The sequence below is a fragment of the uncultured Maribacter sp. genome (assembly GCF_947500985.1).
Classification (GTDB): Bacteria; Bacteroidota; Bacteroidia; order Flavobacteriales; family Flavobacteriaceae; genus Maribacter.
The window spans coordinates 1-57,671 of sequence record NZ_CANMTX010000004.1 but is presented as its reverse complement, the minus strand read 5'-3'; the positions used below and the strand labels follow the sequence as shown (position 1 = coordinate 57,671).

Annotated in this window: 55 protein-coding genes (1 of these 55 running past the window's edge); 24 read left to right on the top strand and 31 right to left on the bottom strand. The window is 34.6% G+C overall.

Going from position 1 to position 57,671, the window contains the following annotated elements; genetic code table 11:
• The 7 genes from Q0871_RS09605 to uvrC form a co-directional block, all read right to left on the bottom strand.
• Positions 1 to 564, bottom strand: partial view of a TonB-dependent receptor gene (locus Q0871_RS09605; RefSeq protein ID WP_299321494.1) — the beginning only. The gene continues 2,139 nt to the left of window position 1, outside the view; only the first 564 of its 2,703 coding nucleotides appear in the window; its start codon is at positions 562 to 564; its stop codon lies off the left edge, out of view.
• Between the two features lie 171 nt (positions 565 to 735).
• Positions 736 to 2,373 carry a glucose-6-phosphate isomerase gene (gene pgi / locus Q0871_RS09600; protein ID WP_299321492.1) on the bottom strand — a complete coding sequence of 546 codons (1,638 nt, stop codon included), beginning with the start codon at positions 2,371 to 2,373 and terminating at the stop codon, positions 736 to 738.
• A complete protein-coding gene (locus Q0871_RS09595; protein ID WP_299321483.1) occupies positions 2,360 to 3,655 on the bottom strand; it encodes a peptidoglycan DD-metalloendopeptidase family protein in 1,296 nt (431 codons plus the stop codon). The genes pgi and Q0871_RS09595 overlap by 14 nt, the downstream gene beginning before the upstream one ends.
• Positions 3,655 to 4,626 carry a tryptophan 2,3-dioxygenase family protein gene (locus Q0871_RS09590; protein WP_299321480.1) on the bottom strand — a complete coding sequence of 324 codons (972 nt, stop codon included), beginning with the start codon at positions 4,624 to 4,626 and terminating at the stop codon, positions 3,655 to 3,657. The genes Q0871_RS09595 and Q0871_RS09590 overlap by 1 nt, the downstream gene beginning before the upstream one ends.
• A 7-nt stretch (positions 4,627 to 4,633) precedes the next feature.
• Positions 4,634 to 5,413, bottom strand: a complete 780-nt coding sequence (locus Q0871_RS09585; RefSeq protein WP_299321477.1) for a DUF3108 domain-containing protein — start codon at positions 5,411 to 5,413, stop codon at positions 4,634 to 4,636.
• A gap of 346 nt (positions 5,414 to 5,759) precedes the next feature.
• Positions 5,760 to 8,051, bottom strand: a complete 2,292-nt coding sequence (locus Q0871_RS09580; RefSeq protein ID WP_299321474.1) for a patatin-like phospholipase family protein — start codon at positions 8,049 to 8,051, stop codon at positions 5,760 to 5,762.
• A complete protein-coding gene (gene uvrC, locus Q0871_RS09575; RefSeq protein ID WP_299321470.1) occupies positions 8,029 to 9,822 on the bottom strand; it encodes an excinuclease ABC subunit UvrC in 1,794 nt (597 codons plus the stop codon). Before uvrC ends, Q0871_RS09580 begins: the two co-directional genes overlap by 23 nt.
• Before the next feature lie 489 nt (positions 9,823 to 10,311).
• Between uvrC and Q0871_RS09570 the strand changes: the two genes are divergently transcribed.
• Positions 10,312 to 10,881, top strand: coding sequence for a 5-formyltetrahydrofolate cyclo-ligase (locus Q0871_RS09570; protein WP_299321465.1), 570 nt, complete (start codon positions 10,312 to 10,314; stop codon positions 10,879 to 10,881).
• On the opposite strand, the gene Q0871_RS09565 is transcribed toward Q0871_RS09570, so the two are convergent.
• The 4 genes from Q0871_RS09565 to ileS all read right to left on the bottom strand — a co-directional run bounded on the left by Q0871_RS09565 (position 10,878) and on the right by ileS (position 16,013).
• Positions 10,878 to 11,534 (bottom strand): lipoprotein signal peptidase, encoded by a 657-nt coding sequence (locus Q0871_RS09565; RefSeq protein WP_299321461.1) that lies wholly within the window; start codon positions 11,532 to 11,534, stop codon positions 10,878 to 10,880. The two genes, Q0871_RS09570 and Q0871_RS09565, sit on opposite strands and share 4 nt — an antisense overlap.
• A 33-nt stretch (positions 11,535 to 11,567) precedes the next feature.
• Positions 11,568 to 12,125, bottom strand: a complete 558-nt coding sequence (locus Q0871_RS09560; protein ID WP_299321458.1) for a DUF4097 family beta strand repeat-containing protein — start codon at positions 12,123 to 12,125, stop codon at positions 11,568 to 11,570.
• A gap of 102 nt (positions 12,126 to 12,227) precedes the next feature.
• Entirely contained in the window at positions 12,228 to 12,611 is a 384-nt protein-coding gene (locus Q0871_RS09555; protein WP_036157281.1) for a TraR/DksA C4-type zinc finger protein, read from the bottom strand.
• A 3-nt stretch (positions 12,612 to 12,614) separates the two neighbouring features.
• The gene (gene ileS, locus Q0871_RS09550) at positions 12,615 to 16,013 is read right to left on the bottom strand and encodes an isoleucine--tRNA ligase (protein WP_299321451.1); all 3,399 of its coding nucleotides are present in this window, start codon (positions 16,011 to 16,013) and stop codon (positions 12,615 to 12,617) included.
• A gap of 187 nt (positions 16,014 to 16,200) precedes the next feature.
• On the opposite strand from ileS, the gene Q0871_RS09545 reads away from it, so the two are divergent.
• A complete protein-coding gene (locus Q0871_RS09545; RefSeq protein WP_299321447.1) occupies positions 16,201 to 16,650 on the top strand; it encodes a hypothetical protein in 450 nt (149 codons plus the stop codon).
• Between the two features lie 56 nt (positions 16,651 to 16,706).
• Here the strand turns inward: Q0871_RS09545 and Q0871_RS09540 are convergent, their stop codons facing one another.
• The 4 genes from Q0871_RS09540 to Q0871_RS09525 form a co-directional block, all read right to left on the bottom strand.
• Positions 16,707 to 19,118, bottom strand: a complete 2,412-nt coding sequence (locus Q0871_RS09540; protein ID WP_299321443.1) for a TonB-dependent siderophore receptor — start codon at positions 19,116 to 19,118, stop codon at positions 16,707 to 16,709.
• Positions 19,111 to 19,839, bottom strand: a complete 729-nt coding sequence (recO, locus tag Q0871_RS09535; RefSeq protein WP_299321438.1) for a DNA repair protein RecO — start codon at positions 19,837 to 19,839, stop codon at positions 19,111 to 19,113. Before recO ends, Q0871_RS09540 begins: the two co-directional genes overlap by 8 nt.
• 120 nt (positions 19,840 to 19,959) lie before the next feature.
• Entirely contained in the window at positions 19,960 to 21,303 is a 1,344-nt protein-coding gene (gdhA, locus tag Q0871_RS09530) for an NADP-specific glutamate dehydrogenase (protein WP_299321432.1), read from the bottom strand.
• Between the two features lie 160 nt (positions 21,304 to 21,463).
• A complete protein-coding gene (locus tag Q0871_RS09525) occupies positions 21,464 to 22,618 on the bottom strand; it encodes a cystathionine gamma-synthase (RefSeq protein WP_299321428.1) in 1,155 nt (384 codons plus the stop codon).
• 84 nt (positions 22,619 to 22,702) lie between these two features.
• Between Q0871_RS09525 and Q0871_RS09520 the strand changes: the two genes are divergently transcribed.
• A complete protein-coding gene (locus tag Q0871_RS09520; RefSeq protein WP_299321425.1) occupies positions 22,703 to 23,449 on the top strand; it encodes a DUF3298 and DUF4163 domain-containing protein in 747 nt (248 codons plus the stop codon).
• On the opposite strand, the gene Q0871_RS09515 is transcribed toward Q0871_RS09520, so the two are convergent.
• Positions 23,446 to 23,907 (bottom strand): DinB family protein, encoded by a 462-nt coding sequence (locus tag Q0871_RS09515; RefSeq protein ID WP_299321423.1) that lies wholly within the window; start codon positions 23,905 to 23,907, stop codon positions 23,446 to 23,448. The two genes, Q0871_RS09520 and Q0871_RS09515, sit on opposite strands and share 4 nt — an antisense overlap.
• A gap of 135 nt (positions 23,908 to 24,042) precedes the next feature.
• Here Q0871_RS09515 and Q0871_RS09510 point away from each other — a divergent pair, with 135 nt between their 5' ends.
• A complete protein-coding gene (locus Q0871_RS09510; protein WP_299321420.1) occupies positions 24,043 to 24,396 on the top strand; it encodes an arsenate reductase family protein in 354 nt (117 codons plus the stop codon).
• The gene (locus tag Q0871_RS09505) at positions 24,393 to 25,295 is read left to right on the top strand and encodes a DMT family transporter (protein ID WP_299321418.1); all 903 of its coding nucleotides are present in this window, start codon (positions 24,393 to 24,395) and stop codon (positions 25,293 to 25,295) included. Before Q0871_RS09510 ends, Q0871_RS09505 begins: the two co-directional genes overlap by 4 nt.
• Here Q0871_RS09505 and Q0871_RS09500 read toward each other — a convergent pair.
• Together Q0871_RS09500 and Q0871_RS09495 are read right to left on the bottom strand one after the other, a co-directional pair.
• The gene (locus tag Q0871_RS09500) at positions 25,292 to 25,909 is read right to left on the bottom strand and encodes a GntR family transcriptional regulator (RefSeq protein ID WP_299321415.1); all 618 of its coding nucleotides are present in this window, start codon (positions 25,907 to 25,909) and stop codon (positions 25,292 to 25,294) included. The genes Q0871_RS09505 and Q0871_RS09500 overlap by 4 nt on opposite strands.
• A gap of 106 nt (positions 25,910 to 26,015) precedes the next feature.
• Positions 26,016 to 26,489 carry a thioesterase family protein gene (locus Q0871_RS09495; RefSeq protein ID WP_299321410.1) on the bottom strand — a complete coding sequence of 158 codons (474 nt, stop codon included), beginning with the start codon at positions 26,487 to 26,489 and terminating at the stop codon, positions 26,016 to 26,018.
• Positions 26,490 to 26,611: 122 nt separating this feature from the next.
• Between Q0871_RS09495 and Q0871_RS09490 the strand changes: the two genes are divergently transcribed.
• The 5 genes from Q0871_RS09490 (at position 26,612) to trxA (ending at position 30,378) form a co-directional block, all read left to right on the top strand.
• Positions 26,612 to 27,586, top strand: a complete 975-nt coding sequence (locus tag Q0871_RS09490; protein ID WP_299321406.1) for a nitronate monooxygenase family protein — start codon at positions 26,612 to 26,614, stop codon at positions 27,584 to 27,586.
• Between the two features lie 24 nt (positions 27,587 to 27,610).
• Entirely contained in the window at positions 27,611 to 28,573 is a 963-nt protein-coding gene (locus tag Q0871_RS09485; RefSeq protein WP_299321404.1) for an alpha/beta fold hydrolase, read from the top strand.
• Between the two features lie 158 nt (positions 28,574 to 28,731).
• Positions 28,732 to 29,211, top strand: a complete 480-nt coding sequence (locus tag Q0871_RS09480) for a cytochrome c family protein (protein ID WP_299321401.1) — start codon at positions 28,732 to 28,734, stop codon at positions 29,209 to 29,211.
• A 223-nt stretch (positions 29,212 to 29,434) separates the two neighbouring features.
• Positions 29,435 to 30,037 carry a DsbA family oxidoreductase gene (locus Q0871_RS09475; RefSeq protein WP_299323338.1) on the top strand — a complete coding sequence of 201 codons (603 nt, stop codon included), beginning with the start codon at positions 29,435 to 29,437 and terminating at the stop codon, positions 30,035 to 30,037.
• Between the two features lie 44 nt (positions 30,038 to 30,081).
• Positions 30,082 to 30,378, top strand: coding sequence for a thioredoxin (gene trxA / locus Q0871_RS09470; protein WP_036157315.1), 297 nt, complete (start codon positions 30,082 to 30,084; stop codon positions 30,376 to 30,378).
• On the opposite strand, the gene Q0871_RS09465 is transcribed toward trxA, so the two are convergent.
• Positions 30,375 to 31,478 (bottom strand): lactonase family protein, encoded by a 1,104-nt coding sequence (locus Q0871_RS09465; RefSeq protein ID WP_299321394.1) that lies wholly within the window; start codon positions 31,476 to 31,478, stop codon positions 30,375 to 30,377. The genes trxA and Q0871_RS09465 overlap by 4 nt on opposite strands.
• A 162-nt stretch (positions 31,479 to 31,640) precedes the next feature.
• Here Q0871_RS09465 and Q0871_RS09460 point away from each other — a divergent pair, with 162 nt between their 5' ends.
• Entirely contained in the window at positions 31,641 to 31,916 is a 276-nt protein-coding gene (locus tag Q0871_RS09460) for a hypothetical protein (protein WP_299321391.1), read from the top strand.
• A gap of 21 nt (positions 31,917 to 31,937) precedes the next feature.
• On the opposite strand, the gene Q0871_RS09455 is transcribed toward Q0871_RS09460, so the two are convergent.
• Positions 31,938 to 33,569, bottom strand: a complete 1,632-nt coding sequence (locus Q0871_RS09455; RefSeq protein ID WP_299321388.1) for a SulP family inorganic anion transporter — start codon at positions 33,567 to 33,569, stop codon at positions 31,938 to 31,940.
• Positions 33,570 to 33,651: 82 nt separating this feature from the next.
• Positions 33,652 to 34,626 carry a phytanoyl-CoA dioxygenase family protein gene (locus Q0871_RS09450; protein ID WP_299321385.1) on the bottom strand — a complete coding sequence of 325 codons (975 nt, stop codon included), beginning with the start codon at positions 34,624 to 34,626 and terminating at the stop codon, positions 33,652 to 33,654.
• Between the two features lie 145 nt (positions 34,627 to 34,771).
• Here Q0871_RS09450 and Q0871_RS09445 point away from each other — a divergent pair, with 145 nt between their 5' ends.
• Positions 34,772 to 35,620, top strand: a complete 849-nt coding sequence (locus tag Q0871_RS09445) for an AraC family transcriptional regulator (RefSeq protein ID WP_299321383.1) — start codon at positions 34,772 to 34,774, stop codon at positions 35,618 to 35,620.
• Between the two features lie 124 nt (positions 35,621 to 35,744).
• The gene (locus Q0871_RS09440; RefSeq protein WP_299321380.1) at positions 35,745 to 36,272 is read left to right on the top strand and encodes a DUF421 domain-containing protein; all 528 of its coding nucleotides are present in this window, start codon (positions 35,745 to 35,747) and stop codon (positions 36,270 to 36,272) included.
• A gap of 49 nt (positions 36,273 to 36,321) precedes the next feature.
• Here Q0871_RS09440 and Q0871_RS09435 read toward each other — a convergent pair whose 3' ends face one another.
• The gene (locus Q0871_RS09435) at positions 36,322 to 37,236 is read right to left on the bottom strand and encodes a nicotinic acid mononucleotide adenyltransferase (RefSeq protein ID WP_299321378.1); all 915 of its coding nucleotides are present in this window, start codon (positions 37,234 to 37,236) and stop codon (positions 36,322 to 36,324) included.
• Between the two features lie 110 nt (positions 37,237 to 37,346).
• Here Q0871_RS09435 and Q0871_RS09430 point away from each other — a divergent pair, with 110 nt between their 5' ends.
• Positions 37,347 to 38,348 (top strand): NAD(P)H-dependent glycerol-3-phosphate dehydrogenase, encoded by a 1,002-nt coding sequence (locus tag Q0871_RS09430; RefSeq protein WP_299321376.1) that lies wholly within the window; start codon positions 37,347 to 37,349, stop codon positions 38,346 to 38,348.
• Here Q0871_RS09430 and Q0871_RS09425 read toward each other — a convergent pair.
• The 4 genes from Q0871_RS09425 to Q0871_RS09410 all read right to left on the bottom strand — a co-directional run bounded on the left by Q0871_RS09425 (position 38,345) and on the right by Q0871_RS09410 (position 42,389).
• Positions 38,345 to 40,012, bottom strand: a complete 1,668-nt coding sequence (locus tag Q0871_RS09425; protein WP_299321372.1) for a glycerol-3-phosphate dehydrogenase/oxidase — start codon at positions 40,010 to 40,012, stop codon at positions 38,345 to 38,347. The two genes, Q0871_RS09430 and Q0871_RS09425, sit on opposite strands and share 4 nt — an antisense overlap.
• Positions 40,013 to 40,151: 139 nt before the next feature.
• Complete coding sequence (glpK, locus tag Q0871_RS09420) at positions 40,152 to 41,642, bottom strand: glycerol kinase GlpK (protein ID WP_299321370.1); 1,491 nt, start codon at positions 41,640 to 41,642, stop codon at positions 40,152 to 40,154.
• Between the two features lie 78 nt (positions 41,643 to 41,720).
• The gene (locus Q0871_RS09415; RefSeq protein WP_299321367.1) at positions 41,721 to 42,029 is read right to left on the bottom strand and encodes an antibiotic biosynthesis monooxygenase; all 309 of its coding nucleotides are present in this window, start codon (positions 42,027 to 42,029) and stop codon (positions 41,721 to 41,723) included.
• Positions 42,030 to 42,032: 3 nt separating this feature from the next.
• Positions 42,033 to 42,389: a hypothetical protein gene (locus Q0871_RS09410; RefSeq protein WP_299321364.1), complete on the bottom strand. Its 357-nt coding sequence runs from the start codon at positions 42,387 to 42,389 to the stop codon at positions 42,033 to 42,035.
• Between the two features lie 82 nt (positions 42,390 to 42,471).
• Between Q0871_RS09410 and Q0871_RS09405 the strand changes: the two genes are divergently transcribed.
• From Q0871_RS09405 to Q0871_RS09370, 8 genes are all read left to right on the top strand, one after another.
• On the top strand, positions 42,472 to 43,017 hold the full coding sequence (locus tag Q0871_RS09405) for a CvpA family protein (protein WP_299321361.1): 546 nt from the start codon (positions 42,472 to 42,474) through the stop codon (positions 43,015 to 43,017).
• A gap of 167 nt (positions 43,018 to 43,184) precedes the next feature.
• Positions 43,185 to 43,664 carry a CAP domain-containing protein gene (locus Q0871_RS09400; RefSeq protein ID WP_299321359.1) on the top strand — a complete coding sequence of 160 codons (480 nt, stop codon included), beginning with the start codon at positions 43,185 to 43,187 and terminating at the stop codon, positions 43,662 to 43,664.
• 270 nt (positions 43,665 to 43,934) lie between these two features.
• On the top strand, positions 43,935 to 44,441 hold the full coding sequence (locus Q0871_RS09395) for a CAP domain-containing protein (RefSeq protein ID WP_299321356.1): 507 nt from the start codon (positions 43,935 to 43,937) through the stop codon (positions 44,439 to 44,441).
• A gap of 112 nt (positions 44,442 to 44,553) precedes the next feature.
• Positions 44,554 to 45,093, top strand: a complete 540-nt coding sequence (locus tag Q0871_RS09390) for a 3-hydroxyanthranilate 3,4-dioxygenase (protein ID WP_299321353.1) — start codon at positions 44,554 to 44,556, stop codon at positions 45,091 to 45,093.
• On the top strand, positions 45,093 to 45,464 hold the full coding sequence (locus Q0871_RS09385; protein WP_299321350.1) for a DUF1304 domain-containing protein: 372 nt from the start codon (positions 45,093 to 45,095) through the stop codon (positions 45,462 to 45,464). The genes Q0871_RS09390 and Q0871_RS09385 overlap by 1 nt, the downstream gene beginning before the upstream one ends.
• An 80-nt stretch (positions 45,465 to 45,544) precedes the next feature.
• Complete coding sequence (locus tag Q0871_RS09380; RefSeq protein WP_299321348.1) at positions 45,545 to 47,098, top strand: aldehyde dehydrogenase family protein; 1,554 nt, start codon at positions 45,545 to 45,547, stop codon at positions 47,096 to 47,098.
• Positions 47,099 to 47,677: 579 nt separating this feature from the next.
• Positions 47,678 to 48,586: an OmpA family protein gene (locus Q0871_RS09375; protein ID WP_299321345.1), complete on the top strand. Its 909-nt coding sequence runs from the start codon at positions 47,678 to 47,680 to the stop codon at positions 48,584 to 48,586.
• A gap of 32 nt (positions 48,587 to 48,618) precedes the next feature.
• A complete protein-coding gene (locus tag Q0871_RS09370; RefSeq protein WP_299321343.1) occupies positions 48,619 to 49,272 on the top strand; it encodes a hypothetical protein in 654 nt (217 codons plus the stop codon).
• Between the two features lie 54 nt (positions 49,273 to 49,326).
• Here the strand turns inward: Q0871_RS09370 and Q0871_RS09365 are convergent, their stop codons facing one another.
• The 4 genes from Q0871_RS09365 to Q0871_RS09350 form a co-directional block, all read right to left on the bottom strand.
• Positions 49,327 to 50,325 (bottom strand): acyl-ACP desaturase, encoded by a 999-nt coding sequence (locus Q0871_RS09365; RefSeq protein ID WP_299321340.1) that lies wholly within the window; start codon positions 50,323 to 50,325, stop codon positions 49,327 to 49,329.
• A gap of 64 nt (positions 50,326 to 50,389) precedes the next feature.
• On the bottom strand, positions 50,390 to 51,124 hold the full coding sequence (locus Q0871_RS09360; protein WP_299321337.1) for a metallophosphoesterase family protein: 735 nt from the start codon (positions 51,122 to 51,124) through the stop codon (positions 50,390 to 50,392).
• Positions 51,121 to 52,203 carry a DNA helicase PriA gene (locus Q0871_RS09355; RefSeq protein WP_299321334.1) on the bottom strand — a complete coding sequence of 361 codons (1,083 nt, stop codon included), beginning with the start codon at positions 52,201 to 52,203 and terminating at the stop codon, positions 51,121 to 51,123. Before Q0871_RS09355 ends, Q0871_RS09360 begins: the two co-directional genes overlap by 4 nt.
• A 52-nt stretch (positions 52,204 to 52,255) precedes the next feature.
• A complete protein-coding gene (locus Q0871_RS09350) occupies positions 52,256 to 53,392 on the bottom strand; it encodes an SPFH domain-containing protein (RefSeq protein WP_299321332.1) in 1,137 nt (378 codons plus the stop codon).
• Positions 53,393 to 53,575: 183 nt separating this feature from the next.
• Between Q0871_RS09350 and Q0871_RS09345 the strand changes: the two genes are divergently transcribed.
• Both Q0871_RS09345 and Q0871_RS09340 read left to right on the top strand, forming a co-directional pair.
• Complete coding sequence (locus tag Q0871_RS09345) at positions 53,576 to 54,520, top strand: carbohydrate kinase (protein WP_299321329.1); 945 nt, start codon at positions 53,576 to 53,578, stop codon at positions 54,518 to 54,520.
• A 1-nt stretch (position 54,521) separates the two neighbouring features.
• Positions 54,522 to 56,462: an amylosucrase gene (locus Q0871_RS09340; RefSeq protein WP_299321326.1), complete on the top strand. Its 1,941-nt coding sequence runs from the start codon at positions 54,522 to 54,524 to the stop codon at positions 56,460 to 56,462.
• Here Q0871_RS09340 and Q0871_RS09335 read toward each other — a convergent pair.
• A complete protein-coding gene (locus Q0871_RS09335; RefSeq protein WP_299321324.1) occupies positions 56,449 to 57,585 on the bottom strand; it encodes an ATP-binding protein in 1,137 nt (378 codons plus the stop codon). The genes Q0871_RS09340 and Q0871_RS09335 overlap by 14 nt on opposite strands.
• Between the last annotated feature and the right edge of the window lie 86 nt (positions 57,586 to 57,671).

Sequence of the window (57,671 nt, the reverse complement as noted above, 5' to 3'; positions counted from 1 at the left end):
ACCGTTTTCCATATCGTTAACTGGAATACCGTTAACCATTACAGCAGTGTTTCTAGAATCAAAACCTCTTACGTTAACTCTACCATCACCAAAACCACCACCTGTTTTAGTAGCATATATAGAAGGAGTAGATTTAAGAATCTCAGGTAATTCTTGAGATCCTAATTTTTCTTGTATTTCAGCAGCTCTAATAGTTGAAACAGCTACAGGAGTTTCTCTATCCTTTGCTATATCTAAAATTCCAGTTACAACAACACCTTCTAATTCTTCAGCATTAAGCTCTAAAACAATAGAACCAATATTTCCTGAAGCAGTAAAAGCAATTTGCTTTGAATTAAAACCAATGTAAGAAACTACTAAAGTTCCAGATGCAGAACTTGTGTTAATTGTAAAATTACCATCAAAATCAGTTGATGTTCCATTTGTTGTTCCTTTTACTATTACTGTAGCACCTGGCAACGGACTATTTGAGTCGCCATCTAATACAGTACCAGTAATTGGTCCTTGTGAAAAAGCAGTTACGGTCATTAAAAATGCCGCTAATGCAAAATACATTTTTTTCATTTTCTTCGAGTATTTGTTAGTTTTTTAACTTGCTGCAAAAGTCAATTATTTTTAAACCTCCAACGTTAAGACAACGTTAAATCAGCAGGACAAAAATACCTAAAAACCAAACACAATTTAAGTGAAAATGAAATAGTTATCCATTTGATAGGAACTTTACGGTATTAAAAATTATTTCTTAAAATATTGTAAAAGTCTCAATGTAGAGCTGTCGTGATCAGAAATTTCTGAATTGTTAATATCATCAAGAATAGTCCCAGCTAGTTGTTTTCCTAATTCTACACCCCATTGGTCATAACTAAATATGTTCCAAATCACTCCTTGCACAAAAATCTTATGCTCATATAAGGCAATTAAAGATCCTAAACTTTTTGGAGTCAACTTTTCCATTAAAATAGTATTGGTAGGTTTGTTACCTGTAAATACCTTGAATGGAGCTAGCTTATTAATTTCAGATTCTGATAAATCTTTAGTCTTTAACTCAGCAACTACTTCTTCTTTTGTTTTACCATTCATTAAAGCCTCAGTCTGTGCGAAATAATTTGCCATCAATTTATTATGATGGTCTTTATCGCCATGTAAGGAATTTTTAAAACCTATGAAATCTGTAGGTATTAATTTAGTACCCTGGTGTATTAACTGAAAAAATGCATGCTGAGAATTTGTACCCGGCTCTCCCCAAATAATAGTTCCTGTTTCGTAGCCAACTTTATTGCCAGCTCTATCTACACTTTTTCCATTACTTTCCATGATACCTTGCTGTAAGTAGGCTGAAAATCTACTTAAATATTGTGCATAAGGAATTATAGCCTCAGTCTCTGCACCATAAAAGTTATTATACCAAACACTTATCAGTGCCATTATAACCGGAATGTTGTCTGAGAATTCAGTTTCCTTAAAATGTACATCGGTTTCATTGGCACCTTGTAACATTGCATCAAAGTTATCGTAACCAACCGCCAAAGCAATTGTTAAACCTACTGCACTCCATAATGAGAATCTACCACCTACCCAGTCCCACATTGGGAATACATTCGCAGCATCAATACCGAATTCAGCAATTTTCTCGCTATTAGTTGATACCGCAGCAAAGTGCTTTGCAATATCTTCTTGCGTACCGTGCTTTAAAAACCACTTCTTAATGGTGGTCGCATTACTTAATGTTTCTTGTGTTGTAAAAGTTTTAGAAACTACCACGAACAAAGTTGTCTCTGGATTTAATGTTTTTAAGATTTCATGAACATGATCACCATCTACATTACTAACGAAGTGTATTGATAATTGATTCTTATAAAACTTTAACGCTTCGGTTACCATCGCCGGACCTAGATCAGATCCACCAATACCTATATTTACTACATCGGTAAATACTTTACCTGTATATCCTTTTAATTCGCCATTGATCACAGAGTTGGTAAATTCTTTAATATGTTCTTTTACCTCATATATCTCTGGCATTACATTTTCACCATCAACCAAAACAACATCATCCTTTTTAGCACGAAGCGCTGTATGTAAAACAGCTCTGCCTTCTGTTTCGTTAATTAGATCTCCTCCAAAATAATCTTTTATAGCTCCTTTTAAATTTACCTCATCAGCCAATTTAAGCAACATGCGCATTGTCTCTTCTGAGATTCTGTTCTTTGAATAATCAAAAAGGAAATCATTCCACTGTAACGTGAATTTTTCAGCTCTCTTTTCATCCGAAGAAAACAAACCTCTTAGGTGCGTACCTTTAGTTTCTTCATAATGAGCCGTTAATTTCTTCCAAATATCAGTTTGCTGTGGGTTTATTTTATTTAGTGCCATTTTCTTGATTAAGTGTTAGTAAATCCTCTTCGTCTTCTATTAAAACTTTAGGATAGATTATACAATCTAACTGTTCTTTATATGTTGCTATATACGCGAAATATTCTTCTTTTAATGTGTCATGTAAAGGTTCTGCCTGCGGAAGTTCTTCTTGCAAAGGATCCACTTGTTTTCCATTCTTCCAAAAGCGATAGCACACATGTGGTCCACCTGTATTACCAGTCATACCAATCCATCCAATTACATCTCCTTGACGCACAAACTCACCCTTCTTTACCTTTTGCGCTTTCATGTGTAGATACTGTGTTGAATACGTACCATTATGTCTGATCTTAACATATTTACCATTTCCACCTCTTCTTGTAGACTCTACAACAGTACCATCTGCTGTAGCCATAATTGGCGTACCTATAGGCGCCGCATAATCCGTTCCTTTATGTGGTCGTAATTTGTAACCGTAGTATTTTATTCTTCTTTTAAGATTGTACCTAGAAGATAATCTACCATACTCAACAGGCATTCTTAAAAAAGTTCTTCTTAAATTATTTGCATTCTCATCAAAGTAATCAACCAGACTTCTTAAGGAATCATTTTCATAAGCGAAAGCATATATAGGTTTGCCATTATGCTCAAAATATGCTGCTTCAATAGGTTCTGCACCCACATATACAGTATCATTTATAAATTTCTCATTATAGATAATCTTAAACTTATCGTTCTTTTGTAATCTTGAAAAATCAATCGTCCATGCATATACATTAGCCAGGTTATGCGTAACGTTATAATCTACGCCCTGTTCTAATATAGCTTCTGACAAACTAGATTCAATTACACCCGAAACTTCTCGTTGAACAAATTTAACCTTGTTTTTATCCTTATATACATTTACACTATCGCGTAAATCTACAACCGTATAATTAATTGGATCATTCTCATAAATAAACACCTGAGCTTGTGCTGTGGTATCTTTAGATTGCAAAATAGTGTATGGCTTACCTACACGAATTTTACGAACGTCAAAACTATCTTTGAAGTTCTCTGAAATAGCTAACACCTTTGGGTAGTCGACTTTGTTCTTCTGCATTAATTCGCCAAAACTATCGCCATATTTGATAGTATCTAACTTAACATTGAATTCATCTAAATTAAAACCAAATCTCTCATTCACTTTTGGCACTTCAACGACCTTAACATTTTGAGCCACGTCATTTTTCTGATTATCGGCGTCTTTGCATGATGCAATAACAGTCAATGCCAATAATATTCCCCAATACTTCTGCATTATTCTACTCTTGATTTATCTGGATTCAACATATGGTCTACCCATTGCTTACCCCAATTATTTAATTCTAGTTCAGTGTATAATTCTGGAAAAAAGACGATTTTCTGAAAACTAGGCGGCAGATATTCTTTCCAATTTGTACCTCCGGTAGCCTCTATGTCACCACTCTCTTTTCTTAAATACCTATGAGCAGAACCCATATGCATTAATTGCCAATTAATGTTGGCGTTCACGTCTAATGTCTTCAAAGAATCTACCAAAGTTTTGTCTTCTCTCTGCTCTTTGGGTAAACTTAAGTATTTATGATATATTGTTGCGTTCTCTACCTGTTTTGCTATTCTTATAAGCCTAGGGGTATATCGATACTCAAACTGTTTTAAGGTTAAGGTTTTTTCTCCCGTAGTTACATCTGTAGCTCCTTTTTTCCAATAGATATGCTCGTACAATTCTTCTATTGTAGATTCTGAAGAAAATTGAGCTCTTTCAGAAACATGTACTAAATTTTCTAAAGGTGTAGCATAAAGCTCTATCATTCTAAATTGTGCCGATTGAAAACCACTTGCTGGTAGCAATGCCATACGATACTGCAAAAACTGTTCGCGCTCCATACCCTTAATCATTACACTAAAAGAAGATATAAGTACTTTATAATAGCTATTAACCCTTCTAACCTTTTCTATAAAAAAATCTAAGCTGTTACTTTTATCATCTACCAATTGTTTTTGCTCATGCAAAATCAATTTAAAATAGAGCTCGGTAATTTGATGATACATGATGAAAATCTCTTCATCAGGGAAATGTGTTCTTGGAACTTGTAGACTTAATAAGGTATCTAGGTGAATATAATCCCAATAGGTAAGATAACGTTGGTGCAATAAACCATCTAAATAAGAGCTTAAATCTTGCCCTGAATCTTTATATTTTTCTTCAAGTTTAGAGATTTGGGATTTGATTTTCTCTTTATCTTCCATTTAGGGTCTAATCCATTATAATTTTAAACTGATGTTTAAGACCATTATACCCATCAATATCTGCTTTTATAGCACCCACTGCCAAATCTGCTTTAATTCTTATGGGAATTCGATTATCGTCGTTCGAAACCCATAATGATAAACTTTCTTGCTCTTTAAATACACGCCCAGACTGTACTAAGGGTCTAAATTTCAAGCATTCTACTTTACCATATTTTGTGTTTACGACTTCTACACCTAAGTACTTAAGTTTAAAGTCGAAGATACCATCATCGTCATAAAGCATTTTCAGGGTAATCGCTTTTCCTACTTCAAGGTCTTCTGTTTTATAGTTGTTCCTTAAAAAATAAAAAGCAGATATTAGATCCTGTATATTGTTCTCTAATGTAAAATTAAGCTTTTTCTTGTTTTTCTTATCATTAAGTTCTGCTTTAGATGTATTATGATCAAAATTTATTTCTACATCTTTCTTATAACCACCTTCATTAATTTTACGAACAAACCTATATGGTTTGCCATCTTGCTTATCAAAATAACTTTCATAGGTATCGTCTACCTTAAAAAACCAACTAGCTACACCAGTTGTTTCACCATGACCAACTACATGATATACAGATTTATCATCTATAGTCGCAGAATTTACCTGTAGGGTCGCATAACTTGCGTTTAAAAAACCATAATGCATTCTAAACTTCAACCATTCCCCTGCCTTAAAAGCCGACTGAGTACTTTGACCTTGGACACCAAAATATGTTAAGATAAGGGCGAATAAAAATAGTTTTTTCATAGTCCGTATTTTAATGTAAAAATAGTCATAGATTATTCTCTATAACTTTCATTACAATATCTTAAACAAAATTTATTCCAAAGTATTGTTGTATAAAAAAAGCCCAGCTTAAAAACTGGGCTTTTCCTAAATAACCAACCAAACTTTAAATTATGAAAAACCACTACTTAAAGTTGTAAGGGAACCACCCCTTAGCTGATGTAAATTTAAGGCACATTATTCTACCCACCGTACGGTTTAACTTACTTTAATGATAACCTTAACAGTTATTCACACTTCTAATTAATATTTGGGAAACTATTAAGAAACTCAGTCAGAATTAGACCATTTTCAATGGCTGTTGTTACTAAAACCAATACCCTACACTAACAAAAAATTGAGAAGAATCTATTTCTGGCGTCCAAGAGTACATTACATTAATAGGTCCCAAAAATGACTCCCAACCACACCCTATTCCGTAACCCGAATATGTTGGCGCCTTGAACCAATCTCCCGTTCTAAAAAGATCATCATCTACATTAGCAAAATTTGCACTAAACAACAAATGGTTCTTTTTAGCAAATTCATAATCTAACCTAGCATATGCTTTCACAAAACTATTCCCCGGTAAACTAATAAAGTCATACCCTACAAATGGAACAAAATTGTTTATCAAATCTGTACCATATCCGCCAAGAAGAAAATCGAACGAGGTTACATTAGATGTTCCTAATTTAAACCCGCCTTCTGTTTCTACATTTATAGAAAGATTTTTAATCAAAGGCATTGCCATACCCAAACGAGCTTTTGACACCGAAAAATCTTTAAAATTATTATTAAAATCTGATGACAATATATAATAGTGCATATCACCATTAAAATACAACCCTCTTGATGGAAAATACTTATCATCGTAAGTATCTAATTTTAATGACCCAAAGGCACTTATGAAATTACTTCTCTCGAAATATGTTCTGCCGTTACTAGACGTGGTTCCTGGGGTAGTACTATCAGGCGTATCTCCAAACGTTCTAGTGCTATATTGCAAATGTTTAAATTCTCCTCCAAGGGTAAACGCAAATTCTTCTTTTACCACTGTTTGAATGTATAGTTGATTTGTAAAGTCTGAAACATTTAAATTAATTCTATTAAGTGATGTTTCTTCGCCAACTTCAAAATTATCCTCTATTAAGTCAAAATCAATTTCTTGCTCAAAGTCATTAAATCTAGAGTTGATACCAAAACTCCAATAGGTACCTTTATCCAAATAGTACTCAAAATTATACCTGATATTATCACCCAATATAAAATCAAAAGAGGCTACATCGTCTTTTGATAATATTCTTTTTTTTGTAACATTTATAAGTGCCGCGCTTTTATACAAATCATCAAAATGAGCGCCTAATCTTAAAAAAGATGTATTTCTGGTTTCATCTAACGGTAGTATTAAATCTTCGCCACCATTTAAATTATCAAGTAATTTATATTTGATTGTTTTAAAGTTACCTGTTGCAGATAAATTACTTATACCCTGTTGCAACTTTTTAAAGTTAATAGGCTCATCTAAATTAAAGCGCAATTTACCTTTTACATAACCCCTTGTATGATCGGTATTACCGTCTATCAACAATCTGTTTATTGTAAGCTGCTCATCTGCCTCAATTACAGAGATTGAATTTTTACTTTTCTTATAACCCGTTGCCAACTCCCTAAGTTCGCCGATTTTTAAACTTGCAGCTTCTTCACCCGTTTTAACAATTTCACCTAATCTATTAAAATCTATTACCGAGTATTCTTCTATATGTGGTTTTATATAAATATCAGTCTTCTTAGCTTTGACTTTCATATCTGCAACCGTACGATAATTATTAATTTGTAATAGAATTTCTGTTGCAGACAACAATGCTTCTCGATTAGACAAATCGTGCTGAACATCTACACCAATTATAATATCAGCGCCCATTGCCCTTACCTCGTCTATAGGATAATTATTGACCACACCACCATCTATCAATACTTTATCATTAATAATCGTAGGCTCAAAAAGAGACGGTAATGTTCCACTTGCCAAAATAGCTTCTGGCAGATATCCTGAATTTAAAATGACCTGTTTACCTGTTTCAATATCAGTTGCTATACATACAAACGGAGTTGGCAACATATTAAAATCATCTATATCTTTTACATGATATAGTAATCTAACAAACTCATTATATATATTTTGCCCTCCTGAAAATGCAGGAGGTACCGTAACTTTAAAATTCTTGAACGGTAGTGTTAATGCATACCGTTCTGAATCTTCTTTTTCATAAAAAGTTTTAGCGCTTCTAGGTAAATTATCTTGAATTAAAGAACCTATATTGGTTACTTTAAATATTGAATCTAATTCGTCTGCTGTGTAACCGGCCGCGTATAAAGCCCCTACAATAGCACCCATACTTGAACCGCCAATATAATCGATTTCAACACCAGCCTCTTCAATAATTTTCAGGGCGCCTATATGTGCCATACCCTTTGCACCGCCTCCACTTAACACCAAGCCAATTTTTGGTTTTTTCTTTTCTTCTTTGTTTTGAGCAATCAAAGAACCGGTACTTAATAAAAGTACCGACAACACCATTGGTATTCTTCCTATATTATTCTTTATGAAAAGATTCATATATCTTTTTTGCTTTTGAAACTCCAACTTCTTCACTTAAACTTTCGACAGAAGCTTCTTTAATACGTTTTACCGATTTAAATTTCTTTAATAATTGCTGTGCTGTCTTTTCACCAATACCATCTATACCTTCCAATTCAGAATTAATAGCTCCTTTACTTCTTTTATTTCTATGAAAGGTTATCCCAAACCTATGGGCTTCATTTCGTAAATATTGAATTATTTTAAGACTTTCAGATTTCTTATCTAAATATAAAGGTATAGGGTCTTCTGGAAAATAAATCTCTTCTAATCTTTTTGCTATACCAATAATAGCAATTTTACCCCTTAAACCTAAAAGGTCTAAACTTTTTAGAGCAGACGACAATTGACCCTTACCACCATCAATAACAATTAACTGTGGTAATGGCTGCATTTCTTCTTGCAATCTTTTATACCTACGATACACAACCTCCTCCATAGACGCAAAATCATCTGGACCCGTTACCGTTTTTATATTATAATGTCTGTACTCTTTTTTTGACGGCTTTCCATCTTTGAAAACAACACATGCCGCTACAGGATTACTACCTTGAATATTACTATTATCAAAACACTCAATATGCCTAGGTTCGGCAGACAAACGAATATCTTTTTTCATTTGCGCCATTATTCTATTTGTATGGCGGTCTGGATCAATAATTTTAATTTGATTAAATCTTTCCTGCCTAAAAAATTTGGCATTACGCTCAGACAAATCTAGTATTCGCTTTTTATCTCCCAATTTTGGAACCGTCACCTTTAAACCTGGCGATACAGCTATATTAAAAGGTACGTAAAGTTCTTTTGAATCAGATTTAAAGCGATTGCTAATTTCAACAATAGCCAATTCTAGCAAATCTTCATCTTTCTCTTCAAGTTTCTTCTTAATCTCCATAGTATGAGACCTTATTATTGACCCATGCGCCAACTGAAGAAAATTAACATACGCAAAAGCACTGTCTGAAATTATACTGAATACATCTACATTACTGATCTTAGGGTTTACTATTGTCGTTTTAACCTGATAATTTTCTAAAACATCTATCTTATCTTTTATCTCTTGGGCTTCTTCAAACTTCATTTCTTCTGCCAGTGCTTTCATCTGACTTTTGAAATAAGATATTGATGATTTAAAATTACCCTTTACAATTTCCCGTATATCATCTATTTGTCGATCATATTCTGTTATTGACTGATACCCTTCACACGGACCTTTACAGTTACCTAAATGATACTCTAAACATACTTTATATTTACCGGCATTAATTTTCTCAGCAGATAAGTCATAATTACATGTTCTTAAAGGATAAACACTTTTGATCAGATCTAACAGTACCCGTACCGTTTTCATACTGGTGTAAGGACCAAAGTACTCAGACCCATCTTTGATTACTCTTCTGGTCGGAAAAAATCTTGGAAATCGTTCGTTCTTAAGACAAAGCCAAGGGTATGACTTATCGTCCTTTAATAATACATTATACCTAGGTCTTAATTCTTTAATTAAATTATTCTCTAGCAAAAGAGCATCTGACTCTGTCGGCACAACAATATGCTTAATAGCCCGAATCTTTTTAACTAAAACCCGGGTTTTACCATACTCGTGATTCTTATTGAAATAGGATGATACTCGTTTCTTTAAATTCTTTGCTTTACCTACATATAATATACAGTCATTACTGTCGTAAAACTGATATACTCCCGGACCGGTAGGTAACGCACTAAGCTGTATGTTTATGGGGATTTCTGTCATAATTTGATACTACTAATTTAGTCTATAAAACTCATTTCGTATTACACCACATGAGTAAATTCTTATTACCGCCATATTTATGTAATTATGGATATCATATTTTTATAACCCATATTTTTTCATTTAAATAATTTTATGATATTCAAATTATGTTATTAATAATTTAAAAAAATATACATATATTTAAATCTTTGATTTTCAAGTAATTAATTGTTTCTGTATAACGTTATATGAATGAAAATGTTAATTTTATAATAAAAATGTGCATTTCAACGATAAAAAAGTACACTTAAAAGAGCAAGTATTAATTATTTTACTTATTTTTAACGTGACAACAACAATTATTGGCTCATTTACAAAATAAAGATTATGGATAGTTATATCATCACTTTAGGAACTTACCTTATTTTAATGTTATTTTTCAAGGTATTTTTTGCTGTTGCAGGTAAAGAATAAAATGAAATATCATTGTGCTAAAATCACTTCACTATGTTGAAGAAAGATTTACGCATAAAATATTCAAAGCTTCGTAGTTCCCTAACACCCTCTCAATTATCTTCTCAAAGTATAGCAATTGCGAATTCAGTCTTGCAATTGCCAATATGGAGTAATTCATATTTCCACATATTTTTACCTATAGAACAGAAGGCTGAGATAAATACAGAAGGTATCATCTCAATACTTCTAGGTTTAGATAAAAATGTCATTGTTCCGAAAATTAAATCTTCTACACAATTAGAACATTTTCTGCTTACCGACAACACAAAATTTACGACCAATACCCTAAATATACCAGAACCTGTAGATGGCATTACTATTGAACCAAAAAAAATAGATGTTGTTTTTATTCCGCTTTTAGCGTTTGACGAATTAGGAAACAGAATAGGATACGGAAAAGGATATTATGACCGATTTCTCAGTGATTGCAAAGAAGATGTCATAAAAATTGGATTATCTTTCTTTAAAGCTGAACATAGTATCGATGATGTTGACGCTACAGATATACCTCTCGACTATTGCGTAACGCCTAATAAAACCTATTCTTTTAAAACGTCTTAATCTTGTAGACTTTCTACTTCCTGTACCGGCGCCTCTTCTTCTTCTTTATTAAATGCTCTTTTATTAAACACTAATAATATACCAACACCTGTACTTATTGCAGTATCAGCAATATTGAAAACTGGTTCAAAAAATCTAAAATTTTGCCCGCCTATTATTGGCATCCAAGTAGGCCAAGTAGAATCTACCATTGGAAAATATAACATATCTACTACCTTACCATAAAATAACCTTTCATAAGGTTCATCAGAAAATAAGGTTGCTACTTCATTATAACTTTCATTAAAAATAGCCCCATAAAAAACGGAGTCCAAAATATTACCCAATGCTCCAGCAAAAATTAATGAAACCGCCCAAATTAAGGTATTCGATGCTTTTTTCTTAATGACATCAAAAAGCCAATACCCTATACCGAAAATGGCAAATAGTCGAAATACCGTTAAAACTAATTTTCCGATGTTATCTGAAATAGGCAAAACATCACTAAGTTTTGCACCCCAAGCAGCACCTTCATTTTCAATGAATAGTATTTTAAACCAGTTAAATACCTCAACCGACTCACCCAAAACGAAATGGGTCTTTATATAAATCTTACTCCATTGATCAATAATTAATATCAATAGAATAAACAGTACAGATTTTTTAATGTTCATGGGCTTTAATCAATGAGCGCAAAAATATAAATATTATTCGGTTTTAATGAGATCTATATTTCCGGTAACAGTTTCTAGTATAAAAATAGAATTTCCTTTTGGTATGAGATTAGTAGAAACCTCCCCGTACTTACTTGTAGCACTTATTGCAGCTGCTGCAGAATAGACCTTAATATTACCACTTTGAGATTTTATTTCAGCTTCGGCCTCTATATTATTTAACACGCATATGCCGTCTGATAATGATACATGTAATTCATTATACTCTCCACCTAATTCTACCCTAGTATTGGTACCATAGATTTCTAGATTTTTATAAGAAGGAATTCTTAATTTCAATGAAATTGAAACTACTTTATGAGCACTTAGTTTATCATTAGGATTTTCGAAATTCGGAGTAAAGCCTGTTTCCACAAAAAGGGTAGAACCATTAGTTGAGACTTCTAAATCTAGGTCTTGACTATATTCACCCTCCATTTCTGCTACAATACTAATTTCATTACCCTCACCTGTTTGCACTTCTACAACAAAGCAGTTAGTAGCATCTACCTGTATTAAACTTATATGATCTGCTAAAATATTTTCGTACATTTTCTTTTGCGCACTGAGCCCAATAGAAAATAAAATCACGAAATATAATAGGGAAACTTTCAAAATAATAGCTATTAAAAAACGCCCCTAAAGGCGTTTCAATTATGACTGCATATTTTTAGCTTCAATACTTAATGTAGCATGTGGCACAAGTTTTAACCGCTCTTTATTGATTAATTTACCTGTTACACGGCATATGCCAAAGGTTTTATTTTCTATACGTAACATCGCATTCTTCAGGTCACGAATAAACTTTTCTTGCCTTATAGCCAATTGCGTATTTGCCTCTTTACTCATGGTCTCTGAACCTTCTTCAAATGCTTTGAAGGTAGGTGACGTATCATCGGTACCATTATTACCATCATTCATATAAGCACTTTTCAAGAGCTCTAAATGGCTTTTTGCCTTTTCTATCTTCTCTTCAATCAATACTTTGAATTCTGCCAAATCTTTATCAGAATACCTTACTTTTAAATCTTCTGCCATCTTTTAATGTTTTTCAATAAACAATTTAGTGTTCACCTCGTCAAAAGCAATTTCTATGCCTTTGTCCAATTTTTCTACAAAATTTAACTCAGCCGTTAATGTCTCTGTTTTAATATACTCTACATTATTTTTCACAGCAACCTCAACAAAACCGTCTTTTAATACTTCGATTGCAATTTTATCTGTCACTTCAAAACCAGAATCTTTTCTAATATTCTGAATTCTATTGACCAACTCTCTTGCAATTCCTTCATTTCTCAACTCTTCATTAATTGTCACATCTAAGGCAACAGTTAATTTACCAGAGGTCGCTACCATCCAACCTTCAATATCTTGAGAAGAGATTTCTACATCTTGTAACTGTAAAGTAATACTTTTATTTTCTAATTGGATTGTTAATTCGCCATCCTGCTCAATTTTTTGGATGTCATTCTGATCAAAACCATTGACAACTTGAGCAATTTGCTTCATTTCTTTACCAAATTTTGGACCTAAAGTCTTGAAATTAGGCTTAATACGTTTTACCAATATTCCAGATGCATCATCTAGCAGTTGAATTTCCTTAACGTTAACTTCAGATTTTATTAATTCTGACACTGCTTCAATTTCTTCCCTGTCTTTATTATCTAACACAGGAATCATTATTTTCTGCAATGGCTGACGCACTTTTATTTTCTCTTTCTGACGGATTGATAATACTAAAGAAGAAATTATTTGTGCTTTCTGCATTTTAACTTCTAAACTTTTATCAATAAGTGACTCATCTGCAACTGGGAAATCTGCCAAATGCACACTTTCAAAACCATCTTTTACGGTAGCCCTATTCAAATCCAAATACAATTGATCCATAAAAAATGGTGCAATTGGTGCTGATAATTTTGCAACAATATCTAAACATGTATATAAAGTTTGGTATGCCGCAATTTTATCTTGAGCATATTCCCCTTTCCAGAAACGTCTTCTACACAAACGAACATACCAGTTACTTAGATTCTCTTGAACAAAATCTGATATAGCTCTTGCAGCACGTGTTGGCTCATACTCGTCGTATGCCGTATCTACAGTTTTAATCAATGAATTTAATTCTGACAAAATCCAACGGTCTATCTCTGTACGTTCAGCCATAGGCACATCTGCTTCGGCATAAGTAAACTTATCTAAATTAGCATACAAGCTAAAAAAGGAATAGGTATTATATAAGGTGCCAAAGAACTTGCGCTTTACCTCAGCGATACCTTCTGTATCGAACTTCAGGTTATCCCAAGGGTTGGCATTACTGATCATATACCACCTTGTAGCATCTGCACCATGCTCGTTCATGGTTTCAAAAGGATCTACTGCATTACCTAATCGCTTAGACATTTTCTTACCTTCTTTATCTAAAACGAGACCGTTAGAAACAACATTTTTATACGCAACTGAATCAAATACCATAGTTGCAATTGCATGCAAGGTATAGAACCAGCCACGTGTCTGGTCAACACCTTCTGCTATAAAATCTGCAGGAAATGTCTTTCCTTCATCTATCAATTCTTTGTTTTCAAATGGGTAATGCCACTGGGCATAAGGCATAGAACCACTATCAAACCAAACATCAATTAGATCACTTTCACGCTTCATTGGTTTGCCTGATGAAGACACTAATGTAATCTGATCAACAATGTTCTTATGTAAATCTATTTTATCGTAGTTCGCATCAGACATATCGTCGACTACGAAATCTGCATAAATATCTTTTTCCAATACCCCCGCTTCAACTGCTTTAGTCATTTCTGACTTTAGCTCGGCTACAGAACCAATGATAATTTCTTCCTTACCATCTTCCGTTCTCCAAATTGGCAATGGAATACCCCAATAACGAGACCTAGATAGGTTCCAGTCATTTGCATTCGCCAACCAATTACCAAATCTACCTTCACCAGTTGCTTTTGGTTTCCAGTTAATAGTTTGGTTCAACTCAAACATTCTATCCTTTACATCGGTCACTTTAATAAACCAAGAATCTAATGGGTAATATAATATTGGTTTATCTGTACGCCAACAGTTTGGGTAACTATGCACATACTTTTCTACCTTAAAGGCTTTATTTTCTTCTTTTAGTTTAATGGCAATTTCAACATCTATAGAACGTTCTGGTGCTTCACCATCTTCATAATATTCGTTTTTAACATACTTACCACCCAATTCTTTTAACTCTGGTCTAAACCTACCTTGCAAGTCAACTAAAGGAACCAAGTTTGCATTTTCATCTAACACTAACATTGGTGGTATTTCTGGAACTGCCTGCTTAGCCACAAAAGCATCATCTGCACCAAAAGTAGGTGCGGTATGGACGATACCTGTACCATCTTCGGTAGTTACAAAATCACCAGCAATTATTCTGAAAGCATTTTCTGCATTTTCATAAGGAAGCACATAATCCATTAACTGCTCATAACGAACACCCAATAAATCTTTTCCCTTAAACTCTTTTACAATATAGAAAGGAATTTTTTTGTCACCAGACGTGTATTCTAATAACTCAGCCTTCTCTGATACTTCTTTGAACTTACCAGAGAATTGTTTGCCTACCAAGTTCTTGGCAAGTACAACATTCATAGGCTCAAAAGTATATTGATTGTAAGATTCAACTAATACATAATCAATTTTAGAACCTACAGTCAATGCTGTATTCGAAGGTAATGTCCAAGGGGTAGTCGTCCAAGCTAAAAAGTAAACTGTGCCTTCGTTCTGTAAGAAATCTGGCAATGTTTCTTCGACAGCTTTAAACTGAGCAGTTACCGTAGTATCCGTCACATCCTGGTAGGTACCTGGTTGATTTAGCTCATGAGAACTTAACCCAGTTCCTGCCTTTGGTGAATATGGCTGTATGGTATAACCCTTATATATTAAATCTTTTGAATATATCTGTTTTAATAACCACCAAACAGTTTCCATGTATTTGGACTTATAGGTAATGTACGGATCTTCCATATCTACCCAATACCCAACTTGTTCGGTCATCGAATTCCAAACATCGGTATATCTCATTACCGCTTTTTTACAAGCAGCATTATATTCTTCTACAGAAATTTTAACTCCTATATCTTCTTTAGTAATACCCAGTTCTTTCTCAACACCTAATTCAATAGGAAGACCATGAGTATCCCAACCAGCTTTACGCTTTACTTGAAAACCTTTCATGGTTTTATATCTTGGGAAGATATCTTTAATGGTTCTAGCCATTACATGATGAATACCTGGCATACCGTTTGCCGATGGTGGACCTTCATAGAATACATAACTATCTTTACCCTCTCGAGTAGATATACTTTTTTCAAAAATGGCATTCTTTGACCAGTAGTCAAGTATTTCTTCTGCGACCTTTGGTAAATTCAATCCTTGATATTCTGTGAACTTCATACAAAATGCTTATAGTACTGGGTTTAAAAGGCTGCAAAATTATAAAATTTTGATCAAAGAGGAGTGTATTGAGTGTACTGAAATACCTATAAACCATGTATTAATGGATTTATTTAGGTCCAAAACATCCAAAAGTTAAATTTCTACGTATATTACCACGAACAATTAACCATTTAAGTTTACACAAATGAAAAAAGTAATTTTAGGATCATTAGCAATTTTAGCACTTAGTTTATCTGTTTCTTGTAGAGATGCAGCTGATAAAGCTAAAGCTGCAACTGAAGAAGCAGGAGCTGCATTAGAAAATGCTGGTGACGATTTAAAAGAAGCTGGCGAAGGTGCAATGGATGCTGCCAAAGAAGCTGGTCAAGAAGGTATGGATGCTGCTAAAGAAGCTGGCGAAGGTGCAATGGATGCTGCTGGTGATGCTGCTGATTCAGTAAAAGAAGCTGGTCAAGATGGTATGGACGCTGCTAAGAAAGCTGGTGAAGATACTATGGATGCCGCTAAGAAAGCAGGTCAAGATGGTATGGACGCTGCTAAAGAAGCAGGTAATGACGTAAAAGATGCAGCTAATGATGCTGCTGACAAAGCAGCTCAAAAAGCTGAAGATGTAAAAAAGGCGGTTAAACACTAACAATATCCTTTTTTTTATAAATTAAAAAGACCCGCTAATACCGGGTCTTTTTTTGTTTAAAAATGATAGCCTATACCAAGAATAATATTTAACCCTGGCGCAACTAAACCAGAAGAATATGTTCTATATCGCTGATCTGTTAAATTCTCTATACTAGCGGTTACCTTAAATCTATTGGTTACATCATATTGAGAACGAAAATTTAAAGTGTACCAAGATGGCGCAAACGGATTTCCATTTTCATCTGTAGCATAAATGTACTCTTTAGACTGCTCTGAAACTGCAAGATCATCATACGCGATTTCTCCATTATAATTCAAGAACAAATCTGTTCGTAATCTTTGATTTTTCCATAAGACATGAAAGTCCCCAAAGGTTGGTGCTGCATGACGTGCGGGAGTTTCAGAACCATCATCCTCCTCTTCCACACCTTCTGTAAACGTTAAGTTAGATGATAATGACCATTGCTCGGTCAAATATGCCTCTAACCCAAACTCAAAACCATATACATAGGCTTTAGCTGCATTTTGAATTGCCTGCACGTTACTTAACTCGCCACCATATTCAATTTCAGAAACCCCATTGTAACTAAAATCTCTACGTACCAAAGCGTCTACTAAATACGTGTAATATGCTGCACCCTTTAATATAATCTTATCGTTTATATTTCGCTGTACGCCTATTTCAGCATTATAGGCATACTCAGGCTCTAAATCAGGATTTGGCACGACCACCGACCCTGGTTCAGAATCAAAAATCTTACCGACATCATCTATATTCGGAGCTCTAAAACCTGTAGATCCATTTAAAGTAACCTGTAGATTGGCTCTGGGGAACCAACTGAAACCTACACTACCAGTTAATGCCCCTGTACTTAAATCTGCAGTCTCAAACGGAAAATCATAAAAAGTATCATCGAATACAGCGTCAACCCATACATGGCTATATCGCAAACCAGACATAATCGTAAAATTAGGTTTTGCTTTGTATTCGCCATTTACATACCCAGCCAAGCTTTGCCAAGTTGAACCATCTGGGTAGCGTGATGCAGCATCGGTTTGTTCATCAGTATTAATATTTAAATCAAAACCATCTGACCTTACTTTATTATATATATACTCAGTACCATAATACAGTCTGAAATCGCCAATCTTCTTATTCTCCAAATCAATATTAAAGTTTACCGCATCTACTTTTTCTTTGGTTGTATTTCTTATCTCATCTTGAAAATCTCTGTTAATTCTACTTTCTTCAAAATGCTGATATGCCAAACCTAATTTTAAACCATCATATACTTTACCGTTTCCTTTTTTCTGAACTTGCGCATTTCCCATAAACCACTTCTGTGGTCCATAGTACCATTCTGCTGAACGCAAGCCTAAACCATCACTTGCGGGTCTAATTAAACGGTCATATCTAGAATAATTAGATGTTTCAGTATAATAGGCACCTAAGTTCAAATCCCATTTTGTATTGGGTTTAAACAGAAATTTTTGCATGAAATTTATTTGATCATATCCTGTTGGTACTTGTTTTTTTGGCGAATCATTTTCTACCAATTCATCAATACCATTTACAGTTTGCACGTATGTATTTCTTAAATAAGAATCTGGACCGTGAGAACCCATTCTTAAATCTTGAAAATTATTATACGTCATACTTGTAAGTGAAGACCATGTTTTTTTACCTAGGTTAATATCTGCATGTACGGTGTTCTCCATATTCGCCGATGCAAATCTATAATTGGTATTACCGTGTACCAGAAGGCTATCATTCTGCGACAACATTGGTTTTTTAGTATAAAAGTTCATAACACCACCAATTGCATCGCTACCATATATAACCGAACCCGGACCAAAAATAACCTCTGTATTCTTAATTGTGAAGGGATCAACAGATATTACATTTTGCACATTACCACCTCTAAATATGGCGTTGTTCATTCTTACCCCATCAACAGATAGTAGTAATCTATTAGTAGCAAACCCACGAATCATTGGACTACCACCACCCATTTGGCTTTTTTGCACGAATACTTTACCGCTATTTTGAAGTAAATCTGCCGCCGTTTGTGGTGCAGAAAAAGCAATTGACCTTGCATCTAAAGAAACTATTCTATTGGGTATATCTCTTTTTTGTTGCTCCCATTTAGAAACGGACATTACCACTTCATCTAATTGCTGAGCCTTCATAATCAAGTAGGCGCTATTACCTTGTCTTTGTAATTGCAGCTTAGTGGTTTTAAATTCTTGATAACCAATATGCTTTAGGGTAATGCGTTCTTTACTTGTAAATACAGAAGCATCAAAAACCCCATCGAAATTTGATAGTGCAATCTTAGATTTATCTTTGTTGTATACGGCAACATTGGAAACCTCCTCACCACTATCGGCATCTAGCACGATAATTTCTTGAGCATTGCCAAAATAACAACATAAAAAAAGTGCTATAAATAGATACTTATACATACGTATTAAAAACATCATTTAAAACGGCAAGCGACTTTGGTTTTCTAAAACCTTGTAAATGCAATTCAAAATAAAGGATTAAAGATTTCAGTAATTCTTGGCGATTATTTTTTTTCATCTTCACGGTATGCATTGCATCAAAATTTGTGCCCAATAAGGTCTTGAAATAATAAATATTCTCCCCTCTTAACATTGGGTTCAATGATTCAACGGCAGCAAACTCCCCTTCTAACAAATCGAAATAGGGCTTATCTATCTGATATACATCTGGATAAAAACCTAAAAAGCGTGTCAATGACAACATAAAATAGAGATGAAAATTAGCCACATCTTTATGCATATCTAACCATTGTAACGATGCTTCTAAAAACTGGAACAAATCTTCATTTTTCTCTTCTTCCCGTATGCTATTCCCTAATAGCTCTGCTAAAAATAAGGTCATTGCATTTTTAGCCATGTCTGCATATAAAGTTTGATAGTGATAAAAAACCTTTGCTTCTTTAAGGGTCTCTAATGTGCCCTTGTTTTTATGGTTGGCAACAATTTCTAACTGTGTTAAAGGCTGAAAATAGGCAGTTTTTAATTTTCCTTTCTTTGAAGATAACACCCCGCGTAATAAATATGATTTTATACCATCTGATGCTGTAAAGGCTTTGACAATAAGACTTGTATCGCCATATTTAAGTGCAGAAAATATTATAGCCTTTGTGGTCACCTGCATATTAGAACATCTATTTCAACAAAGATAGTTGATTGAAGCTTGTTGACAACCTTGCATAAAAAAATGCGAGACCCTAAAATAGAGTCTCGCATCATATGTTTAATACAGTAATCTTAAGTTCTAGATAACACCTTGTGCTAACATGGCATCGGCCACCTTAACGAAACCAGCAATATTGGCTCCTTTTACATAGTTACAGAAACCATCTTTTTCCTTACCGAACTCTATACAAGAATCGTGAATATCTTCCATTATATCTTTCAAACGCTCATCAACCTCTTCACGTGTCCAGCTAATTCTTAATGAATTCTGAGACATTTCTAGACCTGACGTTGCAACACCACCTGCATTTGAAGCTTTACCTGGTGCAAACAATATTTTTGCGTTATTGAATTCATGAACAGCATCTGTATCACAAGGCATGTTAGCACCTTCCGCAACACACATACATCCATTTTTCAATAGCTTTTTAGCATCATCTTGATCCAACTCATTTTGGGTAGCACATGGTAATGCAATATCACATTTTACTTCCCAAGGTGTTTTTCCTTTATGAAATTCAGCAGAAGCATATTTATCTGCATACTCAGAAATACGTCCTCTTTTGTTATTCTTAAGATCCATTACAAAAGCAAGCTTCTCATCATTAATGCCGTCTTTGTCATAAATATATCCGCTAGAATCTGAAAGTGTTACCACTTTAGCCCCTAATAAAATTGCTTTTTCAGCTGCATACTGAGCTACGTTTCCTGATCCAGAAATTACTACTGTTTTGCCTTCAAAAGTTTCGTTTTTCGTCTTTAGCATACTTTGTGCAAAATACACAGTACCGTAACCTGTAGCTTCTGGTCTAATTTTAGAACCACCCCAAGAAAGACCTTTACCTGTTAATACACCGGTAAACTCATTACGTATCTTTTTGTACATACCAAAAAGGAAACCTATCTCACGAGCTCCAACGCCAATATCACCAGCAGGTACATCTGTATTAGGACCTATATGTCTATTTAATTCTAACATAAAGGCATGACAAAAACGCATTACCTCATCATCAGATTTACCTTTTGGATCAAAATCAGAACCACCTTTACCACCACCCATTGGCAATGTTGTAAGACTGTTCTTGAATACTTGCTCAAAAGCCAAGAATTTTAAGATACTTGCATTTACAGTTGGGTGAAAACGCAAACCACCTTTATATGGTCCAATAGCAGAATTCATTTGAATTCTATAGCCACGGTTTACATGAATTTCACCATCATCGTCTACCCAAGCCACTCTAAAAGAAATTAAACGCTCTGGCTCAACCATTCTCAAAAGAATGTTTTTACCATTATATATGTCTTGACTGGCAATATATGGTATAACCGTTTCTGCAACTTCTTGCACCGCTTGAATGAATTCTGGTTCATGTCCATTTCTGGAAATTACCTCGTCCATAAATGCTTTTATTTTATTCTCCATAAAGCTATATAAACTTATTTAAATTATTGATTTCAAAATATAACGTCAAAATTATGATATTTGTGTAATTTGGTGGCTTAATTTTTTAAAATTCGATAAAATTTGTTGTTTTGACAACAAACTACCTATTCTTACTACATTTAATTTAACATCTGGTCATTTATTCTATCGCTTGTTCTAAATCTGCTATTAAATCATCAATATCTTCAATACCAACACTTAATCTAATTAACGAATCAACCACTCCGCTTCTAAGTCGTTCTTCTTTTGGAATACTTGCATGGGTCATACTTGCAGGATGACCGGCCAGACTTTCTACGCCACCTAAAGACTCTGCTAACGTAAATACCTGTAACTTTTCTACAATCTTAATCGCATCTTCATAACTACCACCTTTGGGCACAAAAGAAATCATACCTCCAAAATCTTTCATCTGCTCTTTTGCGACATAATGATTAGGATGGTCTTCGAAACCTGGCCAGTAGACTTTTTCTATTTTAGGATTGCTTTTAAGATATTCTGCAATTGCTCTACCATTTTCACAATGGCGTTGCATACGTATATGCAGTGTTTTTATTCCTCTCAAGACCAAAAAACTATCCATAGGTCCACAAATGGCACCGCTTGCATTTTGTATAAAGTAGAGTTTATCTGCTAATTCTTTGTCTTTGACCACTAATGCTCCAACAACCGTATCGCTATGACCACCAAGATATTTGGTCGCTGAATGCATTACAATATCTGCCCCCAGTTCTAACGGTAATTGCAAATAAGGCGTAGCAAAGGTATTATCTACCGCTAACATTATATCTGTCTCTTTAGTTAAGGCAGCTACTGCTTTTATATCTATAATATTCATCATTGGGTTGGTAGGTGTTTCTACCCAAATCAACTTTGTTTTAGAATTGATTTTATCACGTACAGCATCAGTGCCTTGCATACCTACAAAATGGAAGACTATACCAAACTTTTCAAATATCTTTTTGAATATTCTATAAGTCCCTCCATAAAGGTCATCTGTTGAAATTACTTCATCACCAGGGGCTAACAATTTAATGACCGCGTCAATCGCTGCGATACCACTACCAAAGGCTAAACCAAATTCACCACCCTCTATACTTGCCAAAGAATTTTCTAAAGCAGTTCGTGTAGGGTTGGCACTTCTAGAATATTGATAACCTTTATGACCACCAGGTGTAGTTTGGGCATATGTTGATGTTTGATATATAGGTGGCATAACAGCACCATATGCTTCATCTGGTTGTTGACCACCATGTATGGTTTTCGTATTAAACTTTAAGTTTTTAGAGGTCATGTTCAAATATTTATAACACAAATGTATTGTTATCTTTCGGGGAATACAATGAAGCTGTATTTTTACACTAAATCTATTTTCTCCATGAAATCCAAGCTTACCTGCCTACTAATTTTCTTTTCATTTATTGCCTGTAATAATAAGGACTCCCTTTCTTTTGAACCATTGACTATCGCTACTGATTCTTGCGAGAATTGCACCTCCGTTCGTATCGAAATACCTGAGGCATCTGGCAAAACAAAACTAAGCAAGACTATCAATGCTGCCTTAGAAGGTGAAATCATTGCTTTATTGAATTTTGGTGAGGAAAGTAATGCACAAAACCTTGAAGAAGCTAAAGAAGTTTTTGTGTCTGATTATGAAGAACTAAATGGAAAATTTCCTGAAGAATCTATGCCATGGGAAGCTGCAATCGAAGGCACCATAGCCTTCGAAAACAAAGTTATAATTACTATTAAGCTAGAATCATATATTTATACCGGTGGAGCACACGGCTACGGTACCAGCAGATTTTTAAATTTTGACAAACTTAATGGTGTAGAATTGTACCAAGAAGATTTATTCAATAACCTTGATGAATTCAAAATCTATTCCGAGACGCTTTTTAGAAAGCAAGAAAACATACCCGCAGAAGGTTCTATAAATAATACTGGTTTCATGTTCGAAACTGAGAATTTCTATTTGCCCGACAATTTAGGGTATACCGAAACCGGACTCCTGCTTTTCTACGAACCTTATGAAATAGCTTCTTTTGCAGATGGTCCAATTACGCTAACCATACCTTATACACAAGCAAACTCTTTTTTAAGGTACACGCAACAACAACCTTAAGTCAGTTGTTTTAGCAACAGGGAGATTTGCCCAAGGTGCAACCCTTCGTGTAACAAATTAAACACTATTGCATCATCAACATTTTTGAGCGTAACTCGCGCACTTGTAGTATACTCGTTAAATGTTTGAAAAAGTGCCGTATCGTAATCTTCAATAAGCCATTCTGCCGAAGAAATTAAAAAATCTGCTACCATCATCATCTCTTCTTCGGTTGCTGTACCATCTGGCACTGTACCTTTACTGAATTTGGCAACCAAATCATTTGGTATACGCATTTGTAAACCACTTAACTTGTAAATAAGAAGTTGTTGCGTTGCTACCGTATGGGCTATATTCCAATAAACATTGTTATTAAATCCTTCAGGTATTTTAAGCAGTTTTTCTTTAGGAGTCTCTGTTAATATCGTATGTAGGTTTCTACGATTTTGTAACATAATACCAAATAAATTCTCAGTCATCATTTCACATTTTATACTTTGTAAAAATAGCACAATTAATGATATTTAAGTTTCTTTGTATTTCTAAAACCTTCATCACATAAAGGTGGTTTTTTTTCGGAAGGATAAAAAGCATCATCCTTAACTTTCAAAATCATGAAAAAAATATACCATTTAAGCACTTGTTCTACTTGTCAACGTATTATCAAAGAACTACAACCACTTACAGATTTTGAACTACAGGACATTAAAACAAAACCTATAACGCCTTCTCAGCTAGAACAAATGCATAGTCTTTCTAAGAGCTATGAAGATTTATTCAGCAAAAGAGCTGTTTTGTACCGAGAGCGAAATCTAAAGGAACAAAACCTTTCTGAAGAAAATTTTAAAGAGTTGATATTAGAACAATACACCTTCTTAAAACGGCCTGTAATTATTGTTGATAACCAAATTTTTATTGGAAATAGTAAGAGAGTGGTAGAAGCCGCTAAAACGGCAATTCACTCGTGAGCAAAAGACTACTAGCCATACTCGCTGCTATTGGGGCAACTACCATTTATGGAGTCAACCACACTATTGCCAAAGGTATTATGCCACATTATGTGCAACCCTTCGGGTTTATAATTTTAAGGCTTCTCGGTGCTGCTATTCTATTTTGGCTCATTTCACCTTTTGGACCTAAAGAACGTATCGACCCTAAAGATTATTTACGCATGTTGATTTGTGCCCTATTAGGCATGGGCTTAAATATGATGGTGTTTTTCAAAGGACTATCACTATCTACTCCAATAAATAGTGCCGTATTAATCACCACCACGCCAATTGTAGTACTAATTCTATCGGCAGTAATTTTAAAAGAAAAAATATCGAGAAGAAAAATAATAGGAATCACTATTGGATTACTTGGTGCACTAGGCTTAATCTTGTTCGGTACCGAAGTTAGACAAGACGCTCCGAATATACCTCTAGGTAATTTCTTGATTTTTTTGAACTCAATTTTCTACGGATCCTACCTAGTATTGGTAAAAATTCTAATTAGCAAATATCATCCATTTACATTTATGAAATGGCTGTTCTCTTTAGGTGTTCTTATATGCTTACCTCTTGGATACGAAGAATTCATGGAAATTTCTTGGAGCACTTTACCTTTAAAAGCCTATTTCGGTATTGGTTTTGTAATTCTTGGAACAACATTCTGCACCTACCTGTTTAATATTTTTGCGCTAACCCAATTAAAAGCCTCTACCCTAAGCGCTTTTGTATACGTACAACCACTAGTGGGCATTACATATGCCGTTTTTACAGGTCAAGACACTATTACTACAGTGAAAATTATTGCTGCCTGTTTTGTTTTAGTTGGGATTTATCTTTCTAGCAAAAGACCAAAGAGACAACTACAGCAAAATTAAATATGTGATTTTTTTGCATTTTCTAAATTTAACGACACCACCTCAATAGCCTTTTTTTCATCCCGGTGATGCATAGCAGAGACTAAATCAAGATGTTCTTGCAAGATTACATTCAAAGATCTGTTCAGCCCCACAAGATCCATAAAAGACAGTATTTTGGCTGACTTATACATTTGATATAATGTTCTATTCCCACAATTCTTTACAATATATTCGTGAAAATATCGATCGATTTTATAGAACACATATCCGTTTTTAGGTCCATTCTCAAATGGTACTAACAAATTTCTTAAATCATCAATTTTAGATTGCGGTGCATTACGTGTAAATAATTTAACCGCCATAGTTTCTAAAGCTATTCTACAATCGAACATTTCTACAATTTCTTGCTCACACAATTCTCGTACAGAAAGTCCATTATCTAAATTACCGACCAATAAACTCTCTTGTTTTAACTGCTGTAAAACTACAGGTACAGTGTCGTCGTTAATTCGTAAAGTGTGTGATAACCTATGCTCAGTAATAAGTTGCCCAGGCACCAACTTTTTGGTTACAATCAACTTTTTAACTTTACCGTATGTTTCTTGAAATATTTCTTCTGGTAGGCTAACCATTAAGCAAATATATTATTATCGGTTATTGATCACTCAACAGTCTAAGGGGGAGTACAACTGTAATTAATTGAATCATTTAAAAATAAAGTTTTTAACACTACGATTCCTATAAATTTTTAGGAATTTTCAAAAATTCTCTAGTATGTTCTTTTGTCAGCACTCTAAATCCTTCTCCTTTTTCTAAATCACGGAATTTATTCATCAATTCTTCTGTCAATCCCATCAACTTTCTTGACTCTAAACTGATCCAAGCTCCCATCATTTCACAACGCGCTATGTTTTCTCCTTTGTCATTGTAAAAATTATGGTGGAACTCAAAAAATTTACCATCTTCACTTAGTCCCATAATCTCTAAAGAAACTTTAACCTGATTACCAAGAAAGGCTTCTTTAAAATAATACATATGTTCATAAAACGCTACAGGACCTATTTTATAAGTAACCATTGTCTTTTGATCAAAGCCCTGCGCCATTAAAAAAGCCATTCGAGTATGGCTCATAAGATTAACATATGCCGAATTCGCTAAATGACGATTTGCATCTATATCACTCCACCGTACTTCAAAATCCTTTGTAAACATTTTTATAATTTTTACTATGCATGCATAATACCTTATAAAAATAGCATAGTTTTGAAATGTAAGAACTAAAAAACATCGTTTTTTATAGTTATTTTTAAATCACTTTCAAAATTTACAGCACTATGTCAAATAAACCCCCTTTCATTAAAGAATTATCATTGCCCGCAGTTGCAGCCCCAATGTTTTTAATTTCTGGACCACAATTGGTTATTGAATGTTGTAAAAATGGCATTGTTGGTACGTTCCCGGCATTGAACCAACGCACTAGTGAAGGTTTTGAAGAATGGCTTATTGAAATAAAATCTGCCCTAAAGACCTTTGAAGAAGAGACAGGTAAAAAACCTGCCCCGTTTGGCGTAAATTTAATTGTACACGCAACAAACCCAAGATTAGAAGCAGATGTAAAGTTATGTGTAAAGCACAAAGTACCTTTGATCATCACTTCTTTAGGTGCTGTCTCTCAAGTAGTAGATGCTATTCACAGTTATGGTGGATTGGTTTTTCACGATATCATAAAAAAACGCCATGCCGAGAAAGCTGCCGAAGCCGGTGTAGACGGATTGATTCTTGTTGCTGCAGGTGCAGGTGGTCATGCAGGTACAATTAACCCAATGCCTTTAGTTGCTGAAATAAAGAAATTCTACCATAAAACTATTCTTCTTTCCGGTTGTATTAGTACGGGTAGAGACATTGCATCTGCCCTACAAATGGGTGCTGATTTAGCTTATATGGGTACCAGATTCATAAATACAAATGAAAGCAAAGCTACTCCTGAATATCGACAAATGATTATTGATGCAGGTGCTAGCGATGTGGTTTATACTGCTTCAATTTCTGGTGTACACGCCAATTTTTTAGGTGCTAGTTTAAAAGCTGCGGGTATCACAGAAGAAGACCTTAAAAAAGATGTAAAAATTGATTTTGGAAAAGAAATGAATACTGAAGCCAAAGCTTGGAAAACCATTTGGTCTGCAGGTCAAGGTTCTGCACTCATTGACGATTCCATTCCTGTTGCCGAATTGGTATCACATTTAAAGACAGAATTTAAAGAGGCTATCGAAGAACAAATAAAAGTTCTAGAAACATACCCTAAATAAACAAATTTTAGCTTTTACAAATAGATGCCTTTACTTAACTCTACATATAATCCGCCATTGTTTTTTAAGAACGGACACCTATCTACCATATATTCCGGTTTAGTTAGAAAAGTAGCAGATGTAGAGCAAATACGTATTCGAATTACATTACCCGATGCTGACTTTCTAGATACAGACTGGAGCTATGCTTCATCTCCTTCTCAAAAATTGGTTATCATAATCCATGGTCTAGAAGGAAGTTCCAAGAGAGCATATATAAAAGGTAGTGCTAAAGTTTTAACACAATCTGGCTATGACGTTTGCGCCATTAACTTAAGAGGTTGTAGTGGTACTGCCAACAAATTATTTCGCTCTTACCACTCAGGAGCAACCGAAGATCTACACGCTGTTATTGAACATGTTTTACAATTAAATAAATACCAAAATATTTTCTTACACGGCTTTAGCCTTGGTGGTAATCTTCTACTTAAATACTTAGGTGAAAAACGAGAATTACCTACTGAAATTAAGGGAGCAGTTGCCATTTCAGTGCCTTGCCAATTAGCAGATTCACTGCACCAGTTACTTCAGTTTAAGAATGCAATATATGCCAAACGTTTCAAGGGAAACCTCATAAAAAAACTGAAGCTAAAGCAAGAATTATTTCCTGACCTTATTTCCGATACAGATATCGAAAACATTAAAACCCTTAAAGATTTTGATAATTTTTACACCAGTAGAGCACATGGTTTTAAAGATGCAATGGACTACTATGCCAAAAGCAGCAGTCTTCAGTTCTTAGACAAGATCAAAGTACCCACACTGATAATTAACGCACTAAACGATTCTTTTTTAGGGTCCGAGTGTTATCCTATAGAAATTGCCAAACACCACAGCAAACTTTTTCTTGAAATGCCTAAATATGGTGGTCATGTAGGTTTTTACGGTAACAATAACTTAACTTACGCGGAGCGGCGTACATTAGAATTCTTAGATAATATAAACTAAGGTTAGAGCACAAATATAAAATCACTCATACAAATTGTTACTTACTTAAAATTATTAGTTAAAAACTTAACTCCATACGTATTAAAATATACTTCAACCCGCAAAAATTCATATATTAGTTGCTCAATTTACAGACAACACTTAAAAGATAGTAACGTATGCGCAAATTATTCACTTTATTAGCTCTTAGCACAATGATTATTAGTTGTGGTGAGAAGAAGGAAGAGAAAAAAGAAGGTTTTGAAATGAACAGAACCAAAAAAGAAGTTAAAAAAGAAACGGCAAGTGAAGGCGTTCCTGTTGATTTAGATAATAAAGGGGTTGGTCCAATAACTAGTGTTACTTTTGATGAGGCAGTAAACGAAGAAATGGCCGCTGCAGGTAAAGAAAAATTTCAAGCCATTTGTACAGCTTGCCATATGGCAGAGCAACGTATGATCGGTCCGGCATTGAAAGGTGTTTACGAACGTAGAAGTCCAGAATGGGTAATGAACATGATTATCAATCCTGATAAAATGTTGAAAGAAGATCCTATTGCAAAAGCATTATTGAAAGAATACAACAATGCAATTATGCTTAATCAGAATTTAAAGGAAGAGGATGCTCGTAACTTAGCAGAGTACTTACGTACGCTATAAAGTTAAACGCCAATCTAATACTGAAAACCCTTTCATAAATATGAAAGGGTTTTCTTTTTACCAATTACTCGTTGTCATTTTATAAAGTATGTTTTTACTACTTTTTACGACCAATTAGGTATTAAATGATTGATATATGCGAAACGATAAAATAAAAATAGATATAGTTTCTGATGTTGCTTTACCATGGTGTTATGTTGGTAAGAAAAGATTATAAAAAGCAATAAAAGAATGGGATGGCGCCGAGATAGAAATTGAGTGGCACCCTTTTCAACTAGACCCAAATATACCAAAGGAAGGACTAGACAGGGATACTTACCTTACCAATAAATTTGGCAGTGTAGACGGACCTTTGGAAATGACGAAACGTTTAGAAGAAAGCGGAAAAGAAGAAGGTATCAACTTTAACTTTGGAAAAGAATGGTTGGCGGTAAATACACTACCGTTACATCAACTTTTACATGTGGCAGGTGAAGAGGGTTTTAAAGACGCTCTTAAAGAGCGTTTTATGAAAGCATACTTTGATGAAAATCTTCATTTAAACGATGTTGATGTTCTAAGTACTATTATGGCTGAATATGACTGGTCGCCAGAAAAAACACAAGAAATTTTAAATGAAGATGCAATTGCATATTCTGTAAAACAAGAAATTGCTCATTACCAACAACGCGGTGTTAACAGTGTGCCTTTCTTTATTATCAATGATAAATTTGGAATTAGCGGTGCTCAACCACCAGCAGCATTCTTAGAAGCTTTTCAACAAGTAGCGCCTTTAAAAATAATTGCTACGGGTGATAGTTGTGATCCTTCTACAGGAATTTGCTAATTTAATACTAGCTAAAAATTATTATTAATTATAAATCAAAAGATATGAAAGCATCATTTTCTGATATCATTAAAGGGGACACTCCGGTTTTAGTAGACTTTTTTGCTGACTGGTGTGGACCTTGTAAAACGCTAGCTCCTATTCTAAAAGACGTAAAAACCGATTTAGGAGACGCTATTAAAGTCGTAAAAATCGACGTAGATAAAAATCAAACATTGGCATCTCAATACCAAGTTAGAGGTGTGCCTACTATGATTCTTTTTAAAGATGGAAAGCAGGTTTGGAGACAATCTGGGGTAGTGCCAAAAAATGACTTATTACAAATTATAAATTCTAATTAATAGAATTTTAAACATACTGGACTAGGCAAATCAACTTGGCTTACAAAACTTAGAGTGCCATTTTCTGCATCTCTATTAAAAACAACAATATTGTTGCTACGTTGATTTGCTACCAGTACATATTTACCAGTAGGGTCTATACTAAAGTTTCTTGGCCAATCGCCTTTTACAGACTCTCTACCTACTAATTCTAATTTTCCGGTAGTTTCATCTACCTTAAATATTACTACTGTATTCTCCCCTCTATTTGTTCCATATAGAAATTTACCGTCTGGTGATAAATGAAGATCAGCACAAAAACTCTCACCTTCAAAATCTGATGCTAAAGTATCATACGTTTGCTTACCATAATACTTGCCCTCCTCTTTCTGAAACATTGTTATGGTAGAGTTTAATTCATTGATTATATAAAGAAATTCTGCATCATTAGAAGCAACAAAATGTCTTGGTCCTGCACCTTCAGCAACCACTAACTCTTTCTGATTGCTTGGAACAAAGTTATTCTTGGACCCTGTGTACTTTTTTATTCGGTCAAGACCTAAATCAGACACCATTAATTCTCCGTTTAAAAACGATGCCATATGTGCATGAGCTTTCCTAGTAGAATCTAAAACTTTATGATCTATAATTTGTGGAGAAGGTTTTAGATTTCCATTTTCCAACGCATTATACACTGCAACATTACCACCAGAATAGTTTGCTGCTGCCACTAGATTGCCATCATTACTAACACCTACAAAACATGGGTTAGCACCATGTGTAGATTGTTCTTCTACATATACAAGAGAAGTATCCTTTACTCTGAATGTGGTAATTGACCCATCGTCCTTTTTATAATCATCTACTTCGCTTACGGCATATAAAGAATTTCTATCTGGAGAAAATGATATGTAAGATGGGTTTTTAATCTTAGCAACTAAAGTTTGGTTTGTCAATTCACCAGTACCTAAGTTTAAATTGTATCTATAAATACCCTCGCTACCATTATCCGTATACGTTCCTACGAAAAGAACTTCTTCGTTTATAGACTCTTCCACCTTACAACTGTTAAAAATAATCAATCCTATAATTGCGATAAGCAAACTTATTTTACTCTTCATATTTCCGATACTCTAATTTATTAAAACTCTCCTCAATAAAGAGAAAAATCAATCTTGCATTAAAATCAATAAATGTATTAAAGAATTGTTCAAAAAAATAAGAATAATTTAATTATATGTAACAAAACCTTCGAATTTACTACATATAAGAAAGAAAGAACGATGGGATACGGAGGACAACCAATGAAAGTAATAAAGGCAAATAGGGCGCTGCTTAAAAAAAGTAGAAGCTTTAGAGATTTGCGTAAAGATTATCTAGACTACTCGAAAGAAACTAAATTACATTTTAAAGAACTTACAGATGTAGAGCGTAAAATAGTGCGTGATAAAATAAGAGCGCAAGCTAAAAAAGACAGCCTACAAGAAATAGGAACTTACATCCTTTCCATAACAATAGTCTTAGCAGCTTTTTATGCTATCTATACTTATGCATCATAACAAGCTCCAATATGCAAGCTCTTATAACCCCCACAACTTAAAAGGATTTTTAGTTTCGGGTTCATCTTCTTTTGATTTTGAAAGAGGCTTGTCTACCATAACTTTGTAGGTAGGATCTTCCATAACATTTACATCTATAATATCATCTGCGGCAGCTAATAAACGTATACAGTCATTACTCAAGTGACGTAAATGAACTTTTTTACCCACTTGGGCATAGCGTTCGGTAATCTTGTTTAATGCCTCTATACCGCTCATATCTGAAACACGACTTTCTCTGAAATCGATAATAACTTCGCTTGGATCACTTTGGACATCAAATTTTTCATTAAAAAGCGTAGTTGAACCAAAGAATAAAGGACCATATATTTCATAATGCTTTACCCCGTTTTCATCTACATATTTTCTTGCTCTAATTCTCTTGGCACTTTCCCACGCAAATACCAATGCCGATATAATTACCCCTATCAATACCGCTAATGCCAAATTATGAAGTACTACGGTAATTAAAGTAACCAATATCATTACAAAAATATCTGACCTTGGCATTCTTCTTAAAGCCTTGAAACTTGCCCACTCAAATGTACCTACGGAAACCATTACCATAACACCTACCAAGGCAGCTATAGGCACTAATTCTATTACCGGTGCACCAAACAATATGATTAATAATATGGTTAATGCAGCAATGATACCAGATAATCTTGCCCTTGAACCTGCTGACAGGTTTACCAAAGTCTGTGCAATCATTGGGCAACCACCCATACCACCAAAGAAACCGTTCAATATATTTGCGCCGCCTTGTGCCAAACACTCTCTGTTACTGTTACCTTTTGTATTTGTAATCTCATCTACCAAGTTCAAGGTAAGTAAGCCTTCGGTAAGTCCTACCGCTGCCATTATTAATCCGTAAGGTAAAATAATCTTAAAGGCTTCAAGGGTAAAGGGAATAGTTGGTATATGAAAAGAAGGTAAAGATCCACTAAGTGACTTCAACTCTTCTCCTGGTAGCGTATCTTGATTAATAATGTCTACCACTTGTTTAGTTTCTATTTTTAGAAAATATACTACTAGAAACACTACAATGATTCCTATCAATGAAGCTGGAACCGCTTTAGTAAGTTTGGGAACAAAAACGATTATTGCAATGGTAAACAGCACCAAGCCAACCATAGTATACAATGTTGTACCTGTTAACCAAACCGCAGCATCGCCTACGCCAACTTTAAATTGATCCATTTGTGCCATAAAAATAATTATGGCCAAACCATTAACAAACCCAAACATTACAGGCTGAGGTACTAAGCGAATAAATTTACCAAGCTTTAAAAATCCAACAATCAATTGAAAAACACCTGCCAAAGCAACTGCTGCAAAAACATATTCTAAACCATGAGAATTCATTAATGCCATTAATACAACTACTGTTGCCCCTGCTCCACCAGAAATTAACCCAGGTCTTCCACCAAAAATCGCTGTAACCAAGCCCATGATAAAAGCACCATACAAACCTACTAATGGCGAAAACCCTGCAAGAATAGCAAACATCAATGATTCTGGGATCATTGTCATTGCAACCGTTAATCCTGCTAAAATTTCATTTTTATAATCTACTTTCTGATTGAAATCGAAAATATTGAGGTATTTCTGCATGCCCGATGAATTTAAGGGCGCAAAAATAAGTCATATTTATTGGCCTCGCCACTAACAAGCAGATTATTACCATATTATCTCTCTACCAGGCTTTTAGACCTAATAATTTCTCTCCTAAAGGTGATAATTTAGCAGTATCATATTTGGTTTGCTCCCATTTACGTGGATCACCCGGAAATGCATACCCTTCTGGGGCTATTTTGTTCTTCCAAGAATTAACTCTCCAATGACGCATTTCTTCATTTTCCGGCTCTGCTGGCATCATTGAAATGTACTGCGCTATACGAACTTTATCTTTTGATTTATTGGGTCTTATACCATGAGGTTCCGTACTATTGAAAATTAACAGATCACCTGCCTTCATTTTCACTTTTACGATTTTATCTTCCAAATCATCTAATGAAGGCTGAAAGCGATCTCTATCTTCTAGCTGTGTCAGTTTCCAAGAATCGTAATTACGGTATAACCAAGGTATACATTGAAAGCCTCCCATATTCTCGTCATCTTGGTCAGCTAATGCCAATACTCCTTGTACATTTTGTGGTTTTGTTTCCGGGTCATAATCCCAATGAATGAATCCTTTCTTATCTACCCCTGGTGGTAACGGAAAATTTAAATTTGCCCTATCTATTGTCACCCAAAGTTTTTCTGTTCCCCAAACATCTACAAAAGCATCATATACTCTTTGCGTTTGTCTATTGTTCCATAAATGTTGATGGTTGTAAACCTCAACCATACCTGTACCAGTCAACTCTTTCATTTGCATCTCTGCTCTTGGTGGTGCATACCATGTTGAAGAATCTGTAGGACTCTTTTCATCAAACATCCAAAGAAAATCTGCCGTAGCTTTTGCTTGCTCCAAGGGTACTGCATTCTTTATTACGACATAGCCATTTTCCATCCAGAATTTCCAATCTTCCTCGCTGAGTACACGAAGTGGTTTACCGTTAGATCGATCATTCAATTTTTGTTTACTGCTTGTTGCCGTTGATGGATTACCGGGTATATCCTTATGCGCTTTATTACCTTGTTCAACCTTATTGTTTATTTGCTGCATCGTATATGAATTTAAGTTGTTGAGTGATATAAAACTACTGAGCGCGAGGAACTTAAACTACCGTAATATTGACCATAATTTGAACGATATTGATTTTTAAGGCACGTGTAACTCAATTTATATGCAATTTTGTTACATTTAACCCATGAAGATTGAACTAGAAACCATTGATCCCGCATCTAAAAGTCCGTTCAGACTATTGCATGACCCCAAGTTGAGCCATCTATTTTATTGGCATTTTCATCCTGAATATGAAATCGTTTATATTGAAGGTGCTAATGGAACAAGACATGTAGGTGACCATATTTCTGAGTATGAAGAAAATGACCTTGTACTGATAGGTTCTAACATACCGCATTTAAACTTTGACTATGGTGTAAAAACGACGTACCGTGAAGAAGTCTTGCATATTAAGCCTTCTTTTAAGAGTGATTTTGTAGACCCTATACCTGAATTGAAAAATTTAAATAGACTATTAGATCTTTCTAGATACGGAATTGCTTTTCACGGGGAAACTAAAAAAGTGGTAGGTGAATTGTTAAAGGAACTTCACACCCTAAAACCTTTTGAATATTTTATGGCAATCATGAATATTCTTAAAAGGCTATCTCAAAGTAATGAGTTTGAATTGCTACACAAGAAACCTTATAAGAATAAATACAGTAAAAAGGAGCAAAGTAGAATTCGTGATATTTATGCTTTGATCGATGAACGCTACCAAGGTAAAATATCTGTTGATGAGGTCGCTAAATTCTGTAATTTGACCAAGCCTGCTTTTTGTCGCTACTTTAAAAAAGCAACGGGTAGTACTTTTATAGAGTTCTTAAATCAATATCGCATTAGTCAATCTAAACGTTTATTACTTACCGGAAAAAATGTTAGTGAAACCTGTTTTGAATGCGGATTTGAAAGCCTCTCCTACTTCAACAGAACTTTTAAGAAAGTAACAGGGGAAAATCCATCAGCATTTAAAAAGAGATTGCAGCGCGATTAAATGAACTAGAACTCTAAGCAATAGAGGAAACATTTAAAACGAGATACTGTTATTTTTAGTGGAGTACATTTTTAACCTGAATTCACCCTTCAAAAGGACCAGGTATAACTTCTAAAACTTAACTATGGAAATTTTTGACCCGCTTTCACTAAAAACCGTTTTGCAAATATGCGTAGCTGCGGTTTTTATCTATTTATATATGATGTTCATTACACGCGTAACAGGTAAAAGAACATTCGCTAAAATGACCAGTTTTGATTTTGCAGTTACTATTGCCATGGGATCTATCTTAGCCGATGCGGTCAACAAACCTGTTTCAAGCTTAATGCCCGCTATGGTTTCTATAGCATTACTTGCGGGTCTACAAGCTTTATTCGCTAAGCTGTTATCATCGTCTGATGCAGCACAAAAAGTAATAACCAATAGCCCAATTCTTCTAATGAAAAATGGTGCCATCTTAAAAGAAAATTTAAACAAAGCATTAGTAAGCAAAGCAGACCTAATGGGAAAACTTAGAGAGGCAAATGTTTTACAATTGTCACAAGTAAAAGCTGTCATTTTTGAAACTACAGGCGATATATCGGTTCTTCATTCAGATAAGCCTATAGATATTGATGCTGTTATTGTAGAAGACGTTAAATCTACCGTATAAAAAATGCCCTACTACAAATAGGGCACTTTTGAGACAATCAACCTAAAAACTATTTTGCCTTCTTACGTTCTACATTCATAGTAGGGTTAGAAGATTTTATTCTTTTCTTACTTTCTGAACCTTTTGCAGATTTTAAATACTCTTGGTATCCTCTACCTCTAAATTCATAAGTTGTACCGCTATCTGGGTGATACAATTCTATAGTAGAATCGTTAATAACATATAATTCAAAATAATCGTTACCAAAGAAATCATAATCTAGGGTTAACGTTTTTAATGAGTTGTCTCCCTGTATATCATAGACTTGATATTCTCCTTCAAAATCCCACTGTAAATTAGAAACATTAGTATTTGGCGCATTTACTGAAGACCTGAAAAAATTTGGTAAAAACTGCAAGTAATTTTCGTTGTCAAAGTCATTTAACGCTCCTGCTTCACTGGTGTATATTTTCTCCCAAGCATCATATTCCTGTATGAAATAATTGATGTTGTCATAGAAGACCGTGTCATAATCAAAATTGTTAGTCTGGTATCCTATTAAGTAATAAGAGGTATCTGAACTTGCATCATACAACTCTATTGTATTATTGTTTACCGCAAAAACTTCTAGAAACCAAGATCCATCAATATCATGAGCAATATCAACAGTACCTCTAAGCGTACCATAAGTACCTACATCAATACCATAGCCACCACCCGTTTTACCGATACCAACAATGTTATTATTTGCATATAACACTCCGCGATCAAAAGACACTGTAAACGCTCTTTGTAAAAAAGGCACTTCACCATTACCACGCGTCGCATTAATATCTACATACCATAAATCATAGCTTTGTAAAACTTGATCGGTATTAAAAGCCGACTCTTCTATAAAATCATCCTCAATAATTACTTCTGTATAACACGAAACCATTAAGGTGGCTAATAGGAAATATCCTGTAAGTAGTTTTATAGTTTTCATATGTTTTCATTTAATAGGTTATTAACCATAAAACAATCTCTATGCCAAAAATTATATAAGACTGATACAAATCATATTAAGAGGACCTAAAAAATCGGTAAATTTACACCATGAACAAGGATGCGAAATTTGCGGTTTTAGGTGGTGGAAGTTGGGCAACGGCTATAGTTAAAATGTTGACCAATAACCAAGAAAAAGTTGGTTGGTACATGCGTAATACAGATGCTATTGCCCATATTAAAACTCAAAAGCACAACCCAAATTACCTGACTTCGGTAGAATTTAAGACCGAACAATTAGTATTGACAAACGATATTAACGAAGCTGTCAACTATGCCGATGTTTTAATTTTCGCTATTCCTTCTGCTTTTTTGGTGGGAGAATTAGAAAAACTAACGGTATCGTTGAAGGATAAAATCATCTTTTCAGCCATAAAAGGTATTGTACCAGAATCTGGATTGATAGTAGGCGAGCATTTTCATAATACGTATGAGATACCTTTTGAAAATATAGGTGTTATTACCGGTCCTTGCCATGCTGAAGAAGTGGCTATGGAACGATTATCTTATTTAACCATTGCTTGCGCAGATACTGAAAAGGCAGAATTGGTTGCCAATAATCTTGCTAGTAATTATATTAAAACCAGCATTAGTAAAGATATTATTGGTACTGAATATGCTGCTATGCTAAAGAATATATATGCTATAGCGGCGGGTATTGCTCACGGATTGGGTTATGGTGATAATTTTCAGAGTGTATTAATGAGTAATGCCATACGTGAAATGAAACGGTACACCAAGCGTATTCATAAATTAGACCGCAATATTAATAAATCTGCCTATTTAGGTGATTTATTAGTAACAGGGTACTCAATTTTTAGCCGAAACAGAATGTTCGGTAATATGATTGGTAAAGGATACACTGTAAAAAGTGCGCAGATGGAAATGAGTATGATCGCAGAAGGATATTATGCCGCCAAAAGTGCTTATAACATAAAAGAGAACTTTACAAAAAAGGTCAAAACTCCTATAATTGACGCTGTTTATAAAGTTCTCTATGAGAATAAGAATCCTAAAAAGGTATTTCTTGATTTAACTGATAAATTAGATTAACGCCTTTCCAAAGAAAAATCTGAATGTTCTTTTAATTCTGCGTTCAAGGTTGTTCTCCATTCTTCGACTACAACATCAGTAACCTTAAACCTAATTTGAAACTCTTTCATCAAAGGTTCCATAAGAGTTCTAATGCTATCAATATCGAAATATAGCCTACCAGTTCTTCGAATGAAGAAATCCATAGGGGTTTGTATCATTTCATAATCAATGCCAAAAGCTAATTCTGCCTTGGCTAAACGCACGTATTTATCATCTTCTACAATACCCTTATAATTTTCAAAAATAGTTTCTGTCTGTTTACCATAGTTGGTTACTAAAAACCAAGCATCGTGCTTTGTAAAACCCTCTTCTTTGATTTGGTCATACACCTCATCAATGTATTTTTTTACATGTTTGAATTTCTTGAAATCTACATTTCCACATAGAAATATTTTCTCAGTGTAACATTCTTTTAATTCGGTATCATACTCCTCTTCCATTTTCTTAGCAATACGATCTACTACTCTTTCTGCCATTTTACGATAGCCTGTAAGTTTCCCACCTGCAATACTGATTAAACCCGTATCTGATACAAAAATTTCATCTTTTCTTGATAGCTCTGAAGCAGATTTACCTTCTTCATGTATTAATGGTCTTAAACCTGCCCAAGAAGAAACAATATCGTCTAACTCTAAGTTAATATCAGGAAACATATTATTCACCGCAGAAATCAAATAAATGGCATCTGCAAGATCTGTTCTTACATTATCTTTATTATCATTGAAGTTGGTATCTGTTGTACCTACATAGGTAATTTTACCTCTTGGTATGGCAAACATCATTCTGCCATCGGGTATATCAAAATAACAAGATTGTTTCACTGGTAGTTTTTCGTACGGAAAAACCAAGTGAACCCCTTTAGTCAAATGAAGTTGTTTTCCTTTTTTAGAATTGTTCAGGCTTCGCAATTCATCTACCCACGGACCAGCAGCACTGATTGCATATTTAGATTTGATTGTAAATTCTTTGCCAGTAACTGTATCTATTGCCTTAACACCTGCAATTTTCTCCTTGTCATACACAAACTCATTTACCTTGGCATAATTCAATGCCTGTGCACCAAACAAAAGACTTGTTTTTATATTCTCAATGGTTAAACGGGCATCATCTGTTCTATACTCAGCATAATAACCGGCACCGTTCAGGATCTTTTTCGGCAATAAAGGTTCCAATTTCAAGGCTTCCTTTTTTTCTAGCATTTTTCGCTTATCATCTCCTGAAACCTGAGCTAAAATATCATATACCTTAAGACCAATAGATGTCAACCATTTACCGTAAGAACCATTTTCTATTAACGGTAATAACATTTTTTCTGGAAGTACTAAATGAGGAGCCAATTTATGTACAATGGCGCGCTCAGATCCTACTTCTTTCACCAACCAAAAATCAAATTGCTTTAAATATCGGAGTCCGCCATGTATCAGTTTGGTAGATTTACTACTCGTACCAGAAGCAAAATCCCCTTTTTCTAACAAGGCTACTTTTAACCCACGCGATGCAGCATCTAAGGCTATACCTCCACCAGTAATTCCACCACCGATTACAACCAAATCAAAATCTTCCGATTCTAGGTTATCTATCTTTTTTTGGCGTTCTAAATTGGTAAATTTTATATTTTTCATCAGTAGATGCGTTTTAATTTTTAAGCGGATAGTTTGATTATAAAATAAGTAAAACCTAACATCCTCAAACAAAGATATAGCTAGTCATATGCTATTCTATGCTCTATAAAATTAATAAATTGTAAAATTGATTAATCAGCTATTCCTCTTCTTCCCAACCTTTTGATCTTTCAACTGCTTTTTGCCATTTTTTATACAAACGTTTTCTTTTTACACGATCAAAAGTTGGTTTAAAAATTCGGTCCATTGGTCGGTTTTGATCAATATCAGATTGCTGCCAGAAACCTACTTGAATACCAGCTAAGAAAGCAGCACCCATAGCGGTAGATTCAATAATTTCTGGTCGGTGTACTTCAGAATCTAAAATATCTGCCTGAAATTGCATTAAATGATTGTTTGCGCAGGCACCACCATCTACTCTTAGATTTTTTAGTTGAATGCCCGAATCATCTTCCATAGCCTTTAAAATGTCTTTTGTTTGGTAAGCCAATGCTTCTAGTGTTGCCTTTGCCAAATGGGCTTTACCTGTATCTCTAGTTAAACCAAAAACGGCTCCTCTTGCATACATATCCCAATAGGGTGCACCAAGACCTGCAAAAGCCGGTACTACATAAACGGGATTCTCACCTTCTATTGAATTTGCCAAGTCTTCTGTTTCTTTGGCATCTTTAATAAGCTCTAAACCATCTCGTAACCATTGAATAGCAGCTCCTGCAATAAAAATGCTGCCTTCTAAGGCATAATTAACTTTACCGTCTATACCGTAAGCTATAGTGGTTAATAGTCCGTTTTTAGAAAATTGCGGCTTCTCTCCCGTATTCATTAACATGAAGCACCCGGTACCATAAGTATTTTTTGCTGATCCTTTCTTAAAACAAGCTTGACCAAATAATGCCGCTTGTTGGTCACCCGCAATACCTGCAATAGGAATTTTTACTCCGTCAATTTCATAATCTCCAAAATTTGCTGCAGATGGTTTTACTTCTGGCAGCATGGTTTTAGGTATATCTAATACCTTCAACATTCTATCATCCCACTTTAGATTTACAATATCATAAATCATGGTTCGCGAAGCATTGGTATAATCAGTTACGTGGTTATGGTCTTTAGTCATGTTCCAAACTAACCAAGTATCTATGGTACCCATCAATAAATCGCCTGCCTGAGCTTTCTTCTTGGCTCCTTCAACATTATCGAGAATCCACTTTACTTTGGTACCCGAAAAATAAGAATCAATTACTAAGCCTGTAGTTGTCTTTACATGCTCTTTTAACCCTATTTTCTTAAGATGCTCGCAAATATCTGCAGTACGCTTGTCTTGCCAAACAATGGCATTATATACAGGCTCTCCTGTATTTTTATCCCAAACTACGGTAGTTTCTCTTTGGTTGGTAATGCCTATACCTACAATTTCTGTGGGTTTCACTTTTTTCTGCTCTAAAAGTTCTTTTAAAACTCCCATCTGAGAAGATAAAATTTCTTTAGGGTCATGCTCTACCCAACCTGATTTAGGAAAAATCTGTTTGAATTCTTTTTGAACCATTCCTTGAATGGTACCATAATGGTCTACTAACAAAGCCCTAGAGCTCGTTGTACCCTGATCTAATGATATAATGAATTGCCTTGACATGTGCTTTAAGTTATTTCTTTAAATATAGCGGAAATAAAAATTAATGTAAAGCAGCGAATATCGAAGCGATGTGAAGAATTATGTACTTTTTTTAAAACTATATTCTCGTTCTACTAAACAAATACGAACAATATAAGAATCGTACCAATCTGCTATTCCTTTTTTTTGAGCCAGTAAATGGTCTGCCTGTTTTTTCCAATCATGAATTGCATTTAGACTTTCCCAGTAACTTACTGTAATTCCTATTTCTTGGCGGGCACTTTCTATACCAATATAGCCAGATTGTTTTTTTGCCAACTGCTCCATGAAATCTGCCATTTCGCCATAACCATGATCACCTGTTGTTCTGGTAGAAGTAAAAATAACAGCATAATAAGGCTTTTTCATAGTTTATTGAATAAACTCTTTTTCTACAAAATAGCTAACTATTGCTTCTTTCATTAGTACCGTTTGCTCTCCGGCTTTCAAAGAAGGTAATTCTTCCATTACATTATAATGAGGCCAACCGTCTTCATCGAAAAAACTGAATTCATAAAATCCGTAAGGTTCTAAAAGACGACATATTGCAATATGCATTAAGTCTAACTTATCATCTTTCTTATATTTTTTATGGTACTGCCCTAATTCTTGTACACCTATCAAGTAAATGATAGCATCTAATTCTAGCGGATCGCCATCAGAAAACTTTCCAGAAAGCTTTTCTACCAAATAATCCCATCGTTCTTTTAATTGTATATCCCTAGCCATATAATTTCCTTCAATCTCATCTATGATATAGACCTTGCAAAGGTACAAATCAAAGTTCTATATTTGTTAAAACACTTTACCAATGGGACTTTTAGATATTTTACTTGGATTACCCTTAATATGGGGTCTATGGAAAGGATATAAAAACGGACTATTCATGGAAATAGCATCTATTGTCGCACTTGTTGCAGGTATTTTCGGAGCAATCCATTTTTCGTATATAACAGGCAACTATTTATCTGAGCATTTGAATTGGGATGAACGCAACATGAGTATCATTGCCTTTATTATAACATTGATACTTATCATCATCATTGTAAATTTAATTGGAAAACTACTGACTAAAGTTGCCAACTTCGCAATGCTCGGCGCTTTAAATAAAATTGCAGGGGGAATTTTTGGTGCTTTAAAAGTTGCTATTTTATTAGGTGCCGCTTTTATATTTTTTGATAGAATGGACAGTACATTTAATTTATTAGATGACGAGACTAAGCAAGAATCAATTCTTTATCAACCTATTAAAGATATAGGTGCACTAATTTTTGATACGGTCTTACAAAATGAAGAGCTTCAAAATGAATCTTCTGAAGAACCTGTGATCATATTATCAGTTAGTCCGGTAATCTAACTTTTTGTACACTTTAACGAATATGCATTTTTGTTACTGCCCTGCGTTTAATTTTTCAATAATATTACTACATCGATAACCCAAATCGATTACGAGAGCTTAGAACACTCTTAACTTTTTTACCTACTGCGCTACGCCGAGAGGCTACACAATTTAAAGACACTTATATGAAAATGAGATTGCTTTACGCGGTCCCTGTCTTTCTATTACTTTTTCTTGGTTCCTGCACTAGCGACTCTATAGATGATACGCCGGTACTTGAAGCTGAAAATGTTTTAACTATAGAGCAGGACCTACTAGATATTGTTAATGCGCACAGGTTAAGTTTAAATACCAACACATTAGCTTTTAGCGATGTAGCATATAAATATGCTAACCTCCATACTGACTACATGATATCTAAAGGTAGCATTAGCCACGATAATTTTAGCTCCAGAGCTTCCAACATCGATTCTGAGATAAGCGTTGAAATGGTTGCAGAAAATGTTGCCAAAGATTATCAATCTGCTTTAGAGGCTTTTGAAGGATGGTACATTAGCAGCAGCCATAAAAAAACGATGGAAGGCGATTTTACACACACAGGTATAAGTGTAAAGAAAGATGACCTAGGCAACTATTACTTTACCCAACTTTTTTACAAGCAGTAAACGTATCTTATACTATAAGGTAAAAGAAGGGACTACCTTAGTTTATCTTAGCAAGTATCGGTCTGCAAGATTACCTAATTAGATAAAGTGAGAAAAATCATTTAAAGTGCATTTAATCACGATGAAAAATAATATGCTTTTTCATTATGATACTTAATATGTTAATTATTCGTCTCTTAACGAATATTTCATCCCCTCTATAGATGTTTTACTCCTAACTATAAACAACGGGATTATTTTTGGCACTCACTAAAAAAATAGTTTCCCTATATGAAATCCACCTTCATCTTTTCCGCTTTAATTTTAGTCCTTTTATCCTCTTGCTCAAAAACCCAAAATTCTACAGAATTCGAAGAAAATTCTGAATATACGCTAACAAAATACACTTTAGCCTCTTCTAAAAACCACAATACAATTGAAGCTGAACTTTTTGAGCTAGTAAATAACTATAGAACAGATTTAGGTTTAAATGAATTGGTATTTGAAAACGCTACCTATTACTATGCGAGCCTTCATACGAATTATATGATTTCTAAAAAAAGTACAAGTCATGATAATTTCAGTAAACGTGCTGAATATATTTCCGAACGATTAGATGCTGATTTTGTTTCTGAAAATGTTGCTCGCAACTATGAAACCATAGAAGATGCTTTTGCAGCTTGGTTGAAAAATCCAGGACATAAGAAAAATATAGAAGGTGAGTACAATTACTCGGCAATCAGCATTATTCAAAGCAGTAATGGAGATTTTTATTTTACTCAAATATTTGTGAAATAACTTAAGTGAGAACTTATTTTTCATGAAAGCCTTTGTAACCAAAGGCTTTTTTTATGCTTAACTTTTAGGTGAGAAATGATCGTTTCTTTAACTTTCACTAAAAATCACAGAAATGAGTATACAAGCACCATTTAATCTTAACAAATGGATAGAAGAAAACAGAGCTTCACTTAAACCCCCCGTCGGAAACAAAAATCTGTATAAAGATGCGGGCGATTATATTGTTATGATCGTTGCTGGACCTAACGCTAGAAAAGACTACCACTATAATGAAACTGAAGAGTTATTTTATCAACTTGAAGGTCATATAGAAGTTCACATTCAAGAAGACGGTAAAAAACGAACCATGCAATTGGGTCCTGGAGATATGTATTTGCACCCAGCCAAAGTACCACATTCCCCAGTACGTAAAGAAGGTTCTATTGGTTTAGTTATAGAACGTAAACGAGCAGAAATGAACGTTGATGACGGCTTATTATGGTTCTGTGATAATTGCAATCACAAACTATATGAAACCTATTTTACCCTTCATGATATAGAAAAAGATTTCTTAGCTCATTTTAAGCATTTTTATAGCTCAGAAGAATTAAGGACTTGTAATAATTGCGGTACTGTAATGCCGATTGATGAACGTTTTATAGCTAAAGAATAATGATAATAACAGCAAAAATTATTACGGCTCTCGTAGCCCTCATTCATATTTATATTCTCTGGTTTGAAATGTTCGCATGGACGACGACCGGTAGAAAAGTATTTAGAAATTTTCCAAAAAATTTATTTGAACCCACAAAGTCTATGGCGGCAAACCAAGGGTTATACAATGGCTTTTTAGCTGCTGGGCTAATTTGGTCTTTTTTCATAACCAACATACAATGGTCTGCAAACGTTGCACTCTTCTTTTTAGGTTGCGTTGCTATTGCTGGTGCTTATGGTGCACTAACCGTAAGTAAAAAAATATTTATTGTTCAAAGTATTCCTGCTTTGATCGGAATTATATTTTGGTCTATATTAAAATTTTCATAGAATAAATTAGATGTACTTAAAGATTAAATTCTTTGTATTTTTGTAATATATCTAACATTAATTACGTAAAAAGTTATAAAATGTCAAAAATAGCAGCAGATTTCGGAATACACGATGCTCTAAAAGCATTAGGAATTAAAGATGTTAACGAGGGTACTTCAACTGGATCTAACAATTTTTCTTCAGGCGATATTATTTCATCATACTCACCAGTAGATGGTTCACTAATTGCAAAGGTCAAAACAACGACAAAAGAAGATTACGAAAAAGTAATATCTACTGCTACGACAACTTTTAAAGAGTGGAGAACAAAACCTGCACCGCTACGTGGTGAAATTGTTAGACAATTCGGCGAAAAATTAAGAGAGCTTAAAGAACCCTTAGGTAAACTTGTTTCTTATGAAATGGGAAAAAGCTACCAAGAAGGATTAGGTGAAGTTCAAGAAATGATAGATATCTGTGATTTCGCAGTTGGTCTTTCTCGTCAGCTACACGGTTTAACTATGCATTCAGAAAGACCTGGGCATAGAATGTACGAGCAATATCATTCATTAGGTGTGGTTGGTATTATTTCTGCTTTTAATTTCCCTGTAGCCGTTTGGGCATGGAATACGGCTCTTGCTTGGATCTGTGGTGATGTTTGTGTTTGGAAACCATCAGAAAAAACTCCTTTATGTGGTATAGCTTGTCAAAATATAGCTGCCGCAGTTATGAAAGCGAATAACCTACCTGAAGGTATTTCTTGTTTGATCAACGGTGATTATAAGATCGGTGAATTAATGACACAAGATAATAGAGTACCGTTAGTGTCTGCTACGGGATCAATTAGAATGGGAAAAATAGTAGCTCAAGCAGTTGCAGCCAGACTTGGAAAATCTTTGCTTGAACTTGGTGGTAACAATGCTATCATAGTTACACCAGATGCCGACTTAAAAATGACTGTTATCGGTGCCGTGTTCGGAGCGGTAGGTACAGCGGGTCAACGTTGTACTTCTACTAGAAGATTGATCATTCACGAATCAATGTATGATAAAGTAAAAGAAGCTGTTGTAGCTGCATATCAACAATTAAGAATTGGTAACCCTTTAGATGAAAACAATCACGTAGGTCCATTAATTGATACCGATGCGGTTGCTCAATATAAAACGGCTCTAGAAAAAGTGGTTAAAGAAGGTGGAAAATTAATAGTTGAAGGTGGTGTGTTAGACGGTGATGGCTTTGAAAGTGGTTGCTACGTTAAGCCTGCAATCGCAGAAGCTAAAAACGACTTCAAAATTGTTCAACACGAAACATTTGCGCCTGTTCTTTATCTATTAAAATATTCTGGTGATGTTGAAAATGCCATTGCTATTCAAAATGGTGTAGTACAAGGACTTTCATCTGCTATTATGACCAACAATCTTCGTGAAGCGGAACATTTTCTTTCTGCTTGGGGTAGCGATTGTGGAATTGCCAATGTAAACATCGGTACTTCTGGTGCTGAAATAGGTGGAGCCTTCGGTGGTGAGAAAGAAACTGGCGGTGGTCGCGAAAGCGGTTCTGATGCTTGGAAAGTGTACATGAGAAGACAAACCAATACTATTAATTATACAACTGAGCTTCCTTTGGCCCAGGGCATAAAGTTTGATCTATAACAAAAACATAAATTCCTTTGTATGTTTAATAACTAGGTTGCTTTTTAATTGGTTGGTTCATTTGACCAGCTACCATGAAGCAAAGTTTGTACGCCTAGAACAATAAACATGCAAAGGAAATTTATAATACCTTTTATTTTTTTCTTCATTTTATAGTGTAAATACCTCTTTATTAAACTAGTAAATTATTTTACTCTTATAAACTAATTCTGTACAGCTTTACACAAATATTGTATAGTTGGTTTTTTTCTTCCTTCAATTATAGACATAAAAAAATCCTATCGACTACAAGAGGACAGGATTTTTTAACCAACTAACTCAAAACTTGAAATTATATATTCAATGCCCAAACTTTGTGGGGAGATATATACCGTTTCAATACTTACGTAAAAATGCAAATAATAGTTGTTGCACCATACAGTTTTTTTATCGTTTCACCCTATTATTGTATAGTTGGTATGTATTTTAACATATCTAATATTAAGATAATGTTGATTGTAAGGTAATTAGGTGCGAATCTTTTAACATTTTTAAGATTTTTTTAATAAATTGTGCGCTAAACACTAAACATTACGTACAATGACAAGAACAATCAAGTATTTATTATTGATGTTGATTACCATTGTAGTCGGTACTTACTTATTTATAACCTATTGCAGCGAATGCAGTGCGGCGGTTACAAGTACAGAGCCTACTACACAAAAGGAAATCATTAAAGCGCCCTCGGCTACATCTTACCCCTTCGCTATCGATGGAAACGGATTTGCCTACAACACCAATGACAATTATAACTTTAACATTTCGTCTCACGACATTTTAATGCCTCTAAGTGCTGAATTGACAGAAGGAGTTTCTGGTCTACAAAGTCATTTAGAATCAAATGGAAGTAATGTTATAAACGTAACAGGATATTACACAAGCGAAGAAGAGAACAATACTGCGTTCCCTAATTTAGGACTTGCAAGAGCAAACTCAATTAAAAATGACTTAGCTTCTAAAGGATTTTCAACTGCTCAAATTAATACCCAAGGTAAACTTATGGATGAAATGATTCCAAAAGATGGTACCTACTGGGGAGCTGCTTCATTTGGTCTTGAAGAAAAATCTGTTGATGCAGAAGATGACCTTAAAGCATTATATGAAAAAATTAATGCTAACCCATTAATCCTATATTTCGACACTGCAGAGGCATCAATAAATCTAGATGCTGAACAAAGACAAAAAATTGCTGATATTTCTAGATATTTAGATAAAGTTTCTGATGCTAAGACAAGCGTAGTTGGTCATACAGATGCCACTGGACAAGCAAGTACAAATATGAGACTTGGTCAAGACAGAGCAGAATTCGCTAAAAATTACTTAATGCAAAACGGAATAGCTGCAGATAAAATAATTGCTACGTCTAAAGGACAAACGCAACCAATTGCTACTAATGCCACTGAAGAAGGCAGAGTAAAAAATAGACGAACAGTTATTACATTAAAATAAAACATACACTAATCCTATAAATAAGTAAAATCATGAATTTTGAAAATATGAACATTTGGTGCTGGATAATTCCATTATTAGTAGGTCTTATCTGCGGTATTTTAGGTTATCTACTTGGTAGCCGTTCTGCCAAGGTAATAGACAACTCTGCTGAAATCAATAGTCTTACCGCTAGTAATACAAAGCTTAAAGGCGAATTGTCAGATTTAAACAATCTAAAAGCAAGCAACAGCAAATTAAAAGCTGATTTAGATGCGTGTAACCAAAGAGTAATTGCTGCAAGCAAAGTAGTAACACCTGCTCCGGTTGCCCCTACCGCACCAAGCACTAATTTAGGTGCATCTGCCGCCTCTTTTGCTGCTGGCGCCGCTACAAGTAGTGCTCTAGCCTTTGATGGCTCTGCTGCAAAAGCTGCTTTTGGAAAAACCATTAAGCAAGATGACTTAAAACTTGTAGAAGGTATTGGTCCAAAAATTGAAGGCATGTTCAAAGACCATGGTATTAAAACATGGAAAGAACTTTCTGAGGCTAGCTTAGAAGCATGTCAGAAAATATTGGATACTGGTGGAACAAGATATAAAATTCACGATCCTGCTTCTTGGCCATTACAAGCTAAAATGTGTTACGAAGGTAAGTGGACAGAACTTGTAAAGTGGCAAGATGAACACAAACACGGTAAACTATAACATACCGTTTAAAGCAAAAAAAATCCCGATCATTACTGATCGGGATTTTTTATTTTATAATGCTCCGTTTGCCTCAACCCACTTAAAGTGATATTGATCTTGCGGAAATTTCATGCGCTCTGCAATTCTTTCTAACCTTGAAGGCAACTTAATTAAATAGTCACGTGCCTTTTCTGCTTCTTCATTTAAAGAACGAACAGTTTCTAATTCCCAATACGCATTAAGCTTACTTAGAATATCAACATAATCTTGTGCAGTATACACACCTAAACGTTGCGCACAGTTAGAGAAGTTCTCAAATGCCGATCCTATTGTACCACCAGACTCACGTAAAAAGTGTGCTGGCATTACAATTTTCTTCTTCATCATATCTGCAAAGGCAATCATCATACCCGATGGATCTTCACCCATAATAGTCTTTACAAATTCTCTATATGCTAAATGGTGTCTCATTTCATCACCAGCAATAATAGTGCACATTTTACCCAATAAGGCATTTCCTTTTTTCTTCGCCATTTGCCCAACACGCTTATGCGAAATATTGGTAGCTAATTCTTGAAAAGAGGTATATACAAAGTTTTTATATGGATCACGATCAGTACCAATATCAAAGCCATCAGAAATTAAATGTTGAGTAGTAATCTCAATTTCTTTCATATTTACCCTTCCAGATAAATAAAGATATTTATTCAACACATCACCGTGTCTATTTTCTTCAGCCGTCCAAGCGCGAACCCATTTTGCCCAACCGTTCGTTTTATGGTCACCGTGTTGGTCAACACCAACAACATCCATTAACCACGACTCATAAGTTGGTAATGCCTCTTCGGTAATGGTATCTGCCACCATGGTTACCCAAAAATCATATCCTAAATCTTTAGACTCTTCACGAATTTCTTTCACCTCTTGCAAGAATGTATCCTTTTGAGAATCTGGTAAAAAATCTGTTGGTTGCCATATATCCTCTGGTTTTATAAGGAAAGAATCCATGAAACTTTCTACCTTAGGCTCTAAGGCCTGCATCACTTCTAATCTTATATTTTTAGTAGACATAGTTTATTTTTTTTCAAAGATCGTTAATAAAACAATCTATTTTTTAGTAAAGTTAACGGTTTTCTTAGTTTCTGCCCATTTCATTGGGATAAAAGGTGTACACTGGATCGCTTTGCCAATATTCTTTTGTATCTGCATTAAATACAGTTAACGGTCCTTTAAAGGCTGCACCTGTATCAATATTCCAAACATTAGCTGCTTTCTGTGGTGTCGTTTTACCAATACGAGTAACGGGTGTGTGCCCTATATAAATTTCAGAATAGTTTTTTAATCGCTTCGGATAATGAATATGATCTTTATCTAAATCTGTATTTAACGAAAGTGCCAATTCCCAAAGGGTGCGATCCCAATAGAACGTTTTTTTAAAATATTCATGCTCTATACCTTTTAGGTTCGTAAAACCCGCATGTAAAAACAATCTGTTTTCTGAATCTAGATAATAATTTTCTAAGCTTTCATAAAACTTGATGTGCCTATCTTTCGTTTCTTTAGAAGCCTTACCATACGAATTAGATGTTGCCTCACCACCATGTAGAAACCATGTTGGATTGTCTGCCTTACCGGTTAACCACTCATAACAAAGCTCGTCATGATTACCACGTAGGTAAATACAATTATAGGTTTCTTTTAATTCTAAAAGAAAATTTATGGTTTCAACAGCCTCGCTCCATCCATCAATGTAATCTCCTAAAAAAATTATAGTATCATCTTCAGTTATAGCTGCTTTTTCAAGTACTTGCTTTAAAGCTTGTAATCCTGAATGAATGTCACCTACAACCAGTGTTCTTTTTGTACTCATTTAGCAAAAATCGCAATTATAGCTATTATGACAAGGATAAAAATCACTAAAAAGAAAATTTTCCAAAATGAATATGGTCTATTTCCACTTAATACCCCTGTTTGCCCATTTATATAAAAATTAAACTCTTTACCATCATACCTATATGAACTTAGGTAAATGGGAAGTAAAATATGTTTGAACTTTTCATCAGATAATTTAATATCGGCATTTGCCACTCTTTGAGTATCACCACCAATATCGCGTCTGATCCAATTATAGGCAATATTCTTAGCTTCTTGAAATGACTTGTGATGCCCTTCTTTTAATGAAACCGTATATTTTTCGGTTACAAAACCAGATAGATATTTCGAATTAAAAGCCACTAAATCTTTCAAATTCCAAAAGGCGACTTTTGCCGGAATCTCTTTGCGTTTCTTTTCAGAAGCACTAATTAGAATATCATCTACAAAGCCATCTATTTTACCTGAAGCATACGTCCATTTTGTTTTTCTAACCCGCCTTGTTTTTCTTGCTTTATTACTATTGTAAGTTTGAGTTTCATAATAATAATCTCCTCGCTGCCCTTGATAAGAAGCAAAAAGGTTAGCATCAAACGTCCAATACGGAATATACAACCCATGCAAACCTTCTGGATCTAGTGCTGCCTTCTTTAAATTGTCTGGCGCAAACCAAATTTTATCTACCCACGCCTTAAATATGGCTTGGGCTTTATTGCTATCTAATTGAAAAGGAACTAAAGCACCTGGTAAGATCCATCCTTCCTTTTCAATATCTTCTCTTATTAAAGGTTCGCTACAATACACACAATTAAGCGATTTGTAGTTTTCTTCTACATGTTGGTTGGCACCACAATTTTTACAATGTAAAAGCTCTATAGTTTCGGTATAGGCATTTTCACCTACAATCTTTAAGTAATGCTCTAATTCTAATTCTTCAAAGCTCGTTTTAGATTGCTCAATAAATTCTTCATAGCCACAGTACTCACATGTTAATTGATGTGAACCTGGCTTAAATTTTAGCTCGGCACCACAATTTGCACATGCTTTTTTATACTCCGATTGTTGAATATCGCCCATAGAAAGTATCCCTTATCTTAGAAAGGTATGTTAGTATATGTATTGCTTAAGATTATGCCGTTGGTAATGGTGGCGGTGTATTACCGCCCAAGAAAGATTTTAGTTCTTCTATCTCTTTCAATGCAGTCCAGCTTGCCATTCCTTGTTTCCAAATCAACGAATCTCTATTAATGGTTCTGCTAGCGAACAACTCTTTTAATTTATCAATAGCTACAGGTCCTAACTGGTGTCCGTTAACGGCATAGAAATATGTTACCTGTGTTGGCATTGGCGGTGGTGCCTGTGGCTGCTGTGCAGCTTGCCCACCAAAAGGTTGTGTTGCCGGCTGACCCATTAAACCACCCATTTGTTGTGCTAATACAAAGCCCATACCCATGCCCATACCGGCACCAGCGGTACCACCTTCATTTTTAGCTGCTAGTTCCATTGCTTTCGCTGCTTTGAATTGTGCCAATTTGCCCATATCCAATTTATCTAAGCGGCTGTATTCAAAAATTTCTTTTTTAAGCTCTTCTGGCATCGATACATTTTCGATGTAGAATTTCTCTAACTCAATACCTACTCTATTAAATTCTGGCTGCATTACTTCTTGGCAAGTTTCAGATAGTTCGCTTGTATTTGCCGCATATAACTCAATTGGTAAATTAGCTTCACCTACCGTATCTGTAAAACGGGTTACTATTAAGCTTTTTAAATGTTCATTTACCTCATAGCTTGTAAAATTACCATCGGTACCCACTACATCTACAACAAACTTTCCTGGATCATTTACTCTAAAACTATACGTACCAAAAGCACGAATTTCTACCAAACCAAATCTATCATCACTTAACATGAACGGATTTTTGGTTCCCCACTTTTCATCTGTAAAAAGGCGTGTGTTTACAAAATAAACCTCCGCTTTAAACGGACTATCAAATCCATATTTCCACCCTTTTAAAGTGGTTAATATGGGTAAGTTTTGCGTATTTAACGTATACGTACCTGGTTTGAAAACATCTGCTAATTGACCTTCATTTATAAAAACCGCAGTTTGTCCTTCGCGTACAATTAACTGTGCATTGTTTTTTATTTCATTTTGGTAACGCTCAAAACGATGAACTATAGTATCGTTCGTATTATCTAGCCATTCAATTATATCTATAAACTCGTGGCTAAGCTTTTTCTTTATTTCATCAAATATACTCATGGTCAAAATGTGTTTTAAATATGATATTCAAGATATGCATTTCATCAACAGACCCAAAACCAGAAACATATTAATTCAAAAAAACTTCTATAAACTGCTATAATTTGACATTTACTTAAGATTATTTAGGAAGTAGCTGCTTTTTCTAATTAACTTAGACTTCCTAATTTTCTTTTTAAATTTATGAAAAAGGTATTCTGTATTGGAGAATTGTTGATTGATTTTGTTGCCGAAAATCAAGGTAAAGATTTAACAAAAGCTAAAGAGTTCTCAAAAAAAGCAGGTGGTGCACCTGCAAATGTTGCTTGTGCAATTAGCAAGCTTGGTGGCGATAGTTTTTTTGTTGGCTGTGTTGGTGACGATCCTTTCGGATCCTTTCTATTAAACATTCTTAAAAATGAGAAAGTTGATATCTCTTTAGCACAAAAAAGTAATACGTTTACCACCCTAGCCTTTGTATCTATTGACAAAGACGGGGAACGAGATTTCGTTTTTAATCGTGGCGCAGATAAAGAACTTACCTATGACTCATCGCTAAAATCTAGTTTTGAAAATAATATTTTACACTTTGGCGCTGCTACAGCATTTTTAGGTGGTTCATTAGAAGAGACCTACAGTAGGTATTTATTTGACGGACTAACAAAAAATGCATTTATCAGTTTTGATCCAAATTTTAGAATTGATCTTTGGAAAAACAAAGAAGATGTTTTTATACGCAAGTGCCATGCTTTTATTGAAAAATCTCATCTGTGTAAGTTTAGTCTAGAAGAGGCTCAATTACTATCTGGCAAAGATAATCTAGATGATGCATGCAAGGTTTTTCACGAAATGGGGACGCAAATAGTAGTTGTTACCCTTGGTAGCGAAGGTACTCTGTTAAGCACATCAAATTTCAGCAAAACTATACCCAGTATAAAAGTAACACCTAAAGATACTACTGGTGCAGGTGACGCTTTTATTGGCTGTCTTTTACAGCAAATTGCAGAACATGCTAAGTTTGAAAATTTATTAGTAGACGAATATCTTCTAAGCAATATGGTAATTAGAGCAAATAAAGCCGGTGCCATAACTACTGAAAATTTTGGTGCTATTGAATCACTACCTACAATACAACAATTAGATTCTTAAAATGAACCAAGCTGAATTACACAGGTTAATGACCGTTAAAGGTCAAAAGAAAAAAGGTGCCATATCTTTAACGTCTTTATTCGACCAAAGATTAGCGACCAATCTTTCGCTAATTAAAAATCAGTTTTTTTCATTATACCAAGAATCAGAACATAAAGTATATTTCTATACTCTTTTAGATACTTTAGAAACACTTTTTAACGAACGCCCAACAGAACTTCAAAAACAAGATATTGTACGTTTAAATTCAGGAAACTGGTACCAAAGTGAACAAATGGTAGGTATGCAATTGTATGTTGACCGTTTTAATCAAGATATTAACGGACTCAAAGAAAAACTACCTTATTTTGAAGATTTAGGTGTCAATTTTCTTCACTTAATGCCGATAACTACAAGACCTGCCGGTGAAAACGATGGTGGTTATGCCGTAAATAGCTATCATGAAATTGATCCCACATACGGCACAAAAGAAGATTTTACTACGTTTACCAAAAAAGTACGAGAGAATAACATGTTCTTAATGTTAGATTTCGTTGTCAACCATACCTCAGATGAGTTTATATGGGCGAAGAAAGCGAAAGAAGGTAGCCAGCACCATCAAAATTACTATTACACTTATTCTGATCGGCATATACCAGATGAGTTTGAAAAGGCACTACCAGAAATATTTCCGCAATCGGCACCTGGAAATTTCACCTATAATAAAGAAATGGAAAAGTGGGTAATGACCTGCTTTAACAACTACCAATGGGATTTAAATTATAGAAACCCAGAAGTATTTATTGAAATGCTCAGAAACTTAATGTCTCTGGCGAACTTGGGCGTAGATGTTATACGTTTTGATGCCCTTGCTTTTCTATGGAAAAAATTAGGAACATCATCACAAAATCTGCCTGAGGCTCATATGCTTATTTCACTTTTTAGAATGTGCCTGCAAGTAATTGCACCAGGTGTTATTCTTTTGGCAGAAGCTATTGTTGCCCCTAGAAATATTATAAAGTATTTTGGTGAAGACACCACCGAAGGTAACGAGTGCGAAGTGGCATACAACGCCTCTTTAATGGCTCTATTATGGAATTCGATTGCCACTAAAAAAGCTAATTTAATGGTAAAGAGTGTCACCGAAATACCGAATAAACCCAATGACGCTACTTGGATCAACTACATTCGCTGCCACGATGATATCGGACTTGGTTATGACGATGATTTTGTTCGTGTCATGGGCTTTGACCCAACTGCTCACAAACAGTTTATATTAAATTATTACTGTGGTAAATTAGAATGGTCACCGGCAAAAGGATTAATGTTCATGTATAACCCTAAAAATGGTGATGGCAGAATTACCGGAAGTGCTGCATCATTATTAGGTTTAGAAACTGCCTTAGCGCAGAACAATAAAAATATTATCGACTATGCCATCACTAAAATCTTAATGATGCATGGTATTATTTTGACCTTTGGTGGTATCCCTATGATTTATGCCGGGGATGAAATTGGTACGTTAAACGACTATTCTTACGAGCAAAATGAAGACCATGTCAATGACAATAGATGGGTAAATAGACCTATGCAAAATTGGGATGTTATTGCAAAATTGAAAACAGAAAAAGATAATCCTGCAACTATCATTTTCAACGGCTTAAAAAACATGATTCGTTTACGTAAAGAGCATAATGTATTCGCAGATGCTAATGATTTAAAAATCTACGGTTGTTCTAACGAACATGTATTCGTTTATGAGCGTATTCACGAAGGCAATAGTGTTTGGGTATTGTCGAACTTTAACGAGGTTACCGAAACCTTAAACGTAGCTTGGTTACTCTCGATAGGAATTCATACTGGTAAAAATTCTATTGATCTGCTTACCGGTAAGACCTTTGAACTTATTCATAACGAACTTCCTCTAAAGCCTTACGAACAACTTTGGATTAAGAATATTTAACCTTTCTAAGTACACGAAGCGCTTCTTTGAGCGAAGCATTTATTCCTGGGTATTTTGGCTTTAAGACTTGCCTCGCTTTTTCCATTCGCTCTTTAGCTTCTTCAAATCCGTTTAGAAAACATATTAAATATGAATCTGCCAAGTATTTCAATTGCTTCACTTCTGCAATTGTCAATTCGGTATTCTTTTTTGCCTTTGCCACCAAAGCATTATTGCTTTTATAAATTCTTTCTAATTCTTCTTTATCATGTATTGGGGGATCAAAAAGTAAGTCGCTCGTAATTTGGTAAGTGCCGTTTTCACTAAAATCTATTACCACCTTTTCTAAAGGATAGTATTTTTGCTTAGCTGCTAACCCAAGCTGCACGTATTCAATGGTAGTAAAAGAATCATTGTTATAGGTAATAGTAACCTCATCTAAATTAGAGTAGAATAATTTTACCTGTTCGTTTATTAATTCAATATCGACCCGATAGAAATATGTTTCTCCATTCACTACTTTTTTATTGCCTGCCCAGCATACAACAAATTGCTCTTTAAAAACCTTATAGTCACTTTCTAAATCTTTATGTCGATAATTTAAAAAATCTATGACACCATCTAAAGTAAGCTCTATATTATTTTTCGCATGCTGTTCGATTGTGGCGACAGCCTCAGAGTTGCTATCTTTTAAATCTATATCAAATACTTTTGGTAAACTTATGCTGCCTTCTCTAAAAAACACAGAACCACCATAATACTTCCAAATGTTTTTTCTAAGTGAACAAATTTTGCCAATAGATTTTATAGTCACTAAACCCACCACCTTACCTTCTGGCAAATGTGGAAAAGGTATGTTCTCGTATGATATTAACGGGGGATTATCTAAATAAGCATTCACTAAATTCTGGATCTTGCTATCATCAAAGAAGTCAACTCCAACAATCTTATTATCCTCATCTTCGACCCCTACAACTATGAAAGAATTATTCGAAGGATTACTATTTGCCAATGCACAAACATGTTTTAAAAACTTTCCCTTACCTTCTTTTTCTCCAATTGAAATAAACCGCTTTTTATCGTAAAAACTATTCTCGTCGTTATGAGCGAGTAAGTTTTTTACCAAAAGGCGTTTATTAATCATAAGTTATAATTTTGGCTTTTGGCTTTTGGCTTTTGGCTTTTGGCTTTTGGCTTTTGGCTTTTGGCTTTTGGCTTTTGGCTTTTGGC

Bases quoted from the DNA above. Each gene is read 5' to 3' on its own strand.
- pgi (WP_299321492.1), bottom strand. From the start codon at position 2,373: ATGGCACTAAATAAAATAAACCCACAGCAAACTGATATTTGGAAGAAA.
- Q0871_RS09595 (WP_299321483.1), bottom strand. From the start codon at position 3,655: ATGCAGAAGTATTGGGGAATATTATTGGCATTGACTGTTATTGCATCA.
- Q0871_RS09590 (WP_299321480.1), bottom strand. From the start codon at position 4,626: ATGGAAGATAAAGAGAAAATCAAATCCCAAATCTCTAAACTTGAAGAA.
- Q0871_RS09585 (WP_299321477.1), bottom strand. From the start codon at position 5,413: ATGAAAAAACTATTTTTATTCGCCCTTATCTTAACATATTTTGGTGTC.
- Q0871_RS09580 (WP_299321474.1), bottom strand. From the start codon at position 8,051: ATGAATCTTTTCATAAAGAATAATATAGGAAGAATACCAATGGTGTTG.
- uvrC (WP_299321470.1), bottom strand. From the start codon at position 9,822: ATGACAGAAATCCCCATAAACATACAGCTTAGTGCGTTACCTACCGGT.
- Q0871_RS09570 (WP_299321465.1), top strand. From the start codon at position 10,312: ATGTTGAAGAAAGATTTACGCATAAAATATTCAAAGCTTCGTAGTTCC.
- Q0871_RS09565 (WP_299321461.1), bottom strand. From the start codon at position 11,534: ATGAACATTAAAAAATCTGTACTGTTTATTCTATTGATATTAATTATT.
- Q0871_RS09560 (WP_299321458.1), bottom strand. From the start codon at position 12,125: ATGTACGAAAATATTTTAGCAGATCATATAAGTTTAATACAGGTAGAT.
- Q0871_RS09555 (WP_036157281.1), bottom strand. From the start codon at position 12,611: ATGGCAGAAGATTTAAAAGTAAGGTATTCTGATAAAGATTTGGCAGAA.
- ileS (WP_299321451.1), bottom strand. From the start codon at position 16,013: ATGAAGTTCACAGAATATCAAGGATTGAATTTACCAAAGGTCGCAGAA.
- Q0871_RS09545 (WP_299321447.1), top strand. From the start codon at position 16,201: ATGAAAAAAGTAATTTTAGGATCATTAGCAATTTTAGCACTTAGTTTA.
- Q0871_RS09540 (WP_299321443.1), bottom strand. From the start codon at position 19,118: ATGTATAAGTATCTATTTATAGCACTTTTTTTATGTTGTTATTTTGGC.
- recO (WP_299321438.1), bottom strand. From the start codon at position 19,839: ATGCAGGTGACCACAAAGGCTATAATATTTTCTGCACTTAAATATGGC.
- gdhA (WP_299321432.1), bottom strand. From the start codon at position 21,303: ATGGAGAATAAAATAAAAGCATTTATGGACGAGGTAATTTCCAGAAAT.
- Q0871_RS09525 (WP_299321428.1), bottom strand. From the start codon at position 22,618: ATGACCTCTAAAAACTTAAAGTTTAATACGAAAACCATACATGGTGGT.
- Q0871_RS09520 (WP_299321425.1), top strand. From the start codon at position 22,703: ATGAAATCCAAGCTTACCTGCCTACTAATTTTCTTTTCATTTATTGCC.
- Q0871_RS09515 (WP_299321423.1), bottom strand. From the start codon at position 23,907: ATGACTGAGAATTTATTTGGTATTATGTTACAAAATCGTAGAAACCTA.
- Q0871_RS09510 (WP_299321420.1), top strand. From the start codon at position 24,043: ATGAAAAAAATATACCATTTAAGCACTTGTTCTACTTGTCAACGTATT.
- Q0871_RS09500 (WP_299321415.1), bottom strand. From the start codon at position 25,909: ATGGTTAGCCTACCAGAAGAAATATTTCAAGAAACATACGGTAAAGTT.
- Q0871_RS09495 (WP_299321410.1), bottom strand. From the start codon at position 26,489: ATGTTTACAAAGGATTTTGAAGTACGGTGGAGTGATATAGATGCAAAT.
- Q0871_RS09490 (WP_299321406.1), top strand. From the start codon at position 26,612: ATGTCAAATAAACCCCCTTTCATTAAAGAATTATCATTGCCCGCAGTT.
- Q0871_RS09485 (WP_299321404.1), top strand. From the start codon at position 27,611: ATGCCTTTACTTAACTCTACATATAATCCGCCATTGTTTTTTAAGAAC.
- Q0871_RS09480 (WP_299321401.1), top strand. From the start codon at position 28,732: ATGCGCAAATTATTCACTTTATTAGCTCTTAGCACAATGATTATTAGT.
- trxA (WP_036157315.1), top strand. From the start codon at position 30,082: ATGAAAGCATCATTTTCTGATATCATTAAAGGGGACACTCCGGTTTTA.
- Q0871_RS09465 (WP_299321394.1), bottom strand. From the start codon at position 31,478: ATGAAGAGTAAAATAAGTTTGCTTATCGCAATTATAGGATTGATTATT.
- Q0871_RS09460 (WP_299321391.1), top strand. From the start codon at position 31,641: ATGGGATACGGAGGACAACCAATGAAAGTAATAAAGGCAAATAGGGCG.
- Q0871_RS09455 (WP_299321388.1), bottom strand. From the start codon at position 33,569: ATGCAGAAATACCTCAATATTTTCGATTTCAATCAGAAAGTAGATTAT.
- Q0871_RS09450 (WP_299321385.1), bottom strand. From the start codon at position 34,626: ATGCAGCAAATAAACAATAAGGTTGAACAAGGTAATAAAGCGCATAAG.
- Q0871_RS09445 (WP_299321383.1), top strand. From the start codon at position 34,772: ATGAAGATTGAACTAGAAACCATTGATCCCGCATCTAAAAGTCCGTTC.
- Q0871_RS09440 (WP_299321380.1), top strand. From the start codon at position 35,745: ATGGAAATTTTTGACCCGCTTTCACTAAAAACCGTTTTGCAAATATGC.
- Q0871_RS09435 (WP_299321378.1), bottom strand. From the start codon at position 37,236: ATGAAAACTATAAAACTACTTACAGGATATTTCCTATTAGCCACCTTA.
- Q0871_RS09430 (WP_299321376.1), top strand. From the start codon at position 37,347: ATGAACAAGGATGCGAAATTTGCGGTTTTAGGTGGTGGAAGTTGGGCA.
- Q0871_RS09425 (WP_299321372.1), bottom strand. From the start codon at position 40,012: ATGAAAAATATAAAATTTACCAATTTAGAACGCCAAAAAAAGATAGAT.
- glpK (WP_299321370.1), bottom strand. From the start codon at position 41,642: ATGTCAAGGCAATTCATTATATCATTAGATCAGGGTACAACGAGCTCT.
- Q0871_RS09415 (WP_299321367.1), bottom strand. From the start codon at position 42,029: ATGAAAAAGCCTTATTATGCTGTTATTTTTACTTCTACCAGAACAACA.
- Q0871_RS09410 (WP_299321364.1), bottom strand. From the start codon at position 42,389: ATGGCTAGGGATATACAATTAAAAGAACGATGGGATTATTTGGTAGAA.
- Q0871_RS09405 (WP_299321361.1), top strand. From the start codon at position 42,472: ATGGGACTTTTAGATATTTTACTTGGATTACCCTTAATATGGGGTCTA.
- Q0871_RS09400 (WP_299321359.1), top strand. From the start codon at position 43,185: ATGAAAATGAGATTGCTTTACGCGGTCCCTGTCTTTCTATTACTTTTT.
- Q0871_RS09395 (WP_299321356.1), top strand. From the start codon at position 43,935: ATGAAATCCACCTTCATCTTTTCCGCTTTAATTTTAGTCCTTTTATCC.
- Q0871_RS09390 (WP_299321353.1), top strand. From the start codon at position 44,554: ATGAGTATACAAGCACCATTTAATCTTAACAAATGGATAGAAGAAAAC.
- Q0871_RS09385 (WP_299321350.1), top strand. From the start codon at position 45,093: ATGATAATAACAGCAAAAATTATTACGGCTCTCGTAGCCCTCATTCAT.
- Q0871_RS09380 (WP_299321348.1), top strand. From the start codon at position 45,545: ATGTCAAAAATAGCAGCAGATTTCGGAATACACGATGCTCTAAAAGCA.
- Q0871_RS09375 (WP_299321345.1), top strand. From the start codon at position 47,678: ATGACAAGAACAATCAAGTATTTATTATTGATGTTGATTACCATTGTA.
- Q0871_RS09370 (WP_299321343.1), top strand. From the start codon at position 48,619: ATGAATTTTGAAAATATGAACATTTGGTGCTGGATAATTCCATTATTA.
- Q0871_RS09365 (WP_299321340.1), bottom strand. From the start codon at position 50,325: ATGTCTACTAAAAATATAAGATTAGAAGTGATGCAGGCCTTAGAGCCT.
- Q0871_RS09360 (WP_299321337.1), bottom strand. From the start codon at position 51,124: ATGAGTACAAAAAGAACACTGGTTGTAGGTGACATTCATTCAGGATTA.
- Q0871_RS09355 (WP_299321334.1), bottom strand. From the start codon at position 52,203: ATGGGCGATATTCAACAATCGGAGTATAAAAAAGCATGTGCAAATTGT.
- Q0871_RS09350 (WP_299321332.1), bottom strand. From the start codon at position 53,392: ATGAGTATATTTGATGAAATAAAGAAAAAGCTTAGCCACGAGTTTATA.
- Q0871_RS09345 (WP_299321329.1), top strand. From the start codon at position 53,576: ATGAAAAAGGTATTCTGTATTGGAGAATTGTTGATTGATTTTGTTGCC.
- Q0871_RS09340 (WP_299321326.1), top strand. From the start codon at position 54,522: ATGAACCAAGCTGAATTACACAGGTTAATGACCGTTAAAGGTCAAAAG.
- Q0871_RS09335 (WP_299321324.1), bottom strand. From the start codon at position 57,585: ATGATTAATAAACGCCTTTTGGTAAAAAACTTACTCGCTCATAACGAC.